At 61.6% G+C, this 40,704-nt stretch carries 34 protein-coding genes and 2 pseudogenes (1 of these 36 cut by a window edge); 15 read left to right on the top strand and 21 right to left on the bottom strand.

Features of this window, described 5'->3' with window-relative positions; all coding sequences use genetic code 11:
* The 8 genes and pseudogenes from AC2FL1_RS10140 to AC2FL1_RS10105 all read right to left on the bottom strand — a co-directional run.
* Positions 1 to 436 (bottom strand): annotated as a pseudogene (locus tag AC2FL1_RS10140) (IS5 family transposase); the annotation flags it as partial.
* Between the two features lie 190 nt (positions 437 to 626).
* The gene (locus AC2FL1_RS10135) at positions 627 to 1,931 is read right to left on the bottom strand and encodes a TRAP transporter large permease (protein ID WP_496828822.1); all 1,305 of its coding nucleotides are present in this window, start codon (positions 1,929 to 1,931) and stop codon (positions 627 to 629) included.
* Positions 1,928 to 2,440, bottom strand: a complete 513-nt coding sequence (locus tag AC2FL1_RS10130) for a TRAP transporter small permease (RefSeq protein WP_496828820.1) — start codon at positions 2,438 to 2,440, stop codon at positions 1,928 to 1,930. The genes AC2FL1_RS10135 and AC2FL1_RS10130 overlap by 4 nt, the downstream gene beginning before the upstream one ends.
* A gap of 72 nt (positions 2,441 to 2,512) precedes the next feature.
* Entirely contained in the window at positions 2,513 to 3,541 is a 1,029-nt protein-coding gene (gene dctP, locus AC2FL1_RS10125) for a TRAP transporter substrate-binding protein DctP (RefSeq protein WP_496876829.1), read from the bottom strand.
* A 23-nt stretch (positions 3,542 to 3,564) separates the two neighbouring features.
* Entirely contained in the window at positions 3,565 to 4,353 is a 789-nt protein-coding gene (locus tag AC2FL1_RS10120; protein ID WP_496828816.1) for an enoyl-CoA hydratase/isomerase family protein, read from the bottom strand.
* Positions 4,350 to 5,582 (bottom strand): CaiB/BaiF CoA transferase family protein, encoded by a 1,233-nt coding sequence (locus AC2FL1_RS10115; protein WP_496876828.1) that lies wholly within the window; start codon positions 5,580 to 5,582, stop codon positions 4,350 to 4,352. The genes AC2FL1_RS10120 and AC2FL1_RS10115 overlap by 4 nt, the downstream gene beginning before the upstream one ends.
* 12 nt (positions 5,583 to 5,594) lie before the next feature.
* Positions 5,595 to 6,374: an enoyl-CoA hydratase/isomerase family protein gene (locus AC2FL1_RS10110; RefSeq protein WP_496876827.1), complete on the bottom strand. Its 780-nt coding sequence runs from the start codon at positions 6,372 to 6,374 to the stop codon at positions 5,595 to 5,597.
* A gap of 4 nt (positions 6,375 to 6,378) precedes the next feature.
* Positions 6,379 to 7,542, bottom strand: coding sequence for an acyl-CoA dehydrogenase family protein (locus AC2FL1_RS10105; RefSeq protein WP_496876826.1), 1,164 nt, complete (start codon positions 7,540 to 7,542; stop codon positions 6,379 to 6,381).
* A 132-nt stretch (positions 7,543 to 7,674) separates the two neighbouring features.
* On the opposite strand from AC2FL1_RS10105, the gene AC2FL1_RS10100 reads away from it, so the two are divergent.
* Positions 7,675 to 8,604: a LysR family transcriptional regulator gene (locus AC2FL1_RS10100; protein ID WP_496828808.1), complete on the top strand. Its 930-nt coding sequence runs from the start codon at positions 7,675 to 7,677 to the stop codon at positions 8,602 to 8,604.
* Positions 8,605 to 8,895: 291 nt separating this feature from the next.
* On the opposite strand, the pseudogene AC2FL1_RS10095 reads toward AC2FL1_RS10100, so the two are convergent.
* Positions 8,896 to 9,827: pseudogene (locus AC2FL1_RS10095) on the bottom strand (IS5 family transposase).
* A 147-nt stretch (positions 9,828 to 9,974) separates the two neighbouring features.
* Between AC2FL1_RS10095 and AC2FL1_RS10090 the strand changes: the two are divergent.
* The 9 genes from AC2FL1_RS10090 to AC2FL1_RS10050 all read left to right on the top strand — a co-directional run bounded on the left by AC2FL1_RS10090 (position 9,975) and on the right by AC2FL1_RS10050 (position 19,119).
* Positions 9,975 to 11,006, top strand: a complete 1,032-nt coding sequence (locus tag AC2FL1_RS10090) for a LacI family DNA-binding transcriptional regulator (protein ID WP_496828806.1) — start codon at positions 9,975 to 9,977, stop codon at positions 11,004 to 11,006.
* Positions 11,007 to 11,118: 112 nt separating this feature from the next.
* Positions 11,119 to 12,423, top strand: coding sequence for an ABC transporter substrate-binding protein (locus tag AC2FL1_RS10085; RefSeq protein WP_496854663.1), 1,305 nt, complete (start codon positions 11,119 to 11,121; stop codon positions 12,421 to 12,423).
* Positions 12,424 to 12,535: 112 nt separating this feature from the next.
* Positions 12,536 to 13,402 carry a carbohydrate ABC transporter permease gene (locus AC2FL1_RS10080; RefSeq protein WP_234221484.1) on the top strand — a complete coding sequence of 289 codons (867 nt, stop codon included), beginning with the start codon at positions 12,536 to 12,538 and terminating at the stop codon, positions 13,400 to 13,402.
* A 12-nt stretch (positions 13,403 to 13,414) separates the two neighbouring features.
* Positions 13,415 to 14,245, top strand: a complete 831-nt coding sequence (locus AC2FL1_RS10075) for a carbohydrate ABC transporter permease (protein ID WP_234169487.1) — start codon at positions 13,415 to 13,417, stop codon at positions 14,243 to 14,245.
* 11 nt (positions 14,246 to 14,256) lie between these two features.
* Positions 14,257 to 15,261, top strand: coding sequence for an ABC transporter ATP-binding protein (locus tag AC2FL1_RS10070; protein WP_496876825.1), 1,005 nt, complete (start codon positions 14,257 to 14,259; stop codon positions 15,259 to 15,261).
* Positions 15,258 to 16,031, top strand: a complete 774-nt coding sequence (locus tag AC2FL1_RS10065) for an L-iditol 2-dehydrogenase (protein WP_496876824.1) — start codon at positions 15,258 to 15,260, stop codon at positions 16,029 to 16,031. Before AC2FL1_RS10070 ends, AC2FL1_RS10065 begins: the two co-directional genes overlap by 4 nt.
* Positions 16,031 to 17,530: a mannitol dehydrogenase family protein gene (locus tag AC2FL1_RS10060; protein WP_496876823.1), complete on the top strand. Its 1,500-nt coding sequence runs from the start codon at positions 16,031 to 16,033 to the stop codon at positions 17,528 to 17,530. Before AC2FL1_RS10065 ends, AC2FL1_RS10060 begins: the two co-directional genes overlap by 1 nt.
* A gap of 18 nt (positions 17,531 to 17,548) precedes the next feature.
* Positions 17,549 to 18,475: a carbohydrate kinase family protein gene (locus AC2FL1_RS10055; RefSeq protein WP_496876822.1), complete on the top strand. Its 927-nt coding sequence runs from the start codon at positions 17,549 to 17,551 to the stop codon at positions 18,473 to 18,475.
* Between the two features lie 8 nt (positions 18,476 to 18,483).
* Positions 18,484 to 19,119, top strand: a complete 636-nt coding sequence (locus tag AC2FL1_RS10050) for a nucleoside/nucleotide kinase family protein (protein WP_496876821.1) — start codon at positions 18,484 to 18,486, stop codon at positions 19,117 to 19,119.
* 111 nt (positions 19,120 to 19,230) lie between these two features.
* Here the strand turns inward: AC2FL1_RS10050 and AC2FL1_RS10045 are convergent, their stop codons facing one another.
* The 7 genes from AC2FL1_RS10045 to AC2FL1_RS10015 form a co-directional block, all read right to left on the bottom strand.
* Positions 19,231 to 19,884: a DUF2848 domain-containing protein gene (locus AC2FL1_RS10045; RefSeq protein WP_496876820.1), complete on the bottom strand. Its 654-nt coding sequence runs from the start codon at positions 19,882 to 19,884 to the stop codon at positions 19,231 to 19,233.
* A gap of 6 nt (positions 19,885 to 19,890) precedes the next feature.
* Entirely contained in the window at positions 19,891 to 21,177 is a 1,287-nt protein-coding gene (locus tag AC2FL1_RS10040; protein WP_496876819.1) for a TRAP transporter large permease, read from the bottom strand.
* A complete protein-coding gene (locus AC2FL1_RS10035) occupies positions 21,174 to 21,722 on the bottom strand; it encodes a TRAP transporter small permease subunit (protein ID WP_496876818.1) in 549 nt (182 codons plus the stop codon). The genes AC2FL1_RS10040 and AC2FL1_RS10035 overlap by 4 nt, the downstream gene beginning before the upstream one ends.
* A gap of 23 nt (positions 21,723 to 21,745) precedes the next feature.
* Complete coding sequence (locus tag AC2FL1_RS10030; protein WP_496876817.1) at positions 21,746 to 22,780, bottom strand: TRAP transporter substrate-binding protein; 1,035 nt, start codon at positions 22,778 to 22,780, stop codon at positions 21,746 to 21,748.
* Positions 22,781 to 22,801: 21 nt separating this feature from the next.
* A complete protein-coding gene (locus tag AC2FL1_RS10025) occupies positions 22,802 to 23,629 on the bottom strand; it encodes a putative hydro-lyase (protein ID WP_496876816.1) in 828 nt (275 codons plus the stop codon).
* A 79-nt stretch (positions 23,630 to 23,708) separates the two neighbouring features.
* Positions 23,709 to 24,608 carry a LysR family transcriptional regulator gene (locus tag AC2FL1_RS10020; protein ID WP_234137561.1) on the bottom strand — a complete coding sequence of 300 codons (900 nt, stop codon included), beginning with the start codon at positions 24,606 to 24,608 and terminating at the stop codon, positions 23,709 to 23,711.
* Between the two features lie 183 nt (positions 24,609 to 24,791).
* Positions 24,792 to 26,171, bottom strand: coding sequence for a S8 family serine peptidase (locus AC2FL1_RS10015; RefSeq protein ID WP_496876815.1), 1,380 nt, complete (start codon positions 26,169 to 26,171; stop codon positions 24,792 to 24,794).
* A gap of 338 nt (positions 26,172 to 26,509) precedes the next feature.
* Here AC2FL1_RS10015 and AC2FL1_RS10010 point away from each other — a divergent pair, with 338 nt between their 5' ends.
* The 4 genes from AC2FL1_RS10010 (at position 26,510) to AC2FL1_RS09995 (ending at position 32,766) form a co-directional block, all read left to right on the top strand.
* Positions 26,510 to 28,261: an adenylate/guanylate cyclase domain-containing protein gene (locus tag AC2FL1_RS10010; RefSeq protein WP_496876814.1), complete on the top strand. Its 1,752-nt coding sequence runs from the start codon at positions 26,510 to 26,512 to the stop codon at positions 28,259 to 28,261.
* Between the two features lie 26 nt (positions 28,262 to 28,287).
* Positions 28,288 to 29,364: a phosphatase PAP2 family protein gene (locus tag AC2FL1_RS10005; protein ID WP_496876813.1), complete on the top strand. Its 1,077-nt coding sequence runs from the start codon at positions 28,288 to 28,290 to the stop codon at positions 29,362 to 29,364.
* Between the two features lie 253 nt (positions 29,365 to 29,617).
* Positions 29,618 to 32,059: a Lon protease family protein gene (locus tag AC2FL1_RS10000; protein ID WP_496876812.1), complete on the top strand. Its 2,442-nt coding sequence runs from the start codon at positions 29,618 to 29,620 to the stop codon at positions 32,057 to 32,059.
* Positions 32,056 to 32,766 (top strand): hypothetical protein, encoded by a 711-nt coding sequence (locus AC2FL1_RS09995; RefSeq protein WP_496876811.1) that lies wholly within the window; start codon positions 32,056 to 32,058, stop codon positions 32,764 to 32,766. Before AC2FL1_RS10000 ends, AC2FL1_RS09995 begins: the two co-directional genes overlap by 4 nt.
* 40 nt (positions 32,767 to 32,806) lie before the next feature.
* Here the strand turns inward: AC2FL1_RS09995 and AC2FL1_RS09990 are convergent, their stop codons facing one another.
* On the bottom strand, positions 32,807 to 34,384 hold the full coding sequence (locus tag AC2FL1_RS09990; RefSeq protein ID WP_496876810.1) for an oleate hydratase: 1,578 nt from the start codon (positions 34,382 to 34,384) through the stop codon (positions 32,807 to 32,809).
* Positions 34,385 to 34,515: 131 nt separating this feature from the next.
* On the opposite strand from AC2FL1_RS09990, the gene AC2FL1_RS09985 reads away from it, so the two are divergent.
* Complete coding sequence (locus AC2FL1_RS09985) at positions 34,516 to 37,200, top strand: cation-translocating P-type ATPase (protein WP_496876809.1); 2,685 nt, start codon at positions 34,516 to 34,518, stop codon at positions 37,198 to 37,200.
* Positions 37,201 to 37,223: 23 nt separating this feature from the next.
* On the opposite strand, the gene AC2FL1_RS09980 is transcribed toward AC2FL1_RS09985, so the two are convergent.
* The 4 genes in view from AC2FL1_RS09980 to acsA are tightly spaced (at most 16 nt apart) and all read right to left on the bottom strand, a layout consistent with a single transcriptional unit that may run on beyond the window.
* Positions 37,224 to 37,478 carry an acyl carrier protein gene (locus AC2FL1_RS09980; RefSeq protein WP_496876808.1) on the bottom strand — a complete coding sequence of 85 codons (255 nt, stop codon included), beginning with the start codon at positions 37,476 to 37,478 and terminating at the stop codon, positions 37,224 to 37,226.
* A complete protein-coding gene (locus AC2FL1_RS09975; RefSeq protein ID WP_496876807.1) occupies positions 37,475 to 38,656 on the bottom strand; it encodes a dihydrolipoamide acetyltransferase family protein in 1,182 nt (393 codons plus the stop codon). The genes AC2FL1_RS09980 and AC2FL1_RS09975 overlap by 4 nt, the downstream gene beginning before the upstream one ends.
* A 16-nt stretch (positions 38,657 to 38,672) precedes the next feature.
* Complete coding sequence (gene pdhA / locus AC2FL1_RS09970) at positions 38,673 to 40,670, bottom strand: pyruvate dehydrogenase (acetyl-transferring) E1 component subunit alpha (RefSeq protein ID WP_496876806.1); 1,998 nt, start codon at positions 40,668 to 40,670, stop codon at positions 38,673 to 38,675.
* Positions 40,667 to 40,704, bottom strand: the final stretch of a protein-coding gene (gene acsA, locus AC2FL1_RS09965; protein WP_496876805.1) for an acetate--CoA ligase. Its footprint extends 1,705 nt past the window's final position; the window shows 38 of its 1,743 coding nt (coding positions 1,706-1,743); its start codon lies off the right edge, out of view; the stop codon is at positions 40,667 to 40,669. The genes pdhA and acsA overlap by 4 nt, the downstream gene beginning before the upstream one ends.

Below are 40,704 nucleotides of genomic sequence, written 5' to 3'. Positions count from 1 at the left end.
CCGGCGGTGACGGACAGATCGAGCGGTCGTCCCTGGCTGTCACAGATGGCATGAAGCTTGGTGTTCATGCCGCCCTTGGTGCGACCGATCAGGCGAGCGCGCCCCCTTTTTTGGCGGCCATGCTGGTCGCCGTTCGATGTGCCTTCGGGTATGTTGCATCGATCATCACGGTCGTCTTCTCACCGTGTTTCGTAGCCAACCCCGCCATCATCCGCGCAAAAATTCCTTTCTCGCTCCAACGTTTCCACCGGCTGTAGAGCGTCTTGTGTGGACCATGGGCGGCAGGCGCGTCCCGCCAGCGCAACCCATTGCGATTGATGAAGATAATCCCACTCAGAACCCGCCTATCATCAACTCGCGGCTTGCCGTGCGACTTCGGGAAGAAAGGGGCGAGCTTGGCCATCTGCGCGTCAGTCAGCCAGTAAAGGTCGCTCATGTCACCGCTCCATTTTCTGAGCCGTGAATCACGCCGTGCGACCGAAATCAATGCATCCTGACCCTAGGGGGACCTCAGACAATAGCTGATCAAAGCCACTAATGATGAGCTTACACCATCCGGTCGCAGCGTCCTGAAAAGCAGCTATTCATCCAATAGACAATCAATGCGACCAACATTCATATGCGTCTTATCCATAGATGAAGGCTGGGAACCACAAGGCTAGTTGTGGCAGCATTACCAAGAGAGCGAGAACGACAAGCTCTGTCACCACAAACGGCCAGATACCTTTGAAGACCTCGGTCACAGGCATACGCGTCACCCCGGCGACGACAAACACGTTCATGCCCATGGGCGGGGTGATCAGCCCTATTTCGGCTGTTTTCACAAAGATCACGCCAAGCCAGACAGGGTCATATCCCAGTTGCGTCATGAGCGGGAAAACGACAGGCAAGGTCAGGATCAGAATAGCGAGTTGATCAAGGAAAAAGCCGAGAACCAGCAAGAGGAGCAAGACCAGACCAAGCACCGCCCAGTTAGGCAGCCCGCTTTCCGCGATGAGATTGAGCAGCAGGTTCGTCGTTCCGTTGAGCGCCATGAAGACGCCGATAACGGCTGAGAAGCCCACGATCGTCAGGATCATCGCGCTGGAGCGCGCCGCGCGCGCAGCTGCGGCCCAGATGCCTGCAAAGCCGACGCGGCCCATGAGCAAGCCGATGACCAGCGCCGCAAACGCGCCGACAGCGCCTACTTCCGTTGCCGTGATGATCCCTGAGTATAGTGCAAAGACCATCCCGACCAGCAGGAGGATCACGGGCCAAGCCGTGGCGACAGATTGCCAGCGTTCGCGGGTCGTCGCTCGGGCGGCGGTTTGCGGGGCATAGTCCGGGTTGCGCCGCACCAAGATAAAGATGGTCAGCGCAAAGCCCACAGCGGTCAGTGCGCCGGGGATGAACCCGGCAAGCAGCAACCGGCCAACCGAGGTTTCGGTAAAAACGCCATAGAGGATCAACCCGATAGAGGGCGGAATCATGATCGCCAGCGTGCCGACAATGGACAGGAGTGCCGCCGAGAAACGCGGATCGTAGTTATAGCGCCGCATTTCTGGAAAGGCGACCGAGGCCAAGGTGCTGGCCGCCGCCGTGGACGACCCGGACATGGCGGCAAGCAGAACGCCACCCGCGACCGTCGCATAGGAGATCCCCCCGCGTAGATGCCCGAGAAAGCGGTGCGAGATGTTGAACAGATCCGATGTAAATCGCCCCGCGCTCAGCAACTCGGCCATCAGGATGAAGAGCGGTACGCTGGAGAGCGTATAGCTCGCCACATGCTCATACGGCGTGTGGGCCAGCACCCCGGCGATGGGGCCGGACCCGACCGTCATCCAGATGCCCGCAACACCTGCCATCAGGATGGAAAAGGCAACCGGCAGCCCGATAAGCAGGAAAAGCAAGAGCAGGCCGAAGCCGAGAAGCGCAATTGTAATCGCGGTCATGACGAGGTTTCCCCACTGCCATGGGCTGCATCATCGTCAATGTCGAGCGGCCACACGATGTCGAGAACAAGGCGAAGTGTAAGCGTCACCGTGCCAAGAGCGACCCAGACATAGCTGAGATAAATCGGAAACGGGATGGCGCCCATCCGGGTTTCCAGATGTTGGAATTTGGCGACCGCCTCGATGCAGGCATACCACGTGAACAACCCAAAGACCGGCAGGCAAATCAAGGCCGTGGCCCGCGTGTAGTTCTTGCCGAACCGGCGTTTCAGCCCGTCGGAAACCACATCCAGTCGCACATGCACGCCTTGCGCATAGTTGGATGACAAGGTCGCGAAAACGAGGATGACCATAAAATACAGACTCGTCATCTCGAAGTTCCCGCGCAACGGGCTGTTGAACAGGTGGCGCCCCATGGCATCAACCGTGATCGAGAGCATCATCAGCAAGAGACCAGCCGTCGCCACAGCCAAAAGCCCCTTTTCTAAGAGTGACAGCATCTTGCGCATCTGCGCTTTCCTTCTTGTGGTGATGCGACCGCCGGCGCGCTGACTGGACCGCGCCGGGGTGATAAAGATGTCTTACTGCTGCGCCGCCAGAAGCGCGCTGTAAGCGGCCGAAACCTCGGCGGCCATCGGGTTGCGCGCGCCCACGGTCTCGACCCAGTTTTCACCGATCGACGCCAGGGCCGCGTCGATCTCGGCCACAACGCTTTCGGGCACGGTGATCATGGTCATGCCTGCTTCGGTCAGCTTCTTTTCGGACCCGGCATTGACCTTGACGAAGGTCGCGCTGCTGGCGGTGCCAACCTCGGCTCCTGCGCGCGCCACCTGCTCTTGCTGCTCGGGGGTTAGCTTTTGCCAGTCGCTTTCGGCGATCACCAGGAAGAACCCGATAGAGCCCATCGACAGGTTGGTCGTCACCGCCTTGGCCACCTCTTCAAGCTTGTAGGAGGGAACCGAGGCCGTCAGGTTGATCGCCCCATCGACCGTGCCACGCTCAAGCGCGAGGTAGAGATCGCTGACCGGCATTTCGACCGGCACCATGCCCAGCGCCGAGATCGCATCGCCCGCCGTCGCGTGGGGGACGCGGATCTTGAGACCCGCAAGGTCGGCCAGGCTGTTGATCTCAATGGTCTTGGTCAGAACAAGCTGCGTCTGCGGCAGCAGGTTCATCATGATCGGACGCACTTTGTTGGGTAGAAACTCTGCGTCAACCAGCTTGTCCTGCACCAGTTGCCAGTAGGCGGCGTGGCCCTTTTCAAGGTCCGAGAACGCCCCCGGCAGTTCCGCAATGGTCGACAGCGGCATGGCATCGCCCACATAGCCGACGCCAACAAAGCCCATATTCGCAATGCCGCTCTTAACGGCGTTGAGCGTGCCGGGCGCATTGGCGAGCTGCCCACCGGGAAAGTTTTCTACCTGAACAGTGCCGCCCGTATATTCATTGATCTTCGCAATCAGAGGGTTGATGATCAGCTTGGTGCCGAAATGCTCGGGCGGCAGGTAGGAGGCCATGCGCAATGTGACCGTGTCGGCCCAAGCTGCACCGCCTGCGCTCATGGCCAGTGCGACGACACCAGCGCGAAAGATGTTGTTCATGATACCCATTTGGTTTCCTCCCATTCAGGTGTTTATCGGCCCATGAAGTTCGGTGGCCGTTTTTCAATGAAGGCGGTCATGCCTTCGATACGATCTTCGCTGGTGTAGGGGTCCGGCCCGACGTTGAGCCGCAGCGCCGCCGCGAGCGGCAACCCCATGGATTTGGTCGAAGCCTCCTTGCAGCGCCGCACGGTCAGAGGCGCGTTGGCGGCGATGGTTGATGCCAGACTGCGCACCGCCTCGCGGATTTCATCCGCAGGCAGCACGCTGTTCAAAAAGCCATGTGCCAGGCCCTCATGATGCGTCATCGGTCGGCCCGTATAGAGCAGTTCAAGCGCCAGCGCGCGCGGGACCAGACGCGGCAGGATCACCGAGGCGAAATGCGCCCCCATGCCCACCTTGGCCTCGGAACTGGCCAGATGCAGGGTATCGGCGGCAAGGCGCAGGTCACAGGCCATGGCCAGATCAGCGCCCGCGCCCATGCACACGCCCTCAAGGCAGGCGATGGTTGGCTTGTTGATCTCAAGTATGCGCTCGAACGGATTGCGTGCATCGCCCTTCATCGGCGCGGGAAAGCGCGTTTCGCCCTTGGCCATGATGGCCTTGACGTCAATTCCTGCGCTAAAGGCGCGCCCGCCTGCACCAGAGAAGACGATCACGCGCACGTCCTCTCGCGCCTCTGCCTCTTCGGCCAGCGACGACAGGGCCTGAAAGCCCTCGGGCGCCAAAGCGTTCATACGCTCGGGGCGATTGATCTCAAGCCATGCGACACCGCCGTTGATGTCTAGCCAAAGCTCATGATCGAGCGGCCTCTCCATCATGCGCTCTTTCTTGGCTCAGCGACAATCGCGTTGCGCTTTCGGACGATACCGCCCATGGCCACGAGCCGCGCGATGTCTTCCGCGGCCAAACCCACCTCGGCGAACACTTCATCGGTATGTGCCGCAAAATGCGGCGGTGGCGCGTCAAAGGCGCCCGGCGTGCGCAAGAAGGTCATCGGCAGCCCCGTGCCATGATATTCGGGCGTGTCGATAAGCATCTCGTTGGCTTCGACCTGCGGGTGGTTGAAGACCTGCTCAAGGTTGAGGAACGGCCCCGCCGCCAGCCCGGCCTCGAGAATTTCCATCGCCACATCGTTGGAAGACCGGTCCTGCGTGCAGGTGGTGATCGCCGCATCCAGCGCCTCGCGGTTCTTCACACGGTCGGCGTTGGTCTTGAATCGGGGGTCTTCTGCCGCTTCGGGTGCGCCCAACACACGCATCAGCTTGGCGAATGAGCGGTCATTGCCCGCGCCCGTGAACACCTTGCCATCGGCGCAAGTATAGGCGCCATAGGGTGCCACCCAGTGTTCCGTGTTGCCCGTGGGGCGCGGGATCTTGCCGGTGGCCATCCAGCCTGCCGCGGCAGGATGCAGCATTGTCAGTCCGGTGTTGTAGAGACTCACACCTACGTGCTGGCCCTTGCCAGATTGCCCGCGCTCCAGCAGCGCCATCAGGATCGCGTTCACCGCCGAAAGACCGGTGGCATGGTCAATGAGCGGCAGGCCGATCTTGGTTCCGTCGCTGCCGGCCTCGCCATTGATCGAGGCCAGCCCGACAAAGCCTTGAACGGCCACGTCATAGCCGGCCATCCCGGCCAACGGTCCCTTGTTGCCAAACCCCGTGATCGTGCATTGCACAAGACGCGGGAAGCGCTTGGACAGCACCTCTTCGTAACCCAGACCCCATTTGGGCAGGGTGCCCAGCTTGAAGTTGTGGATCAGGACATCGGCGCCATCGAGCAGCTTGAGGAGGGCCTCGCGGCCCGCCTTCTTGCTCAGATCGAGCGCCACGGACCGCTTGTTGCGGTTCAGCCCGTTGAAATAGGTCGAGCGATCCTCGTCCAGTTTCGTGCCCCAGTTTCGGGTCTCGTCCCCAACGGGCGGTTCGACTTTGATGACATCGGCGCCTTGGTCGGCAAGCGTCTGCGTGCAGAGCGGCCCGGCATAGACTCGAGTGAGGTCAATCACCCTGAAGCCAGCGAGCGGTCCCTGAAGATTGCGCGTACTCACGGTGTTTCCCTCCTATTTGCCCACAAACGCAGGCGTTTCGCGCTTTGATGCAGCACGGATGCCTTCGCGAAAATCGGCTGTTGTCATGTGAATGCGCTGCTGTACCAGTTCATGCTCCAACGCTCGGTGCACATCCTCGGCCAGGCCCCGGCGCAGCGTGCGGCGCATGTCCTGCACGGCAATCGGTGCGTTCGTGGCGATCTCGGTGGCCAGCGCAAGCGCGGCGGCACGCTCTTGTCCCTGGGCAACAAGCTGGTCTGCCAGCCCGATCTCATGGGCCTGAGACCCGGTCAGCCGCCGCCCGGTATAAAGCATCATCGCCGCTGCATTCTGCCCGACAAGCCGGGGCAGTGTCGTGCTGATCGCAAAACCACAATGCATCCCTAGAACCGCGAAATTGGCAGAAAAGCGCGCAGCCTCGCTTGCCACCCGGAAATCAGCCGTGAGGGCAAGGCCAAGACCCCCGCCAATCGCCGGGCCCTGGACAGCGGCAACGATAGGTGTGGCAATCTCGAACAGCGCGATTGCATTGCCGTAAAGCGCCTTGGCGATCTCGACACCTTTGTCAGGATCGATCCCGCCGCCGAAATCAGCCCCGGCACAGAACACCTTGCCCGCCGCCGCCAACACGATGGCGCGGCAGTCGGGATCGGTATCCAGCGCCTGCAACTGCTGAAGCAAGGTGTCGACCAAAGTGACGTCGAAGAAATTCAGCGGCGGGCGGTCGATCTCGACGATGCCGACAAAGCCTTCGCGGCTTACCTTGATCTCGCTTTGCAGATCGCGGCGCATCCGCTCAGGTTCTCCGCTGATCATAGCGCCGGCCCATCACTGCGGCTGCGATGTTGGTCTTCTGAATGTCCATCGTGCCGCCGGCGAGGCCCCAGCCAAAGCTTTCGCGCACCCGCTGTTCCATCGGGTATTCGGTGGAATAGCCATAGCCGCCCATCAGCTGCATCGAGGTGACGCAGACATCGCGTACGATCTCATTGGCGAAGCACTTGGCAATCGAGGCCTCACCGCTGTCGGGGAAATCAGCGCCCGCATTGCAAACTGCGCGATAGAGCAGCATGCGGCTTGCATCGAGCTTAATCTTCATCTCGGCGACCTTGAGCTGCACCGCCTGGAAGTCGTCCAGCGGCCGCCCGAAGGCGCGGCGCTCCTTAATGTATTCGACCACATCATCGAAGGCCGATTGCGCAAGGCTGAGCGACATCGTGGTGTTTCCACAGCGCTCAAGCCCGAAGCTTTCCATCAGCGCCTTGAACCCGCCCGCAGGCACAACGATGTTGTCCAAGGGCACCCGGACATCATCCAGGAAGATGTCGGCATGGTGTACCGAACGGAACCCCATCAGATGTTCGCGCTTGCCGAAGCTGAGGCCGGGCGTATCCTTTTCGAGATAGACCGCACCGATCCCCGCCGCGCCCGGTTTGTCGGCCAGACGGCAATAGACCAGATACCCCCCGGCATGGCCCGCGCCCGAGCACCAGCGCTTTTGTCCGTTCAGAACGACCTCGTCGCCGTCGATCACCCCTTTGGTGGTCAAGTCGGTCAGGGCTGAGCCCGCATTTGGCTCGCTCATCGAAACCGCGACGATCAATTCGCCACGGCAGACGGCAGGCAGAACCTTTTGCTTCAGCGTCTCGCTTGCATTGCGCCAGATCGCCAGCGTCGGGCCAAAGCAGGATTCGAATATGGGAAGCGCGACAACGCTGCCGAGCTTGTTGAACTCTTCCAGCACTAGCACGGCATCAAGATGCGACATGCCCTGCCCGCCGTATTCTTCGGGCAGGTTGATGCCCAGAAAGCCCATCTCGGCGTAGCGGCGCATCCATTCGTCAGGCAGCGCCTCTTCGCGCCGTTCCAGATCGCGTGCCAGCTCCGCGAGATTCTCGCGCGCAAATCTGCGCGCCATGTCCTGCAGTTGCGCCTGTTCTTCACTGAGTTGAAAATCCATGAATGTCCCCTCTGGGCCGCGTGGCCGCACATGTTTGGTGAGAAACTAGCATCAGGGTCATTCCTATGCGATAATGGCAAAGCTATTTCATACATTCCAATTTGGAATGTCTTGGCAGAAAGGAGCCCGAACATGAGCGATGTCGAACTGACCAACCTTCAGCGCCAGGATCTTAACCAGCTGATTTCGCTCGCGGCGTTGCTTCATACAGGAGGCGTGACGCGCGCAGCCGAGCTGTTGAATGTGACCCAGCCCACCGTGAGCAAGGCGCTCACGCGCCTGCGCGCAACCTTTGGCGATCCGCTTCTGGTCCGCAGAGGCAACAGCATGCATCTGACGCCTTATGCAAATGATCTCTCGCTCAAGCTTCAGGACATCATCGCTTCGCTCGATGCGCTTTATCACCCACAAGGGCCCTTTGAACCACAAACCGTGAGTGGTTGGCTGAAGATCGGCGCCAACGATTATGTACAGGCGACCGTCGGGATGCCTTTCATTCGGCGCATGCGGGAAGCCGCGCCCAACCTTTGTGTCGAATTGAGGAGCGTCGGCTCACTCTATCCCCAGCAAATCCTTGATGAGGGCATGGTCGATATGGTGGTGAGCGCAGCCTTTCCCTTTGCCAACCTTCATCACGAAAAAACCATATCCGACCCGTTTGTATGCGTGGCCGATGCGGCCAATACAACGATCCCTGACAGGCTTTCGCTTGATGACTTCCTTGCGCTGCCACAGATCGATGTCTCGCCCACAGGCACGGGCGTCATCCGACGGTATTTCGAGCGCAGCCAGCGCCGCTTCAAGGAAGAACGCAGGATCGTCACGGTTCTGTCGTCCTTTGCCTCGCTGCCCGATGTGCTGAAAGGTTCGGACATGGTCGGGCTGATGCCCTTGCCCATGCTCAGGATCCTTCAGGGCGCACCGCTCAGGCAGATCGAACTCGATTTCGATCTGCCCGCCTATGACGTCTCGATCTGGTGGCACCCTCGTACCCATACCAACCCGATGATGCGTTGGGTGCGGGCGGAACTGATCAAAATGGTCAATGAAAGCACCAGATAGACGTTAACCGGGCTTCCAGCAAACACTCAGAACCATGGCATCCTGCTCCTAGCCAAAGACGTAGGCGTGCCCGATACCGCTGTCGAAATAGATGCTCCTTGGCCAGAAGGATGGGGTCTTTGCCCTTGAGATGTACGGTGGGTCTTGTCAGAAGGAATCTGGTTGAGGCGGGGAGGGCGGCTTGTAGCTCCTTTCCATGCCCAAACGCGATCCATTTAGGTATTTTCACAGCGGCCCGGAATTGTTGCAGAACTTGGGCTTGAGGCGCGCTGGCCCCTTACCCCATTGACGTCAGGCGACGCGAACGATCTCGGCGGTGCCGAAGGCGTTGAAGCGGTTCACGAGTGCGATGCGGATGTGGATTTCGGCCGTCTGGCGGTCGGGGTCTCTGGCGGCGATGCGTTCTCCGAATGCTTTCAGGCGGCGCATTTTCGCTTCGACCCGACCCGGGCGTGATAGCCCGCCCAGCGCTTCCAGAAGGCTCGGCCATGGTATCGGGTGGCGCGCAGGGTTTGGTTGCGGACGCATGCGGCCGGGCAGTCTTCCTTCCATAATCGACCGTTCTTGCGGATCGGAATGATCGGGACCGCGTCGCGCTCGAGGATCGCGCTGTGGCACCGGCGCGTGTCATAGGCACCATCAGCGGTCACGGTGCCGATCTCTTCGTCGTCGGTTATCTGGTCCAGTAGATCAGGCAGGACAGGGCTGTCGCCATCTCGGCTGAGGGTGAACTCGACCGTGCGGATATCGGATGTGACCGTGTCCATGGCCAAATGTACTTTGCGCCATTGGCGTCGCCCCTGGACACCATGCTTGCGGGCTTGCCATTCGCCATCGCCGAGGAACTTGATCCCGGTACTGTCCACCAACAGGTTCAGTGACCCGTCGGCGCGGCGATATGGGATCTGCACCTGCAGGGTCTTCTGCCTCCGGCATAGCGTCGAGTAATCCGGAACCGGCCAATCAAGCCCGGCCAGGCGCAGGAGGCTTGCTGCCATCCCGGCGGTCTGACTGAACGGTAGCTTAAACAGCACCTTGATCGACAAGCAGAACTGGATTGCCGCTTCCGAGAAGACCGCGGGGCGGCCCGGACGGCCTTCATGCGGTGCGTGCCACGCCATCTCCTTGTCAAGCCAGCCCATCAGAGACCCGCGCTTGCGGAGCGCAGCGTTTTAGGCGGACCAATTCGTCGTGTGGTTGCGGGCGGGCCTGGGCTTGCTCATGCCATCCGTCTAAACGCATGGATTCATCAAGTGAATCCTTCAGAGCGAGAGTTCTGCAACAATGCTGCATCGATGCGGAAATGCATTTGATTTTTTGCGCGCGGTAATAAATTGTTAAGTTTCAGAAAGTTTGAGAGGTCGGCGCAGATGAGCAAGCACAAGATCCGGAACATGGAAGAGTTTGCTGCGCATAGCGGTGTCTCGCGGCCCACGGCGTCGAAATATTTCGACGATCCTCAGAGTGTACGCCCCTCGACGCGTGAGAAGATCGAGAGGGCGCTGGAAACCTGCGACTACCGGCCCAACATTTTCGCCATTAACCAGAACCGGAAACTGACCAAGAATATCGGCATTGTGGTGCCCTATCTGGCGGATCCTTTCTTTGCGGAGATTGCGCGCCGGATCGAGACGCTCGTGATCGAAGCCGGGTTCCGCCCGATCCTTTTGTCATCTCATGGCGATCCGGCGCTTGAGGTCGGCAATCTCGACTCCCTGCGCTCGATCAAGCCGGCGGGGGTGCTGCTCGCGCCACTGGGCCGGGCATCGGATAGGCGGGCGATCGAAGCCTTCTGCAAGAGCGTTCCGACCGTGAATTTCGACGCCAATATCGAGGGGGTGGGCGAGGCATTCATCGGTCACGACAATGCCCAGGCCACTAAGATCATGCTGGAATACCTGACAAGGTCCGGAGAACCTCCGGTCTTTTTCGAGATGCGCACGCCGCCGAACCCGAATGCCAACAAGCGTCGCAATGCCTATATCGAGGGCATGGAGCAGATGGGCCTGACGCCGCATATGATCCAGGCCGCAGGTGAGGGCTGGGATCTGGAAGAGATCGGGTATCAAGAAGGTCTGCGGGTGATCTCTGCGGGGCGGTTGGCCACAAACACGGTGTTTTGCAGCAATGATCGACTGGCCATAGGTTTCCTTGCCGCAGCCTATGAATTGAGGGTGAGTGTGGGGCGGGGGCCGGACTGTTCGCTGCGGGTGGCCGGTCACGACAACCACCCGTTCTCGCGCTATACCTGCCCAACCTTGACGACGGTTTCGCACAATTATTCTGCGATCGCGACGACCAGCGTCGAGACGATCCTGTCCCTGATCGAATCGGGAGAACGGGGAGCTGCTCGCGAAACGAGGCTGTTCAACGGAGAGCTGATCATGCGCGCATCAGCGTAATGCTTTGATAAGAAAAGAAATCACTAAATTTACGCGCGTAAAAAAATAAATTGACGAGAGGCAATCTGATTTCTTATCGTGAAACGACAAACTCACGAGAGGGAGGACTCGTATGTATTTCCGAAACGCACTTGGTGCGGCGACGGCCATGTCGCTCTTGGCGACCAGCGGTGCATTTGCCGATACCATCACGATTGCGACCGTTAACAACGGTGACATGATCCGCATGCAGGGCTACACCGATGACTTCACGGCCAAGACGGGTCATGAGGTCGAATGGGTGACGTTGGAGGAAAACGTTCTTCGTCAGCGTGTTACCACCGACATCACCACCAAGGGTGGCGCGTTCGACATCATGACCATCGGTATGTACGAAACCCCGATCTGGGGTGCCAATGGCTGGCTGGTGCCGCTCGACGACCTGTCGGATGCCTATGATGTCAACGACATCCTGCCGGCGATGCGTGGCGGGCTCAGCCATGAGGGTACGCTCTACGCCGCGCCGTTCTATGGCGAAAGCTCGATGGTCATGTACCGCACCGACCTGATGGAAAAGGCCGGGCTGACGATGCCCGAGGCACCGACCTGGGATTTCATTCGCCAGGCGGCGATCGCGATGACCGACCGCGACAATGAAATCAACGGTGTCTGCCTGCGCGGCAAGGCCGGTTGGGGTGAAGGCGGCGCCTTTATCACGGTCACCGGGAACTCCTTTGGCGCGCGCTGGTTCGACGAGGACTGGAATGCCCAGTTCGATCAGCCGGAATGGGCCAATGCGCTCAACTTCTTTGTCGATCTGATGACCGAAGCCGGACCTCCGGGATATGCCACCAACGGCTTCAACGAGAACCTGTCGCTGTTCCAGCAGGGCAAGTGCGGCATGTGGATCGACGCAACCGTGGCGGCCTCGTTCGTGACCAACCCCAAGGATTCGACGGTTGCCGACAAGGTCGGCTTTGCGCTGGCGCCCGATACCGGCATGGGCAAGCGGTCGAACTGGCTGTGGGCTTGGGCGCTGGCAGTGCCGGCGGGCACCCAGAAGGAAGCGGCGGCCAAGCAGTTCATCGAATGGGCGACCTCGAAGGAGTATATCGAACTGGTCGCGGCCAAGGAGGGGTGGGCCAACGTCCCGCCGGGGGCGCGGACTTCGCTCTATGAGAACCCCGAATATCAGAAGGTTCCGTTTGCCAAGATGACGCTGGATTCGATCAACGCGGCCGATCCGACGAACCCGACAGTCAAGCCGGTTCCCTATGTCGGTATCCAGTTCGTGGCGATCCCCGAATTTGCCGGAATCGCGACCGAGGTCAGCCAAGAGTTCTCGGCGGTCTATGCCGGTCAGCAGACCGTGGAAGAGGCTTTGGCCAAGGCGCAGGCCTTGACCAATGATGCGATGGAAGCCGCGGGCTATCGCTAGGGTCCCTCCCTTGTCAGAGAGCGGTCTTGCCGCTCTCTGACTTTCCGATCCCGGAAACTGAGGATCGGCGCCGGGAACTTTTGCGGCGCGCGTGAACACAGGAGATATGTCAATGGCCACGCAGCATTCACGATCTGCTGCGCGCATCATGATGGCCCCCGCCGTGATCCTGCTTTTGGGCTGGATGCTGGTGCCGCTGACGATGACGCTCTACTTTTCTTTCAAGAAATACCTGCCTTTGCGCGGCGGTGACCTGGGTTGGGTCGGGTTCGAAAACTACGTGCGCTTCGTGACCTCCAGCGCGTTCTGGCCGGCGATTGCGACCACGCTGATCATCGTGGGCGGCGTTTTGGTGATCACCGTCTTTCTGGGGATCCTGCTGGCGATCCTGCTCGATCAACCGATGTGGGGGCAGGGGGTCGTCCGTATCCTGGTCATTGCGCCCTTTTTCGTCATGCCGACCGTGTCGGGCCTGGTCTGGAAAAACATGTTCATGGACCCGGTGAATGGATTTCTGGCCCATCTCTGGAAAGCCTTCGGTGCCGAGCCCGTGCAATGGCTCAGCCAGGCGTCGTTGCCGTCGCTCATCATGATTGTGTCCTGGCAATGGTTGCCCTTTGCCACGCTTATCCTGCTGACCGCGATCCAGTCGCTGGACCGCGAGCAAGTCGAGGCGGCAGAGATGGACGGGGCGGGCTGGTTCAGCCGGTTCTGGTTCATCGTGCTGCCGCACCTCTCGCGCGCGATCACCATCGTGGTGTTGATCCAGACGATCTTTCTGTTGTCGATCTTTGCCGAGATCTTTGTCACCACCGCCGGCGCCTTTGGCACCAAGACGCTCACATACCTGATTTATCAGCGGGTTCTGGAAAGCCAGAATGTCGGGCTGGGGTCTGCGGGCGGGGTCTATGCAATCATTCTAGCCAATATCGTTGCCTTCTTCCTGATGCGCATCGTCGGCAAGAATCTGGACGCGTGAGGAGAACGGAAAATGGCCCGCGCCGTCACAACCCGCCGCAAGGCACTGAATACCGCCATCGCCTGGACAGTTGGTCTGCTGATCTTCTTCCCGATCCTCTGGATCGTGGTCCTGTCCTTCAAGGCCGAGGGCGATGCCATCCGCACACCGCTCGAAGTCCTGACCTCTGCCTGGACGTTTGAAAGCTATGAGGTCGTGCAGGAACGGTCGGATTATTTCAAGCACTTCATGAATTCCGTGATCATTGCCCTGGGGTCGACGCTGCTTGGCGTGCTGATCGCGGTTCCGGCGGCGTGGTCGATGGCTTTCGTGCCCTCAAAGCGCACCAAGGACATCCTGATGTGGATGCTCTCGACCAAGATGCTGCCGGCGGTGGGCGTGCTCTATCCGATCTACCTGATGTTCATCAGGCTGGGGTTGCTCGATACGCGCACCGGGCTGGTGGTGGTGCTTATGCTGATCAACCTGCCGATCATTGTGTGGATGCTCTACACGTATTTCCGCGAGATCCCCGGCGAGATCCTGGAAGCCGCCCGGATGGACGGCGCCGGTCTGCGCGAGGAACTTCTCTATGTCCTGACCCCGATGGCGGTGCCCGGAATAGCCTCGACCGTTCTTCTGAACGTGATCCTGGCCTGGAACGAGGCGTTCTGGACCCTCAATCTGACGGCGGCCAAGGCTGCGCCGCTGACAGCCTTCATCGCAAGCTATTCCAGCCCCGAAGGACTGTTCTATTCCAAGCTCAGCGCGGCTTCGGTCATGGCCATCGCGCCGATCCTGGTGATGGGCTGGTTCAGCCAGAAACAACTCGTCCGCGGCCTGACATTCGGCGCAGTGAAATAAGGACTGACACGATGGGACAAATCGAAATGAAGCGGGTCGCCAAGACGTTTGGAGACATCGAAGTCATCCCGCCGCTGGACCTGACAATCAACGATGGAGAATTCGTGGTCTTTGTCGGCCCGTCAGGCTGTGGCAAGTCAACGCTTCTGCGGCTGATCGCGGGGCTGGAGGATGTGAGCAGCGGGCAGATGCTGATCGACGGGCAGGATGCCACATCGATGCCCCCGGCCAAGCGGAGACTGGCCATGGTGTTCCAGTCCTATGCACTTTACCCGCATATGTCGGTACGCAAGAACATCGCCTTTCCGCTGCGCATGGCCGGGCTGGACAAGGCCGAACAGGACCGGCGTGTTGCGCAGGCCGCCGAGGTTCTGAACCTGACCGATTATCTGGACCGGCGTCCGGGACAACTCTCGGGCGGTCAACGCCAGCGCGTGGCCATCGGACGCGCCATTGTGCGCGAACCGGCGGCGTTCCTGTTCGACGAGCCGCTGTCGAACCTCGACGCGGCGCTGCGCGTGGGGATGCGGCTGGAAATCAGCGAATTGCACAAGCGCCTTGCGACAACGATGATCTATGTGACCCATGATCAGGTCGAGGCAATGACGATGGCCGACAAGATCGTGGTGCTTCAGGCCGGAGTGATCGAACAGGTCGGCAGCCCGCTGGAGCTGTACCGTACCCCGCGCAACACCTTTGTCGCCGGTTTCATCGGCTCTCCGAAAATGAACCTTCTGGAAGGGCCCGAGGCGCAGAAACTGGGCGCGCGTACCATCGGCATCCGGCCCGAACATGTCGCGATATCGGATACCGACGGGGCGTGGCCCGGTACGGTCGGCGTGTCCGAGCATCTGGGGTCGGACACGTTCTTTCACGTCAAATGCGATGCGTTTCCAGAACCGCTGACCGTGCGGGCCAGCGGCGAAAGGGAATTGTCCTACGGTGCGCGCGTCTTCCTGACCCCCGATCCGGCGCATCTGCACCGGTTCGACGACAAGGGGTTGCGCCAGGAATGAAACGACTCGCCGGAAAAACCGCCCTGATCACCGGGGCCGCACGCGGTATCGGGCTGGAATTCGCCCGCACTTATGTCGCCGAAGGCGCGCAGGTCGCGCTCTGCGACATCGACATTGACCGCGCCCGGAGCGCGGCAAAGCTGATAGGCGCGGCAGCGCTGGCGGTGCATATGGATGTGACCCGGCAAGAGAGCATCGACAAAGCCATCGCCAAAATCGTCGCCCATTTCGGCGGCATCGACATTCTGGTCAACAATGCCGCGATCTTCAGCGCGGCTCCGATCGTCGAGCTCGACCGCGCCGACTATGCCCGCGTGTTCGATATCAACGTCGCCGGCACTCTGTTCACGCTGCAAGCGGTGGCGCGGCACATGATCGAAACTGGCACGCGTGGCAAGATCATCAACATGGCCTCGCAGGCCGGGCGGCGCGGCGAACCCCTGGTTGCGGTCTATTGCGCCTCCAAGGCGGCGGTGATCAGCCTGACGCAATCTGCCGGGCTGAACCTTGTCCGCCATGGCATCAACGTGAACGCCATCGCGCCGGGCGTCGTTGAGGGCGAACATTGGGATGGGGTCGATGCGTTCTTTGCCCGCTACGAGAACAAGCCGTTGGGACAGAAGAAAAAGGAAGTGGCCGAGGCCGTACCGATCGGGCGCATGGCAGATGCCTCGGATTTGACTGGAATGGCCGTGTTTCTTGCCAGCGGCGAGTCCGACTATGTCGTCGCGCAGACCTTCGGCGTTGACGGCGGGAACTGGATGAGCTGATGTCCCCGCTTTTCTCTGGAGAACCTGTCCCCGTAAAACTGAGCAATTCCACTCTGACGGCGCTGCCGCAAGATGTCCTGAAACCGGTCTACGACAGGTCGACTCTCAGGCCGGGTATCTTGCATATCGGTGTCGGAAACTTCCATCGCGCCCATCAGGCCTGGTACCTGCATCGTCTGATGCAGATCGGTTTGGCCCGCGACTGGGCGATCGTCGGTGCTGGCATGCGCAGTTATGACGAGGAGCAGCGCCGGAAACTGGCGGGGCAGGATTACCTGACGACCCTGATCGAGCTTACCCCTTCGGGCAGCTCGGCCGAGGTGATCGGGTCGATGATTGACTATGTTCCGGTGGTGCCCGGCAACGGGCCACTGATCGAGTACATGGCTCGTCCCGAAATCCGGATCGTGTCGCTGACCGTGACGGAGGGGGGGTACTACCTCGATCCGGTGACGCGGGCGTTGGATAGCGCGCACCCCGATATACGGCACGATGCGGCGTATCCCGAACAGCCCAGGACCGCTTTCGGGGCAATGGTTGCCGCCCTGAAGCTGCGGCGCCAGAACGGGATCGGACCGTTTTCGGGTCTGTGTTGCGACAACCTGCAGGGCAACGGTGCCATCCTTCGCCACGTGGTCGTTTCACTGGCCCGCCTGTCCGATCCTGAGCTGGCGGACTGGATCGACGCGCATTGCAGCTTTCCCAACTCGATGGTCGATTGCATCGTTCCCGCTACCGGCCCAAAGGAAATGGAACTGGCGCGGGTCCATGGCATCGATGACGCGGTCCCGGTGACGCACGAGGATTTCCGCCAGTGGGTGATCGAGGATGCGTTCTGCGCGGGTCGACCCGAATGGGACAGGGCCGGGGCAGTCTTTGCCGACGACGTGCATGCCTATGAGGCGATGAAGATCCGGATCCTGAACGGCGGGCATCAGATCGTCGCCAATCCGGGTGAAATTCTTTCACTTCCCACGATCGCGGACTGTATGGCGCATGAACGGATCAGGGCCTTGTTCCGCAAGATCGCGCGAGAAGAGATCGCACCTCATGTGGCACCGGTTCCGGGAATGGCGCCGGACGCCTATGCCGATCTGATTGAACGCCGGTTCTCGAACCGCAGCATCGTGGACACCACGCGGCGGGTTGCTTTCGACGGGTCCTCGCGGCATCCGGGCTTTGTGATCCCGTCGATCCGCGCGGGCCTTGCCGCGGGCATCAGTGTCGAGGGGCTGGCTCTGGTCGAGGCGATCTGGGCGCGCATGTGCGAGGGCACCCGCGAGGATGGTACCCGGATCGACCCCAACGACCCATTCTGGGACCGATTGCAGGCGGCGGCGGTGGCGGCCCGGCACGACCCCTCGGTGTGGCTTGCACAGGCGCCCATCTATGGGGATCTGTCAGAAGCATCCGGGTTCGCCGATGCATTCGGCAGGTGGTTGGTGCAGATCTGGCAAGAGGGTGTTGAGGCCGCGATAGCCGACTATCTGGCGCGGTGAGCGGAGGGACGATTGCGAATGATACTCTGCTGCGGAGAAGCGCTTATCGACATGATCCCCAAGGCGGTGGCTTCGGGTGAGGTCGGTTTTGTTCCCCATGCCGGCGGCGCCGTTTTCAACACTGCCATCGCGCTGGGCAGGCTCGGCGCTCGGGTTGGCCTGCTGACCGGTCTGTCATCCGACCTGTTTGGCAGGCAGTTGTTGGAAAGCCTTGCGGTGTCGCATGTCGATGCGTCCCGCGTGATCCTGAGTGACAGACCCACGACGCTGGCGTTCGTTCAGCTATGCGGCGGGCAGGCGCGCTATAGCTTCTTTGACGAGAATTCCGCGGGTCGCATGTTGACGGTCGACGATATGCCCAACCTGTCCGCCGAGGTTTCGACGCTGTTCTTCGGTGGGATCAGTCTGGCCTGCGAACCGGGGGCCAGCGCCTATGCCTCTTTGCTCGAAAGAGAGAGCGGACGACGCGTAATCATGCTGGACCCGAATATTCGGCCCGATTTCATCGCGGATGCAGATGCTTACCGGGTGCGGATCGCGCGTCTGATTTCCCTGGCAGATATCGTGAAGCTGTCCGACGAGGACCTGGACTGGATCGTCGAGGCACCGAATTCGGTGTCAGAGAAGGCTCGGACCCTGCTGGACACGGGACCGGCGCTGGTCATTGTCACCAAGGGTGGAGCCGGGGCGACAGGGATCCTGCGTGGTGGGCACGAGCTGCATGTCCCGGCCTGTGAAACAAGGGTCGTCGACACTGTCGGTGCCGGTGACACGTTTAATGCAGGCGTGCTGGCGCATCTGGCAGAGCGCGGGTGCCTGAGCCCGGACGGAATCGCCTTGTTGGGACCCGACGAGGTGGAAAGGGCAATGCAATTCGGGGCACGCGCCGCCGCCGTCACGGTCTCGCGTGCCGGTGCCAACCCGCCCTGGGCCGACGACCTCTGATGTGTGCGATGCGAAAGATCACAAGAAAACAGCTGATCGGCGAGATCAATGCACGCAGCGTCGGGCAAGGCCGTGTTCTGGTCGCCATCGCCGGCCCGCCGGGGTCGGGAAAGTCGACACTTTGCGCAGAACTGGCGGCCTGCCTGGACCAACCGGCGGCAGTGGTGCCTATGGACGGGTATCACCTGGAAAACGATGTCCTCGCGAAAGCCGGACTTTTGCATCGCAAGGGGGCGCCGGAGACATTCGATGCGGATGGTTTCGTCGCGCTTGTCCGCAATTTGCGCCTAGGCACCAGCGTTTCCTACCCCTTGTTCGACCGGGATGCCGATCGAAGTATTGCCGATGCGGCCAGGGTCGATGCCGACACAAAGATCGCGCTGATCGAGGGAAACTACCTGCTCATGAATACCGCGCCATGGTCCGAGCTTGCGGATCTGTTCGATCTGACGGTCAGACTGGAGGTCGCGCGTGAAGAACTGGAGGCGCGACTGACACAGCGCTGGCTGGATCAGGGGATGCCTTTCGATGCCGCGCGGGCTCGGGCGATCGGGAACGATCTGGTGAATGCGGATAGGGTCGATGCAAACTCGCGCGAGCCCGATCTTGTTCTGAATGCCGGGGGAGGGGGGGCTGCAAGTTAGGGTCGAACTGCCGCCCTAGGCCTTCTGTCGCGCAGGGTGGCGGAACCCAGTCCAGCAGAGTGAGTGCGGTCCCGGAATTGAACGCGCGGGGTTCGGCGCTGCGGGTGGTTATCAGGCCACCACCGGCAGGGCAGCGGCCCGATATTCCAGAAGCAGGCAGCGTTCGAGAACCGGGTCGCGCAATTGCATGCGATAGTCCGAAGCGGGCCGCACGCCACCCATGGCGCCAAGCGTGCCGCAAAGCATGGCGCCACCAGCTTCCAGGCCCGATTGCGCAATCAGATCGCCAAGCGGGCGGATCATGGCCAGCGTCCCCTCCTGATAGAGCGTCCATTCGTCGTTCTCACGGATTTCACATGTCAGGATCAGCCGATCCAGATGGGGCATGACCGTGTCGAACCGCCAGAGCATGTTCGAGACCGGTTTCGGGCAGGCCTGTTTCGAGGCAGCCACCGAGGTCGTTTCAAGCTGGCGGTCCGTGTGGTCCGATCCAAGCCCGAGCCAGAGCGTACCGTCGATATTGATTAGCAACGGTTCGACCTCGCCCGAGGTGTCCGGGCCCAGCACCTCGATCCTCGGGCTCTGCACCAGCAGCGACTGCGAAACCCGGTAGAAAAGAGGCACCTGCGATGGCGGCGCGACGCCGATCGCCGCCAACTCGTCGATATGATGCCGCACCGCGCCGATGTCGCGTCCGGTCCATCCGGCGACGACCAGATGCTCGATCCGTGCCTCGATCTCGCGTCCCTCCGCAACAAACCGCATCAGGCCTTACCCCCCAAGCACAGATGGCAGGAACAGCGCGATTGCGGGAAAGGCAATCAGCAGCGCCACCATGATCAGCATGGCGATCACGTAAGGGATCGTCCCCAGCATGACTTCGCTCATTTTGCCTGACTTCCGGGCCCCCTGAACCACGTAGAGGTTCAGGCCGACCGGCGGTGTGATCAGTGCCATCTCGATCAGCACGATCATCAGGATGCCGAACCAGATGGGGTCATAACCCTGCGCCACCACCAGCGGTACGATGATCGGGATCGTCACCACCATCAGCGACAGTGTTTCGATGAAGAAACCCAGCACGATGTAGATCAGCACCACCACCAGGATCGTGCCCAGAGGCGAGAGGCCCAGCCCGTCGAGGAAGGTCTCCAGCTCGCGCCCGAGCCCGGCCGAGGCCAGTGTGAAATTGAGGAACGAGGCGCCAATGACGACCAGCATGATCATCGAGGTTATCTTGACGGTGCCAAGGATGGCTTCGACGAAGATTGCCCTGGACACACTCCCGAAGAACGCGGCGATTATCACCGCGCCGGCAACGCCAACCGCGGCGGCCTCTGTCGGGGTTGCCCAGCCTTTGTAGATCGTTCCGATGATGATGGTGAAGAGCAGCACGATGGGCAGCAGTTGTAGCAGGGCCCGCAGCATCTCGGCCAGCGGAAACACCCGTCGCGTGCCGCCCAGTGACGGGCGGATAAGACAGATGATCACGGTGATCGCCATGAAGCCCAGCGCCAGCGCCAGACCGGGGACCAGGCCCGCCAGGAACAGGCGCGGTATCGAGGTCTGGGTGAGGAACCCGTAGACGATCAGGTTGATCGAGGGCGGGATCATGATCCCGAGCGTGCCGCCGGCCGCAATTGCGCCCGAAAAGAGCTTGGGGTCATAGCCCAGTTTCTCGGCCTGGGGCATCGCGACCGTGGCGACCGTGGCGGCGGTGGCAACTGACGAGCCGGAGGTGGCCGAGAACATCGTGGCGGTGGCGACATTGGCATGCACCAATCCGCCGGGCAGCCAGCTGACCCAGCGGTCGAGCGCGGCATAGGTGCGTGTTGCGATCCCCGACCGGACCAGGATTTCGCCCAGCAGTACGAAGAAGGGGATCGCGATCAAGGTTGCATTGTTCGAGGTCGACCAGACAAGGTTGCCCAATCCGCGGATCAGGGGAAACGGGCTAAAGAACGCATCGACCCCGAAACCGAGAAGAAAGAGCACGATGCCGACCGGGATCGACAGAGCGAGCAGCCCGAGCAGGCCGATTGTCACATAGCCGATCATTTCAGCGCCGCCTCCTCGCCGAAACAGCCGATGGCTGCCTCCGACGCTTCGAACCTGCCTTTGAGCACAAGCAGCAGAGCCGACGCAAGCGTCGCCCAGGCAACGATGGCAAACCAGACCCAACCGGCGAACCATGGCACCTGCACCAGTGCCAGCGGCGTTTCCAGCGGCGTGTTCGCGCGTGAGGAATTGGCCAGGGACCGGGCCAGCACCGGCCAGCATTTGACCGCGATCAGTGTCACCGTGCCTGCCATCATGAGCATTGCGAACAGATCGAACAGCGACTTGCCGATCTGCCCGGTTCGCCCGCGCAGCAGGTCGATGCGGACGTGACCAAGTTCGAGAAGCGTGAAGGCCATTCCCCAAGAGGTGGCAATGGCCATCACATAGCCCGAGATTTCATCGGTTCCGCCAAAGGAGGAGCCCAGGCGCCTGAGCAGAACGTCGAGAAGGACGACACTGGCACAGGCCATCAGGACACATCCGGTCAAGATCGCTATACGGCGATTCCAGCTGCGCAGTTTCTCCAGCACGATCTCTTCCATCTGTCCCTCCCTGGCGGTGCCGATCAGTTCCCGATGGTTACACCGACGGTCGCGCCCACCGAGGCGTTCCAGCGCTCGGCCCAGTCGCCACCGGCGCGCTCGGCCCAATCGGGCAGAACTTCACCAACCAACACGTCGCGGGCGCGGGCAAAATCGGCATCCGAGACCTCGACCAGTTTCATGCCGCGCGCGTCGCCGGCGGGGCAGTCGCCATTGCCGGTCAGGCAGGCGATGTCATTGACCAGTGCATCCTGTGCGCTGGCCCAGGCCGGGGCCTCGAAATCCGACGCGACCTTGGACGCGATCAGCGCCTGCGTGTCGGCATCGAGGCTGTTCCACTTGTCCAGGTTCATCGCGGTCACGACGCTGTCCCATCCGCCCAGCGGGATCGGCAGAAGATGCGTCGAGACCTCCCACCAGCCCGCCGAATAGCCCGAGCCGGCGCCGGTCACGGCGCAGTCCACGGTGCCCTTCTGCAATGCGCCGGGCACCTCGCCAAAGCTGACATTGACGCCCTCGGCGCCCAGCGCTTCGAGGAACTTGGCGGTCATCCGGCCCGATGCTCGGACCTTGAGCCCCTTCAGATCGTCCAGCCCGGCGATCTCGGCGTTGCAGAACACCACCTGCGGCGGATAGGGCGCGATGGCCAGGACGTGCGAATTGAACCGGTCGTGGAAAATGTCGGTCACCATGGGGCGAGCCGCATCAACCATGGCACGGGCCTCGTCTGCGGTCAGCGCCAGCAGCGGCACGTCCAGCCCTTCGAGCTCGGGCGCATCGGCAACGGCATAGTCCGCCACCGTCATCGCCACGTCATAGACGCCGTCACCCAGCAGGCGGAAAACGTCGCCGACGCCAAGATTCATCTGGTTATGGGTGGTCAGATTGACATTGATCTTGCCGCCCGAAGCGGCGGGCAGGGCTTCGCCCCAGAACGGGGCTTCGTATTGTTTATGCAGCGGCAGGCTGGACCAGCTTCCGACAACGGAAAGATCCTCGGCCATGGCGGGGGCGGCCAGCGCCGTTGTGGCGGCCAGAATGGTGGTGATACGCTTCATCTTCGTTCTCCTCGTTGGACGTTATGTCTTGTCATTGGTGAATGTAAGGACCGGGGCTTCGGCGTCCTCGGCCACGTCGGTGATCAGCATGTGTCCCGGCTTGTGGGTAATGCAGAGCGGCAGTCTGGCGGCTTCGATCGCGACCTGCGGGGTCACGCCGCAGGCCCAGAATACCGGCACCTCGCCGGGGCCTATGGGCGAAGGGTCGCCCCAGTCCGGGGCGGACAGGTCGGCGATTCCCAGACCGGCCGGGTCACCCCAATAGACCGGTGCTCCATGGGCCAGCGGAAAGCGGCGCGAAATCTCGATGGCCTCGCTGACACGGTTTTCGGGGATGGCGCGCATCGACACCACCATCTTGCCGGAAAAGGGACCCGCCGGCACCGTGTCGACATTCGAGCGGAACATCGGCACCGTCTTGTCGTTGTCGATATGCCAGACAGGTATCCCGGCCCGCATCAGCGCATGTTCGAAGGTAAACGAACACCCCAGAGCAAATACCACCAGATCGTCATGCCAGATGTCGGATATGTCGCTGGCAGAGCCTGCAAGCTTTCCGTTTCGGTAGATGTTATAGGCCGGAACGTCGGTGCGGATGTCGATGTCGCGGCCCAGGGTGAACATCATCGGATTGCCGGTGTCGGAAACCCCGGTCAACGGGCAGGGCTTGGGATTGCGTTGACAAAACCGCATGAAGTCGAGCGCATAGGCCTCGGGCATGATTGCCAGGTTGGCTTGCAAGTGGCCTTGGCCCAGCCCCGCCGTGTGCGACCGGTAAGCGCCGGACCGGATCGCGGCGCGCTGTTCGTCCAATGTGCTGTTTTTCAGCTTCTGGTATGTTTCGCTCACGCGGGCCCCTCCATCGAGATGAAGCGAGGGTCGCCGGTTAGCTCTATAAACTCAAATCGAAACTTTTTCTCGATATCGATTAAGAATTTCTATCGCGCTGGTATTCGGTGGCAACTTCCAGCGCCAGTTTTGCCGCCGTTTCAATCAGATGGCTTCTGGGCTCACCCAGATACGAGGCGGTAAACCGAAGCGGCGACGGCACCCAGCCTGGATCGAATTCCCGGATGCGACCGGTGTCGACGAATTCCTGACCCAGGGCGCGCGGCAGGACCGCAACGCCCAGATCGGCCTCGACCAGCCGGAAGCAGGCGGATAGCGAAGAAGAGGGGAACATCGACACATCCGGGCCAACCCGTTCGAACAGCATCTCCTTGAGTTCGCGATAGGGCCGGGTATTGCGGGCATAGGTCAGGACGGGGCGGGAAAGGTACTTGTCTTCGGTCAGACCGGGTGCGGTATTGGCCGCCGCATACCAGGCCAGATCAAAGCCGGGGAGTTCGATGTTGTTGACGAAATATTCGGATACCGGGCCGAGAAGGATGGCCAGATCGATCTCGCGATTGAGAAGCCCGGCCCGCAGGTTCAGCGAGATATCCACGTTGAATTCGATATCCAGCCTTGGGTAAAGCCCGTGCAACCTTGAAATCAGTTCGGGTAGCCAGCACTGGGCGATGGTTTCGGACACGCCCAGCCGCAAACGGCCATCGATCCCTTGCGGGTCGACCACGTCGCGTTCCACCAGTTCGGTGAGGTGTTCGAACTTCTCTGCATGGGCCAGAAGCAGCTCGCCGCGCTTGGTCAGCCGCATCCCCCCCGAGCGCCGTTCGAACAGTTCACAGGCAAGCGAATCCTCGAGGTTCTTGATCCGTGCGGTGACGGCGGGCTGGGTCAGGTTGAGCCCTGACGCCGCCCGGCGGACCCCGCCCAGACGCACGACCGCCAGAAATGTCCTGAGTTGCTCGATATTGATTCTGGTCATGATCCATTGGTCGCATGACATCCCCCGGCTTGGACAGACCAAACCATACAGCCCCCGGATCGTGGCCGGATCGACCGCTTGATGGCAGATCGGATCGAGACGGGTAGGGGTTGGATGACTACTGGAGGCGCATTCAGGCAACCGTTTTCAACCGGGATGAGCGTTCCGGCTCACTGTGGGCATTCAGGCCTGAAGTTCTGTGATCGTGTCCTCGAGCCGCAGCAGGCCCGCACCGGTCCTGTAGTGCCAACCCGGCCCCGAAATCTCGCGGGCGCCTGCGCGCAGGGCGGAACGCATCTGCGAAGGAGAGATGGCGGTGTTGTCCCAGCCGCTGCGCAGCGCGGCTATGACTCCGGCAACGACTGCGGAGGCTCCAGAGGTTCCGCTGCTGCGCAGCGAGGCATCGCGATCTTCCACGAACCAGCTCGGCGCGCAGAGATCGGGCTTTTCGACTGGTGCGCCTTCGGGAACGAAAGCCGATGGTCCCGGCCCCTGGGACGACGCTCCGATCCACATCCCGTCGCAGCGAACCGCCGCAACAGAGGTGACGTCGATCAGGCCATTGGCGCCGAAAATGCTCTGTCCCGGACCCCGGTCATAGCCGGGAGCGCGCGGGTCAGCGCAGAACTGGCCATTGTTTCCCGCCGCAAAGACAACATCGTGCCGGCGCCCCATCGAGGCCAGCAGGGTATTCAGCCAGTGGTCGGGGTTGTTGGTGTATTCCCCCCTGATCCGTTCGGCAAAGCGGTCGACGATGCCCCAGGCGTTCAGGATCACCCAGTTCTCATCCTCGGACAAAAAGAAGTGTTCCATGGCCAGAAACGCAAACATTGCCCGCAGAGCGAAGTAATCGACATCGGTGATCCGCGTCGGCAACAGCGGCAGGTCAAAGAATTCGGCCCTCGGTGCCAGGTCGGTCAGAGTTCGCAGCAGCATCGATCCGTGCCGCAGATGCAATGGCAGATAGGGTTCCGCGCCGCTGCCCGGCTTGGTGATCTTTCCGTCTTCGGCGATACCGAGACCGCCGCCAAACGTGCCGCCGAGCGCTTCGACATAGGTCTTGCTGAACCCCCGGTCGACAACAAAGACCTTGGTGCCCTGACCGTCCAGTTCATGTGTTCGCAGGGCATCGGCCTGTATCAGGCCGCGCGCGTTTCTGCGGGTTCCGAACCTTGTACCCATGCCGTGACCGGCGCACCAATGCTGGCCGGGCAGCGCAAGGGTCATCGTCGCCGGTTCCAACTCGACCCCCAGAACCCGCGCCGCATTCGGGTCGCCGACCGCCAGTGCCTTGTCCCGGAAATCCTGTAACAGACCGCGCGCCGTGCCTGCGTCGGGCAACAGCAGGGGAATACCATAGCCGGTGCCCGACCCCGGCACGCTGTCGATCCGGGTACCGTTCCGATCGAAGGGAACCCACGGGTTGTTGGTCTGGTCCGTCGGCGGAGTGAAGCCGGGCAAGCCGAATGAATCCATCAGGTCAGCCAGATCAAACCCGATCTTGGAAAGGTTGGATTTCAGCCCCTCCTGATTGCGGTCGAACAGGAACATCTTGATTGTCATGGCCACGCCTCCACCGTCCGGACTGACGGCAGCCTGGGCGGGGAAACGGCCTGTCGGCCATGGTCTCCGGCCCGCGAACGGATGGCTGTCCGGTCAACGTCGACGCACGAGCACGTCTGCGCCTTCTCCGGCTCACAGTTAACTTTTACCGCGAATCGTAACATAATGCACTCATAGGAGAGATTGATTTGAGAAACGGTCTCTTTCAAACGACCGAGATTTCGATTGAGCCGGGACGAGAAGTGCCGGTTTATTTGGGCGGCGTCGCTCCAGGCGGCTCCGAGCCCCAAGCGACCACACTCGGTTCAGGTGAATGCGAACCGTCCTCCGCTCCGGCATTGCGCTCTGATCTTGGCAAGACGGCCAAGCAACTTGAACTCTGTGTCGGCTTTGTCGATGTGGTCGGTTTCTCGGCGCTCATGCACAGCGACGAGGAGGGTACGTTCTATCGTTGGACGGATCTGCGTGACGAGGTGGTGCTGCCGCTGATGCAGCAGCATGGTGGCACCTTGGTCAAATTGACCGGCGATGGCGTCCTGACAACGTTTGGCGATCCGGTCGCAGCTGTACGCTGGGGGCGGGAGTTGCAGATAAGGGCCCGGCAGCGCAGACAGGGATTGTCGCTGCGAATATCGCTCAATTATTGCAAGGTTCTGCGCGACCGGGACGACCTGTTGGGCGATGGGGTGAACATTGCCGCCCGGTTGCAGGAGTTTGCCAGCGCTGGTGGCATCATCCTGACGCAATCCGTACAGGACACGATTGCCGGCAGCAGCGAGTTCGAAACCCGAGAGCTGGGCCAGCTGCCGATGCGCAAGCTGGGCGTGAGTGTCGCCGCCTACGAGTTGGTTTCCGATGCGCGATACTCTGTGCAACCGACCGACGATCACGTGAGCCTGCCCTCTGTAGCGGTGATGCCTTTCAGCAATTCCCGGGTTGACCAGGCGGATGAGTATCTTGCCGCCGGCATATCCGAGGGCATCGTGTCCCAGCTGTCACGGCAAGGGGATCTGACCGTGATTTCAAGGTCGTCCACCCTGGCCTTTGCACGTCAGGCAATCGAACCGAAGTCGATCGGCAAGGCACTGAATGCGCGGTACCTGATCACGGGCACGCTGTGGCGGGTCGGAGAGCATATCCGCATCTCTGCCCAGTTGGTGGATACCGAAAACAGCCGGAACCTGACCAGCCTGCAACGGGATTTCGATCAGAGCGACCTGTTTGCGATACAGGACGAGATTGTCGAATCTTCGCTGGTGCACCTGTTGCCAAGCCTTTTGGCCGAGGAGCGGCGCCGGACGCTGCGCAAGACGCCCGCGTCCTTTACCGCCTATGACAGTTACCTCAAGGCACTCGACCTGATCGGGGATCTGGAACGGGACGCGTTCGGTCAGGCGCGACGCCATCTCGAGGACGCCATTGCGGCGGATCCCAGCTTTTCCTCACCTCTGGCCTGGTTGGCCAGATGGTACAGCCTGAACGTCGGGCAAGGGTGGTCCAACGACCCGCGCGCGGATGCGGGCACCGCCATTTCCCTGGCCAAGAAGGCCATAGGACTGGATGCCCGGAACGCGCTTGCGCTTGCAACCTATGGCCATATCCAATCCTACCTGTTCGGAGATTTCGAGAGCGCGATAGATTATCTCGACCGCGCGCGCGCGGCCAATCCCAACAGTTCGATCGCATGGCTGCTATCGAGTGTCACGTTGTCGAGCGTGGGGCGCAGCGACGAGGCGATCTCGGCGGCTGAACGGGCCTTGCGTCTGTCGCCGTTCGATCAGCGCCTGTTCGTCTATTATGTTTTTCTTGGAACCGTGCATTACGATGCCGGGAATTACCTGACCGCGATCAAGTGGTTGTCGCGCGGGCTGGCGGAGAACCAGCGCTATACCAGCGGTCTGCGGACTCTGGCCGTTGCCCAGGTTGCGGCCGGACAACTGCAGGACGCGCGGAAATCGGCCCAGCGCCTGCTGGAACTGGAGCCCGGATTCTCCGTGTCCGACTACCGCAGGACGCATCGCCACTACAGCGATCCGGGGCTTGTCGATTTGTTTTGTGCGCGCCTCGAACAGGCTGGCGTTCCAGACTGACAGCGCAACGAAGGGGGAACAGCAAGATGCCGATACCGACAGGAAGACTTGGCCCGTTTGATGCGCGCGATGCACGCGACGCGCGCGACGCCCGGGATGCACGCGATGCAAGGGATGCGCGCGGGGCCTCGGGCTATGGTGGTAGTCCGGCCTATCTGGGACTGGGCATCTCGCCACACACCGAGCATGACGGCGAGGGGACCCCGGCGGTTGAAAACCGCTGGTGGCCGGGCAATCAATGGCCACCGACCCACCCGGTCGTAGCGGACGGCTCAGGCGACCCCGCGCGGCTTCACGCGATATACAAGTTCTACAAATCCGCGTCGTTCAACCACTGGTCGCCGGGCAATCAGGCGATTGCATTCCTTTCCGAATTCGCCGCCCTGGATTCTGAAGGGGCAGGTGGCCCCGACTGGATGAGCCTGTCATTGCCCGAACCGGCCCATACCGGAACCAACACAGGCGATGAGACGAATTTCGGCGGCGGAGTGAGTTGGAAGATCGACGATGAGCTGAAAGAACTGGTGGGGCTGATCGAGTATCGGCAGGGCGTACTGGATGAGGCCTTGCAGCAACGTGATACGCTGATCGGCTATTTTCAGGGGATCATGCCGTTTGCATACCTGTCGCATCCCAACACGTTCCGCCTGTGCCATCTGGCGCTTGCGGTGGCACAGTTTCTTGCCTTCCACTTCAAGATGAAGTTCGGGCGCCCGCGACCCTCTCAATTGCATCCCGGATTGTTGCCACCGATCGATGTGCCCCAGCATGCCGCCTATCCCAGCGCCCATGCCACCGAAGCCTGGCTGATTGCCTATTGTCTTGACGAGGTAATGCTGGACGCAGCGGGAAACAAGATACTGGAAACCGCGCATCAGGGCGGTGCAACACGCAATGCCCTGCATGACATGGCCACGCGCATCGCCCGAAACCGCGAGGTTCTTGGGGTTCACTACCCGTCAGACAGCGAGGCGGGAAAGCGGCTGGCGCTGGCCGCCTTTCCGATCATGAAAGCTTGCGCGACGGTTGGTACCCTGGCCGAGGACGGTCTGCTCAAGAAGGCCAGGCTGGAATGGAATGGTGTCTCGAACGTGGCCAGCTGACGCATCTGCCTGGAAAGGGCGATGACTTCGCCATTCCCGACGAGAACAGCCGCTGTCACGCGAGGCTCGGTTTTCTTGCACCTGCTGTCGTCAGTCAAGGCGAGGCCGATGCCATCCTGTGGCAGGGAATACCTTGCTCATCGAACCCGAGAACGTTCGTTTCCTGAAGGCCGCAAACGCTTGATGGAGATCAACGCCAACCTTTTTCGCAGCACCTAGATTGAAGGCATCCGGAGTACACGAGGTGGCTATCATGGCGACACGATCGAAGGGTGAACTGTCGGTCGAACAGCTGCAGCAGAAGTGCGACCCCGCGATCCTTGCGGCGGCGCAAGTCGAAACAGCCGGGAATGGCACGCTCGTTGGGCAGGAACGCGCGCTGCGCGCCCTCAAGCTGGCCGTCGAAATTCGCCACGCGGACTTCAACCTTTTCGTGCTCGGCCCGCAAGGCACGGGGCGCCATACTACGGTCGAGCAGGTTCTGCGTGATCACGCAGCCACGCGCGAAACCCCATGCGATTGGGTCTACGTGAACAACTTTGACGCGCCGCACAAGCCGGTCGCGCTCAAGCTTCCTGTCGGTATGGCGGATCGTCTCAAGACCGAGATGGAGGACATCATCGACGACCTCGCGGGCGACATGCCGGCGCTCTTCGAGTCCGAGGAATATCAGGCACAAAGGCGCGCAATCGAAGAGAGCTTCAGCGAGCGGCACGAGCAGGCGATGGCCGATTTTGCCGAGCGCGCCCGCGCCGAAGACACGACCCTGATCAGAACGCCGATGGGTTTCATGGTCGCTGCAACCAAAGAGGGGAACGTCCTCAAGACCGAGGAATTCCAGAAGCTTTCCGAAGACGAGCAGGCCGCGATCGAGGAGAAGGTCGATCGCTTTCAGAACCAGCTGTCCGAGATTCTCAGGGACGCTTCGAAACTGGAGCGTGAACACCGCTCGCGCGTAGAAGAGCTGAATGCCGAGATGGCTGAACGCGCGGTTTCAAGCCGGATCGACGAGGCTCAATCTGTTTTCGGCACTGTCGACGGGGTTGCCAGCTATCTGGCGCGTGTCCGGACCGACATGATCGAGAACCCCGAGACCTTTCTTCAGGCCGCAGCCGAGCGGCAGACCGGGCCCTTTCCCGAGGCGGTTGGGAAATCGCATCTCGACCCGATCTTCCGGCGGTATCAGGTCAACGTGATCGTGTCCAACGATCCGGGACCGGATGCGTCGGCGCCCGTGGTTGTCGAGGATCTTCCGACTTTGGAAAGGCTGGCGGGGCGTATTGAACATGTTTCCCAGATGGGATCCCTGGTCACCGACTTTTCCCTCATTCGTCCGGGCGCGCTGCACCTGGCAAACGGGGGGTACCTGCTGATCGATGCGCAGCGCATTCTCGGGGAGCCCTATGCATGGGACGCGCTGAAGCGTTGTCTCAAGAAACGGTCGATCACGATCACCTCGCTTGCGGATCGCATGAGCCTGTTCTCGACAACATCACTGGAACCGGAACCGATTCCACTGGATGTCAGGGTCGTTCTTGTCGGGGACCGCATGCTGCACAGTCTCCTTGTCATGCTGGACCCGGAGTTTTCGGAACTGTTCAAGGTACAGGCCGATTTCGAAGGTGTGGTGGACCGCAGCGACCAGACAATGATCGGTCTGGCCTCGGTCATTCGCAATTTTGTCCGCGAACAGGGTTTGCTTCCCCTGTCCGATACCGGTGCGGCACGCCTGCTGGACGAGGCCACGCGGATCGCAGGTGATGCCAGAAAGCTGACGCTGCAACTGAGCCCGTTGACAGACCTGCTGCGCGAGGCGGAGCATTATGCCCGCTCCGACGGGCATTCCATCGTCGGTGAAGCCGATATAGGTCGCGCCGTCGACGAGGGTGAGCGGCGCGCATCGCGGGTGCAGGAGCGTTTTCAGGAAGCCATGTCGCGGCAGATCATCCTGATCGATACCGAAGGAGCCAAGGTGGGCCAGATCAACGGATTGTCCGTGATAGAGACGGGGGGGCACAGGTTCGGCCGACCCTCGCGCATCACGGCGCGTGTCCGAATGGGATCCGGCAAGCTGATCGACATCGAGCGAGAGGTGGAACTTGGCGGTGCCCTGCATTCCAAGGGCGTCATGATCCTTGCGGGATATCTGACATCGACCTACGCGCTTGATGCACCTTTTTCGCTGCATGCCAGCCTTGTTTTCGAGCAGAGCTATGGCGGGGTCGATGGCGACAGTGCCTCTTGTGCCGAACTGATTGCGCTGCTTTCGGCACTCTCGGGCCGACCCGTCCGGCAGGATTTCGCAATGACCGGTTCGGTCAACCAGCTGGGCGAAGTTCAGGCGATCGGTGGCGTCAACGAAAAGATCGAGGGCTTCTTCGATCTGTGCGATGCGCGTGGTCTGACCGGCGGGCAGGGTGTGATCATCCCGGCCTCGAATGTCGAACATCTCATGTTGCGTGACCGGGTGGTCGCGGCGGTTGCGCAGGGGCGTTTTCGTATCATTCCGATCCAGTCGGTCGATGAGGGGCTGGAAATCATGACCGGCTGCACCGCGGGCGCCAGAACGGAAACGGGCGCGTTCCCGGAGGGAAGCGTCAATGCGGATGTCGAAGAACGGTTACGCACCTTTGCCAGGGAACGAAGGGCCTTTGCGTCGCGTGCCGAGCCGACAGGAGAGGATGGCCGGTCATGACTGGCAGGATGCGACCCGAGCCAAATCTTGTTGTTGCGGGCATGAGCCTTGCCGATGTCAAGGCCACGATGTCTTATGCGCGCGTCTTGCTCGAGACACTCTCGGCGGCCCCGAGGGGGCTGCTTGTGGATACGCGGATTGCCGGGCTGACAATTGGCGCGGGGCACAGGATCGTTGCCCCCGACGGTACGTTGCACGACATTCCCAGTGACGAACAATCGCGGCGAACCTTGAAACGAGAGGTAAGCTCTGTCGAGACACTGATGGCCGAACTCGCTTCGGGTCGGTCCCGGAACTGGCGTTGCGACCTTGCCGAGGGCGATATCGTATCCTGCGCATGTGCCGCCGCCCAAGACGAAGATATCCTGCTTTTGTGCCAGCGCCCGATGCTCGGTTTTCATGGCGATGTGCTGCTGATCGGCGCAACCGGTTCACATTCCGCCACAGTGTTGGCCACAGTACGGGCGCTGGCCGATGCGTCCGCAGCCCTCGTGTCCGAGGTTCGGAATGACGAGAAAGCCGCAGAGGTTCTGGAGCGGATCGATCGCAGCCGTGTCGCGGCGATCGTCGTCGATCTGACAGTGGGGCCTTTCACCAGTGAAGAGGACCTAAGACATCTTTTCTCGGCCGCAAGATGCCCGGTGGTGGTGATCGGGGCAACGCGTCTCAAGCGCCCCTCTGCCCAAACCGGTGCGCCCCGTGACTGAGGCGGAGTTCTCTTGATACGCTTGAGCCGGCAGGCGGGAGCTACATACCCAACAGCACCCTTGCCGCGCGTCCCAATACCATCGGATCGAGATCGGTGCGTGAAACGGGTGGGGGCGCATCGACCAGTCCCGTCAATTGCGCAACGGCGGTCCGGGCCGAGCGTACCGAATACTCCACCGTAAAGACGCAGTCGCGGGGCAGTTCGCAATATTGCCCGATGATCGCAAAATTGCGCGCACCGGGCGGGCGTACGTCGGGGCGGTCGCCCGGATTGCGCGGCATGAACTGGCTGGTGATAAAAGGCATGCGGCAGGGAATGATACGCGCCGAGTCGAACCATGCCCTCTGCGCCTCGGACAGGCGCAACTGGCCGGAAAGCTCCTTGATGATTTCCGTTCCGGTGGCCTCCCACATGGGCTTCCTGACAAAGTCTCCGTCCCGTTCACCCCGCAGGCCATAACCCCAAAACGTATAGGTCCCCTTCTTCTGCGCCCGGAAGTGCGGCTGATGAAGCATCACGACAGAAAGCGTCCAGCCCGAACCGGCAAAGGTGACAAGCCCCCCGGTTCCGCTGCGATTGTTGGTGAAATCCTCCATGAACTCGAAGAACTCGGGGCCATCCATCGTGACCGTGAAAGATGTCCATGCGGTCTGGTCGGGTCGGCCCAGGAACACGTCGGGGTTCCCGAAACCTTCGTGTTCAGTCGCCAGCTTGCGCCACAGGTTCCAGCTTGGCCCCGGACCGTTGCCGCCGCTTGGCGCGCGGTCGTTGGACCCCAGAGCCGAGCCCTCTGTCATCGAACCAAGGGTCAGGTAGGCATACATGTCCGACCGCAGCGGCACCGTCCTGCCATCGCTAAGCAGGAGGGCGCTCGCGCGGCGATCCAGCTTGGTGCCGCTGATCAGGACGTCGGCAACATGCGCCTTGGTTTCGATACGTACGCCGCGGGCCGTCAGCCATGCCAGGATCGGAGCAATGATTGAATCATACTGGTTGTGGCGTGTCCGCAAGATCCCGGCGATCCGGGTGAAGCCGGGAAACAGATGGATGAAACGCCGCAGATACCTCTGCATTTCGGTCAGCGAATGCCACGGCTGGAACGAAAACATCGTCGACCACATCAGCCAGAAATTGCTGTCGAAGAAATCGGGTTGAAACCAGTCCTGGATGGTCTTGCCGCCCAGACCCCGCTCGCTGTGCAGGAACAGCCTGTTGATGTCTACAATGTCGCGTGCGTTCAGCGTCAGTTCGTGCCGGTCCTCGGCCGGCCTGCCATCACGCACCAGCCTGCAATTGGAGGATCCCGGAACCATGCGGTTGAACGCAAGAAGATCCTCCTTGAGCGACGTTGTCGGATCGTCGGCAAGAGGAATGCTGTCGAGAAGATCCAGCGTGCAGACGAACTGGTCTTCGAACATGCGACCGCCTCGAACCAGGTAACCGGTTTCGGCACTCCCCGATCCGTCAAGCGCCCCGCCCGCCGTCTCCAGTGCTTCGTAGATATGGATGTTGCGACCAGCAACGCCCGCGTCGCGGCACAGATACACCGCCGTCGCCAGCCCCGCGATGCCGGCCCCTACGATATGATGTGTTTGCGTGTGCGTCGCCGTTGGCATGGCGTGACCTTTCACCAGATTGTATCACAATTCTAGCATCTATAGATCTTGGTGCCGACAGGCGTCTGGAACCCGGTCGAAAATGTTTTGTTGGAGGCGGGCGTTCAACTGCCTCCGGATCGCGAAAGCCCATGTCACGCATCCATGTAGAAAGCGAGATACGATCACAGGTCCACGCAGACGGGAGCGCGGCGGCGCTCGCTCTTCTTGGCGTCGACCCGGAAATCGGCCTGTCGTCGGACGAGGCCGCATTGCGGCGGCAAGCCTATGGAGACAACCGTCTGGACAGGGTGAAGCGTCGCTCTACGCTGGCACTCTTGCTCGATCAGTTCCGCAGCGTGATCGTCTGGTTGCTGAGTGCTGCCGCGCTGTTGTCGGTGGCGGTGGGGGACCATCCCGAAGCGGTTGCGATCATCCTCGTGCTGGCCATCAACACCGCCATCGGCTTCTTCACCAGTTGGAAAGCCCTGCGCTCGATGGAAGCGCTGTTCAGTCTCACCGCGGCAACGGCACGCGTCCGGCGTGACGGTCATTCGGTCATGCTGCCGGTGCACGAGATCACGCCGGGCGACATCGTTGTCGTCGAGGCGGGGGATGTGGTGCCTGCCGACCTGCGGTTGATCCAGGTAGATACGCTTCAATGCAACGAATCCGCGCTCACCGGTGAATCGGCCCCCGTTTCGAAAACCGTCGCGCCGCTTGCTCTTGACGCTCTTGTCGCGGATCGAACCAACATGGCCTTCAAGGGCACGGCGGTGACGCGGGGCGATGGGATCGGCGTGGTCGCGACGATCGGTTCCGAAACGGAACTGGGTCGGATATCGACACTGGTTCAAACCGCCGAGGCTGCCGCGCATCCGCTGGAAAAGCGCCTCGACAGGTTGGGGCGCACCCTGGTCCTGATCACCATCGCGCTATCCACCCTGATTGGCGCAATCGGGTTTGTACGAGGTCTGGCGCTGGTAGACATGATCGAAACCGCGATTGCACTGGCCGTCGCGGCAGTGCCCGAGGGGTTGCCGGTCGTCGCCACGCTCGCTCTTGCCCGAGGGATGTTGCGGATGGCGCGGCGGAACACGTTGATCGAACGGCTTTCGGCGGTGGAAACCCTGGGCGCGACAACGCTGATCCTGACGGACAAGACCGGGACACTGACCGAGAACCGCATGACCGTCGCGGGGTTCCTGCTGGACGGGCGCGATTTGGCGGCCGCTGATCTGTTGAATGCACAAGCGGCCGTGACCGCGCCCGATCTGCGTCTCGCGTTGGAAATCGGCGTGTTGTGCAATACTGCCGAGATCGGTCAGGCGGGCGCGCAACACGGGGTCGGTGACCCGATGGAAATCGCCTTGCTGCATTTTGCCGAACTGCTTGGCGTGCGTCCCGATCTCGACGCGGACGACAGGCCCGCGATCGCCAAGCATCCCTATGATCCCGAATTCAAGATGATGGCGACGCTGCATTCCGCAGGCGGCGATGTGTTTACCGCGGTCAAGGGGGCGCCCGAAGCGGTGATCGACGCCTCTGATCGTGTTTTGACGGCAGAGGGCATCCGTGACCTCTCCGAGGTCGCGCGGCAGGACTGGCTGCAACGGGTCGAGGATGCTGCAGGTGACGGCTATCGCCTGATTGGGCTGGCCTACAAACAGGGCGGTCCAGAGGAAGCCGCCCTCTATCAGTCGTTGATTCTTGTCGGCCTCGTCACGCTTCTTGATCCGCTCCGACAGGATGTGCCCGCCGCCATTGCCGAGTGCCGGGACGCCGGAGTGCGCGTTGTCATGATGACCGGTGACCATATTGCGACGGCCAGGGAAATCGCGTTGCAGGCCGGTCTCGGAGAGGATGGGCGCATCGTTGCGCTGTCCGAAACATCGCTTGAAGGGTTGAAAACGAGGGGCAACGATGCCGAGATGCGGGATCAGCTGGAGCAGGTTGATGTTTTCGCCCGCGTTGCTCCGGAAACCAAATTGAAGCTCGTCGCCCACTACCAGGACGCCGGTCATATCGTTGCGATGACTGGTGACGGTGTGAACGATGCGCCCGCGCTCAAGAAATCGGATATCGGTATCGCCATGGGCCAGCGCGGCACGCAGGTCGCGCGCGATGCGGCGGATGTCATCCTCAAGGATGATGCTTTCTCCTCGATCGTTGCGGCGATGTGGCAGGGGCGCGTCATATTTGGCAATATCCGGCGCTTTGTCATCTACCTCATGTCCTGCAATTTCAGTGAGATACTGATCGTCGGGCTGGCCATTGCCGCAGGGTTGCCCGCGCCGCTGCTGCCGCTTCAGATCCTGTTCCTGAACATCGTGACGGATGTCTTTCCCGCCTTTGCACTGGGTCTTGGCGAGGGGGATCGCAGCGTCATGAAACGCCCGCCGCGCGATCCGAAAGAACCGATTGTCGGAATACCGCAATGGGTTGATATCGCCGTCTTCGGCCTTGCCATCACCATTGCCACGCTGGGGGCGTTCTGGATCGCGCTGGCCCGGTTGGACATGGATGCCCACGATGCCGTGTCCGTCGCGTTCCTGACCCTTGCTCTTGCGCAGCTGTGGCACGTGTTCAACATGCGTGACCGGGGCGAACGTGGCTTGGTCAACAGCATCACCAGAAACCCTTGGGTCTATGCCGCGCTGGGGTTCTGCATGGGGTTGCTGGTGGCCGCGTTCCAGATCCCGGCCGTTTCAGAGGCTTTGCAGCTGACGCCGCTAGGCTGGCGGCAAATGGCGCTGGCAGTTGGTGCAAGCCTGTTTCCCATTGTGGTCGGGGGCGTGTGGTTGCGCGCAGGCCGCCGCACCAGGCCAGCGGATTGACGACGCGCTGGCAGCAGCGCCCGTTACTCCGGCTCGCGCAGCCGTCTGGCAAGATATCCGCTGGCTTTCCGTGGCGTTTCAATCTCCTTGTAATCGGACTCGGGGATAGAAACGCCGAGACGCGCATGCAGCGCTGTCACGAGATTGAGGATATCCATGGAATCCAGTTCCAGATCATCCTGAAGATGGTCTGTGTCCCTTACCGTTGCCGGGTCTATGTCGGGCGCGACCCGGTTGAGTTCCTCCAGAAAGATCGCCCTCGTTTCGGTTTCGTTCATAGCTCCTCCGGTTTGGCAAGGCAGTCTTGGATGGCGACGAGAAACCGGGACGCCTGCCGTCCGTCGCAAACACGGTGGTCGGCGGACAGAACAAGGGTCGTGACCTGGCGCGGTTCCACCCCGGACCCGGTTACCCATGGTCGTATCTGTGGTGCGCCCACGGCAAGAAGCCCGACCTGTGGGGGAAAGATCACTCCGGTCATGCCCTCTGCGCCGTCCTCGCCCAGGCTCGACACGGTCAGGGTGCCGCGTGTGAGCTCGGAACCGCGCAAGCGCCCGGAACGCGCCCGCGTTACCATGTCGCGCAACCCGGCCATGACATCCGACAGGCTCATCTTGTCGACATCGGCCAGCGCAGGGGCCACCAACCCGCCACCGCGCAGCGAAATGACCATGCCGATGTTCACCGTTTCCGAGGGGGCAAAACCACCTTCCGTGAAATGACCGTTGAGAGCAGCGACCTGCCGGGCCGCCATGGCCGCCGCCTTGACAAAGACTGCTCCCAGCAAAATCCGTTCGGCTGGCGGCCGCTCGGCGTTTTGCTGCGCGAGCCATTCCGAAACCGGTTGGGTTTCGACCGTGTGAGAGACGTAGAAATGCGGTATCTCGCGCTTGGACCGGCTCATGGCGGCGGCGACGGCCTGGCGCATGTCCGACAGGCCTTCTCCGGCTGGCCGGATGGTGGGCGTGGCCTGTACCATTTGCGCCTCGACATCAGCCAGAACAACCGCGCCTCCGGGGCCCGAGCCCTTGACCCGGACGATGTCGATCCCGGCCACTTGCGCAGCGCGGCGGGCCGCCGGGCTTGCACCGGCGGCGGACGCTGGTGGCTCTTGCCGGGGCTGCGCGGGCTTTTCCGAGGGCGCTTCGGCTTCTGCTGGCGGGGCAGGGGCGCTCCGCTCCTTCGGCGCCGGTCGTGTTTCCTCTTCCGGCGGCTTTGGCTCCGCACCCGCTTCTTCGCCGTCGCCGATCCGGGCCATGGGGGCACCAACCGGCAGGGTTTGCCCGATCTCCGCCAAGAGTTCCGTGACCGTACCTGCCTCGAAAACCTCGACCTCGATCGCGCCCTTCTGGGTCTCGACCACGGCGACCACATCACCGCGCGCGACCGTGTCACCGGGGTTCACCAGCCATTCGACCAGTGTCCCGGCCTCCATGTCGGCCCCCAGAGATGGCATTCGGAAAACACCCATCTCAGCCGCGCCCCAATGCCGTTTTGGCGGCGGCGACAATGGCCGGAACCTGCGGGATCGCGGCATCCTCCAGATGTTTCGGATAGGGGATCGGCACCTCTGCCGAACAGACCCGCCCGACCGGTGCGTCGAGGGTCCAGAACACCTGTTCCATGATGCGCGCCGAAATTTCCGCCGCCAGCGAGCCGCTGCGCCAGCCCTCGTCGACAATGACCGCACGCCGTGTTCGCGCGACCGAGGCCATGATGGTTTCATCGTCAAGCGGTCGCAACACGCGCAGGTCGATCACTTCGGCCGCGATCCCGTCGCTGGCCAGTTCCTCGGCGGCCTCCTGCGTCTTGTGGAGCGAACCGCCATAGGTGATCAGGGTGATGTCACCGCCCTCGCGCCGGATCGCCGCGCGCGAGATGTCAACGGCACCCGCGCCTGCGTCGATCTCGCCGCTGCGATTGTAGAGCATCACGTTTTCAAAGATCAGCACCGGGTCGGGATCTTCCAGCGCCGTCCACAGCATGCCGCGCGCATCCTCCAGCGTGGCGGGGGCAAGCACCCTGAGCCCCGGAATATGCGCATACCACCCTTCGAGGCTGTGGGAATGCTGCGCGGCCAATTGCTTGCCCGCGCCAGTTGCCATGCGGATCACCACGGGCACGTTGAACTGCCCGCCGGACATGTGCCTGAGTGTCGCTGCGGTGTTCAGGATCTGGTCCAGAGCGAGCAGGCTGAAGTTCACCGTCATCAGCTCTACGATGGGGCGCATGCCCGCACAGGCTGCCCCGATCCCGGCGCCGGTAAAGCCGGATTCCGACAGTGGGGTATCGCGTACGCGGGCCTCGCCGAATTCGTCCATCAACCCCTTGGACACCGCGTAGCAGCCCCCATAGGCGCCCACGTCCTCTCCCATCAGGAACACCCGTTCATCTCGTCGCATCGCTTCGGAAATCGCGGCGCGAACGGCGTCGCGATAGGTGGTCTCGATCTTCTCCCCGGTGGGCGGGGATGCTGCGACCGGTGGCGTTTCGACGGCCACCACGTCGTGGGTCAGGCTTTCGACCGGTTCCCAGGTGCCTGCCTCGGCAAACTGCACCGCCTCGGCGATCTCGGCCTCGGCACGGGCCCCGATCGCCGTGATCTCTTCTTCATGGATCAGACCGTTGTCCAGAAGCCAGGACTGGAACCGCAGGATCGGCCCTTTTTGCCTCCACGCTTCAACCTCGGCCTTGTCGCGATAGAGCTGCGCGTCGAACATCGAATGCGCCCGGAACCGATAGGTCCGGCACTCCAGAAAGACGGGGCCTTCGCCCGCGCGTATCCGGCGCAGCGCCTTCGCCGCGGCCACCTCGACAGCGACGACATCCATGCCGTCGACAACCTGCGTTTCGATGCCAAAGACGGCAGCCTTGCGGCCGATATCTGTTTCCGACTCGGACCGGTCCAGCGCGGTTCCCATGGCATAGCCATTGTTCTCGCAGACGAACAGAACCGGCAGGGTCCAGAGCGCGGCAAGGTTCATCGCCTCGTGAAACTCGCCTTCGGCCACAGCGCCCTCGCCAAAGAAACAGGCGGTGACCGTGTCGTCACCCCGCATCCTGTCAGCCAGCGCAAGTCCGGCGGCCAGCGGCAGGCCGCCGCCCACGATGGCGTTCCCCCCATAAAAATTGCGCGTGGCATCGAACAGGTGCATGGAGCCGCCGCGACCGCCGGAGCAGCCCTCGGCCTTGCCATACATCTCGGCCATGACGGTGGTCATCGGCACGCCGCGCATCAGGGCGTGGCCATGTTCGCGATAGGTGGCGACAACCCGGTCCTTCTCGGCCAGAAGCGGGATGATCCCGGCGGCAATCGCCTCTTCACCATCGTAGAGATGCAGGAATCCCCGGATCTTTTCCTGTGTATACAACTCTGCGCATCGTTCTTCGAAGCGTCGCACCCGGATCATGTCCCCAAGACGCCGACGGACAGTGTCGTGATCAAGCTTCGGTTTTTCCTCCGTGCTCATGTCTCCTCCGTCTCCAGTGTCGAGGTATCGCCTT

It is taken from the genome of Ruegeria sp. YKSF070 (assembly GCF_059612725.1).
The sequence above is the reverse complement of the archived record's forward strand: the minus strand, read 5'-3'. Positions and strand labels throughout refer to the sequence as shown.

Excerpts from the sequence above, each read along its gene's own strand:
- AC2FL1_RS10135 (WP_496828822.1), bottom strand. The coding sequence starts at position 1,931 with ATGACCGCGATTACAATTGCGCTTCTCGGCTTCGGCCTGCTCTTGCTT.
- AC2FL1_RS10130 (WP_496828820.1), bottom strand. The coding sequence starts at position 2,440 with ATGCGCAAGATGCTGTCACTCTTAGAAAAGGGGCTTTTGGCTGTGGCG.
- dctP (WP_496876829.1), bottom strand. The coding sequence starts at position 3,541 with ATGGGTATCATGAACAACATCTTTCGCGCTGGTGTCGTCGCACTGGCC.
- AC2FL1_RS10120 (WP_496828816.1), bottom strand. The coding sequence starts at position 4,353 with ATGATGGAGAGGCCGCTCGATCATGAGCTTTGGCTAGACATCAACGGC.
- AC2FL1_RS10110 (WP_496876827.1), bottom strand. The coding sequence starts at position 6,374 with ATGCGCCGCGATCTGCAAAGCGAGATCAAGGTAAGCCGCGAAGGCTTT.
- AC2FL1_RS10105 (WP_496876826.1), bottom strand. The coding sequence starts at position 7,542 with ATGGATTTTCAACTCAGTGAAGAACAGGCGCAACTGCAGGACATGGCG.
- AC2FL1_RS10100 (WP_496828808.1), top strand. The coding sequence starts at position 7,675 with ATGAGCGATGTCGAACTGACCAACCTTCAGCGCCAGGATCTTAACCAG.
- AC2FL1_RS10090 (WP_496828806.1), top strand. The coding sequence starts at position 9,975 with ATGAGCAAGCACAAGATCCGGAACATGGAAGAGTTTGCTGCGCATAGC.
- AC2FL1_RS10085 (WP_496854663.1), top strand. The coding sequence starts at position 11,119 with ATGTATTTCCGAAACGCACTTGGTGCGGCGACGGCCATGTCGCTCTTG.
- AC2FL1_RS10080 (WP_234221484.1), top strand. The coding sequence starts at position 12,536 with ATGGCCACGCAGCATTCACGATCTGCTGCGCGCATCATGATGGCCCCC.
- AC2FL1_RS10075 (WP_234169487.1), top strand. The coding sequence starts at position 13,415 with ATGGCCCGCGCCGTCACAACCCGCCGCAAGGCACTGAATACCGCCATC.
- AC2FL1_RS10070 (WP_496876825.1), top strand. The coding sequence starts at position 14,257 with ATGGGACAAATCGAAATGAAGCGGGTCGCCAAGACGTTTGGAGACATC.
- AC2FL1_RS10065 (WP_496876824.1), top strand. The coding sequence starts at position 15,258 with ATGAAACGACTCGCCGGAAAAACCGCCCTGATCACCGGGGCCGCACGC.
- AC2FL1_RS10060 (WP_496876823.1), top strand. The coding sequence starts at position 16,031 with ATGTCCCCGCTTTTCTCTGGAGAACCTGTCCCCGTAAAACTGAGCAAT.
- AC2FL1_RS10055 (WP_496876822.1), top strand. The coding sequence starts at position 17,549 with ATGATACTCTGCTGCGGAGAAGCGCTTATCGACATGATCCCCAAGGCG.
- AC2FL1_RS10050 (WP_496876821.1), top strand. The coding sequence starts at position 18,484 with ATGCGAAAGATCACAAGAAAACAGCTGATCGGCGAGATCAATGCACGC.
- AC2FL1_RS10045 (WP_496876820.1), bottom strand. The coding sequence starts at position 19,884 with ATGCGGTTTGTTGCGGAGGGACGCGAGATCGAGGCACGGATCGAGCAT.
- AC2FL1_RS10040 (WP_496876819.1), bottom strand. The coding sequence starts at position 21,177 with ATGATCGGCTATGTGACAATCGGCCTGCTCGGGCTGCTCGCTCTGTCG.
- AC2FL1_RS10035 (WP_496876818.1), bottom strand. The coding sequence starts at position 21,722 with ATGGAAGAGATCGTGCTGGAGAAACTGCGCAGCTGGAATCGCCGTATA.
- AC2FL1_RS10030 (WP_496876817.1), bottom strand. The coding sequence starts at position 22,780 with ATGAAGCGTATCACCACCATTCTGGCCGCCACAACGGCGCTGGCCGCC.
- AC2FL1_RS10020 (WP_234137561.1), bottom strand. The coding sequence starts at position 24,608 with ATGACCAGAATCAATATCGAGCAACTCAGGACATTTCTGGCGGTCGTG.
- AC2FL1_RS10015 (WP_496876815.1), bottom strand. The coding sequence starts at position 26,171 with ATGACAATCAAGATGTTCCTGTTCGACCGCAATCAGGAGGGGCTGAAA.
- AC2FL1_RS10005 (WP_496876813.1), top strand. The coding sequence starts at position 28,288 with ATGCCGATACCGACAGGAAGACTTGGCCCGTTTGATGCGCGCGATGCA.
- AC2FL1_RS10000 (WP_496876812.1), top strand. The coding sequence starts at position 29,618 with ATGGCGACACGATCGAAGGGTGAACTGTCGGTCGAACAGCTGCAGCAG.
- AC2FL1_RS09995 (WP_496876811.1), top strand. The coding sequence starts at position 32,056 with ATGACTGGCAGGATGCGACCCGAGCCAAATCTTGTTGTTGCGGGCATG.
- AC2FL1_RS09990 (WP_496876810.1), bottom strand. The coding sequence starts at position 34,384 with ATGCCAACGGCGACGCACACGCAAACACATCATATCGTAGGGGCCGGC.
- AC2FL1_RS09985 (WP_496876809.1), top strand. The coding sequence starts at position 34,516 with ATGTCACGCATCCATGTAGAAAGCGAGATACGATCACAGGTCCACGCA.
- AC2FL1_RS09980 (WP_496876808.1), bottom strand. The coding sequence starts at position 37,478 with ATGAACGAAACCGAAACGAGGGCGATCTTTCTGGAGGAACTCAACCGG.
- AC2FL1_RS09975 (WP_496876807.1), bottom strand. The coding sequence starts at position 38,656 with ATGCCATCTCTGGGGGCCGACATGGAGGCCGGGACACTGGTCGAATGG.
- pdhA (WP_496876806.1), bottom strand. The coding sequence starts at position 40,670 with ATGAGCACGGAGGAAAAACCGAAGCTTGATCACGACACTGTCCGTCGG.